The 57,671-nt window shown below is 59.4% G+C and carries 52 protein-coding genes, 3 tRNA genes and 2 pseudogenes (1 of these 57 only partly in view); 30 read left to right on the top strand and 27 right to left on the bottom strand.

Annotation, left to right across the window (positions count from 1 at the left end):
• Positions 1–31: 31 nt before the first annotated feature.
• A tRNA-Val gene (locus ROSERS_RS07600) sits at positions 32–108 on the top strand.
• A 985-nt stretch (positions 109–1,093) separates the two neighbouring features.
• Positions 1,094–2,362, top strand: a complete 1,269-nt coding sequence (locus ROSERS_RS07595; RefSeq protein WP_232282790.1) for a radical SAM protein — start codon at positions 1,094–1,096, stop codon at positions 2,360–2,362.
• A 30-nt stretch (positions 2,363–2,392) separates the two neighbouring features.
• On the opposite strand, the gene ROSERS_RS07590 is transcribed toward ROSERS_RS07595, so the two are convergent.
• Positions 2,393–3,016, bottom strand: a complete 624-nt coding sequence (locus ROSERS_RS07590; protein WP_011956213.1) for an SH3 domain-containing protein — start codon at positions 3,014–3,016, stop codon at positions 2,393–2,395.
• 440 nt (positions 3,017–3,456) lie between these two features.
• Here ROSERS_RS07590 and ROSERS_RS07585 point away from each other — a divergent pair, with 440 nt between their 5' ends.
• The 5 genes from ROSERS_RS07585 to ROSERS_RS07565 all read left to right on the top strand — a co-directional run bounded on the left by ROSERS_RS07585 (position 3,457) and on the right by ROSERS_RS07565 (position 8,705).
• The gene (locus ROSERS_RS07585; RefSeq protein ID WP_011956212.1) at positions 3,457–5,418 is read left to right on the top strand and encodes a beta-alanine-activating enzyme beta-propeller domain-containing protein; all 1,962 of its coding nucleotides are present in this window, start codon (positions 3,457–3,459) and stop codon (positions 5,416–5,418) included.
• A gap of 77 nt (positions 5,419–5,495) precedes the next feature.
• Entirely contained in the window at positions 5,496–6,464 is a 969-nt protein-coding gene (locus tag ROSERS_RS07580) for a PP2C family protein-serine/threonine phosphatase (protein ID WP_011956211.1), read from the top strand.
• A 107-nt stretch (positions 6,465–6,571) separates the two neighbouring features.
• Positions 6,572–7,849, top strand: a complete 1,278-nt coding sequence (locus ROSERS_RS07575) for a VWA domain-containing protein (RefSeq protein ID WP_011956210.1) — start codon at positions 6,572–6,574, stop codon at positions 7,847–7,849.
• Positions 7,850–7,925: 76 nt separating this feature from the next.
• On the top strand, positions 7,926–8,447 hold the full coding sequence (locus ROSERS_RS07570; protein ID WP_011956209.1) for an FHA domain-containing protein: 522 nt from the start codon (positions 7,926–7,928) through the stop codon (positions 8,445–8,447).
• 12 nt (positions 8,448–8,459) lie between these two features.
• Positions 8,460–8,705 carry a hypothetical protein gene (locus tag ROSERS_RS07565; RefSeq protein ID WP_011956208.1) on the top strand — a complete coding sequence of 82 codons (246 nt, stop codon included), beginning with the start codon at positions 8,460–8,462 and terminating at the stop codon, positions 8,703–8,705.
• A 113-nt stretch (positions 8,706–8,818) separates the two neighbouring features.
• Here ROSERS_RS07565 and ROSERS_RS07560 read toward each other — a convergent pair whose 3' ends face one another.
• Positions 8,819–9,577: a hypothetical protein gene (locus tag ROSERS_RS07560; RefSeq protein WP_011956207.1), complete on the bottom strand. Its 759-nt coding sequence runs from the start codon at positions 9,575–9,577 to the stop codon at positions 8,819–8,821.
• Between the two features lie 111 nt (positions 9,578–9,688).
• Entirely contained in the window at positions 9,689–9,811 is a 123-nt protein-coding gene (locus ROSERS_RS27145) for a hypothetical protein (RefSeq protein WP_269627761.1), read from the bottom strand.
• A gap of 409 nt (positions 9,812–10,220) precedes the next feature.
• Here ROSERS_RS27145 and ROSERS_RS07555 point away from each other — a divergent pair, with 409 nt between their 5' ends.
• Complete coding sequence (locus tag ROSERS_RS07555) at positions 10,221–11,579, top strand: TrpB-like pyridoxal phosphate-dependent enzyme (RefSeq protein ID WP_011956206.1); 1,359 nt, start codon at positions 10,221–10,223, stop codon at positions 11,577–11,579.
• A gap of 16 nt (positions 11,580–11,595) precedes the next feature.
• Positions 11,596–12,363, top strand: a complete 768-nt coding sequence (locus ROSERS_RS07550; protein ID WP_011956205.1) for a sugar phosphate isomerase/epimerase family protein — start codon at positions 11,596–11,598, stop codon at positions 12,361–12,363.
• Positions 12,364–12,374: 11 nt separating this feature from the next.
• On the opposite strand, the gene ROSERS_RS07545 is transcribed toward ROSERS_RS07550, so the two are convergent.
• Positions 12,375–14,300, bottom strand: coding sequence for a hypothetical protein (locus tag ROSERS_RS07545; protein ID WP_011956204.1), 1,926 nt, complete (start codon positions 14,298–14,300; stop codon positions 12,375–12,377).
• Between the two features lie 111 nt (positions 14,301–14,411).
• Between ROSERS_RS07545 and trpS the strand changes: the two genes are divergently transcribed.
• The 5 genes from trpS (at position 14,412) to trpD (ending at position 20,758) form a co-directional block, all read left to right on the top strand.
• A complete protein-coding gene (gene trpS, locus ROSERS_RS07540) occupies positions 14,412–15,419 on the top strand; it encodes a tryptophan--tRNA ligase (RefSeq protein WP_011956203.1) in 1,008 nt (335 codons plus the stop codon).
• A gap of 793 nt (positions 15,420–16,212) precedes the next feature.
• Complete coding sequence (gene trpE, locus ROSERS_RS07530; protein ID WP_011956202.1) at positions 16,213–17,757, top strand: anthranilate synthase component I; 1,545 nt, start codon at positions 16,213–16,215, stop codon at positions 17,755–17,757.
• The gene (locus ROSERS_RS07525) at positions 17,754–18,320 is read left to right on the top strand and encodes an anthranilate synthase component II (RefSeq protein WP_011956201.1); all 567 of its coding nucleotides are present in this window, start codon (positions 17,754–17,756) and stop codon (positions 18,318–18,320) included. The genes trpE and ROSERS_RS07525 overlap by 4 nt, the downstream gene beginning before the upstream one ends.
• Position 18,321: 1 nt before the next feature.
• On the top strand, positions 18,322–19,746 hold the full coding sequence (locus ROSERS_RS07520; RefSeq protein ID WP_011956200.1) for a hypothetical protein: 1,425 nt from the start codon (positions 18,322–18,324) through the stop codon (positions 19,744–19,746).
• The gene (gene trpD / locus ROSERS_RS07515) at positions 19,733–20,758 is read left to right on the top strand and encodes an anthranilate phosphoribosyltransferase (protein WP_011956199.1); all 1,026 of its coding nucleotides are present in this window, start codon (positions 19,733–19,735) and stop codon (positions 20,756–20,758) included. Before ROSERS_RS07520 ends, trpD begins: the two co-directional genes overlap by 14 nt.
• Before the next feature lie 821 nt (positions 20,759–21,579).
• Here trpD and ROSERS_RS07510 read toward each other — a convergent pair.
• The 17 genes from ROSERS_RS07510 to cmr1 form a co-directional block, all read right to left on the bottom strand.
• Positions 21,580–21,981 carry a HEPN domain-containing protein gene (locus tag ROSERS_RS07510; RefSeq protein ID WP_011956198.1) on the bottom strand — a complete coding sequence of 134 codons (402 nt, stop codon included), beginning with the start codon at positions 21,979–21,981 and terminating at the stop codon, positions 21,580–21,582.
• Entirely contained in the window at positions 21,968–22,315 is a 348-nt protein-coding gene (locus ROSERS_RS07505; RefSeq protein WP_011956197.1) for a nucleotidyltransferase domain-containing protein, read from the bottom strand. Before ROSERS_RS07505 ends, ROSERS_RS07510 begins: the two co-directional genes overlap by 14 nt.
• Positions 22,312–22,731, bottom strand: a complete 420-nt coding sequence (locus ROSERS_RS07500; RefSeq protein ID WP_049767481.1) for a hypothetical protein — start codon at positions 22,729–22,731, stop codon at positions 22,312–22,314. The genes ROSERS_RS07505 and ROSERS_RS07500 overlap by 4 nt, the downstream gene beginning before the upstream one ends.
• 75 nt (positions 22,732–22,806) lie before the next feature.
• Positions 22,807–23,712: a Card1-like endonuclease domain-containing protein gene (locus ROSERS_RS07495; protein WP_011956195.1), complete on the bottom strand. Its 906-nt coding sequence runs from the start codon at positions 23,710–23,712 to the stop codon at positions 22,807–22,809.
• Positions 23,713–23,744: 32 nt separating this feature from the next.
• Positions 23,745–24,701: a hypothetical protein gene (locus tag ROSERS_RS26420; protein WP_011956194.1), complete on the bottom strand. Its 957-nt coding sequence runs from the start codon at positions 24,699–24,701 to the stop codon at positions 23,745–23,747.
• A 21-nt stretch (positions 24,702–24,722) separates the two neighbouring features.
• Positions 24,723–25,730 carry a CRISPR-associated protein Csx14 gene (locus tag ROSERS_RS07485; RefSeq protein WP_011956193.1) on the bottom strand — a complete coding sequence of 336 codons (1,008 nt, stop codon included), beginning with the start codon at positions 25,728–25,730 and terminating at the stop codon, positions 24,723–24,725.
• Positions 25,730–26,179 (bottom strand): PIN domain-containing protein, encoded by a 450-nt coding sequence (locus tag ROSERS_RS07480; RefSeq protein WP_198136365.1) that lies wholly within the window; start codon positions 26,177–26,179, stop codon positions 25,730–25,732. Before ROSERS_RS07480 ends, ROSERS_RS07485 begins: the two co-directional genes overlap by 1 nt.
• 17 nt (positions 26,180–26,196) lie before the next feature.
• Positions 26,197–26,511 carry a hypothetical protein gene (locus ROSERS_RS07475; RefSeq protein WP_232282789.1) on the bottom strand — a complete coding sequence of 105 codons (315 nt, stop codon included), beginning with the start codon at positions 26,509–26,511 and terminating at the stop codon, positions 26,197–26,199.
• Positions 26,512–26,513: 2 nt separating this feature from the next.
• The gene (locus ROSERS_RS07470; RefSeq protein WP_011956192.1) at positions 26,514–27,506 is read right to left on the bottom strand and encodes an RAMP superfamily CRISPR-associated protein; all 993 of its coding nucleotides are present in this window, start codon (positions 27,504–27,506) and stop codon (positions 26,514–26,516) included.
• 462 nt (positions 27,507–27,968) lie between these two features.
• On the bottom strand, positions 27,969–28,853 hold the full coding sequence (locus tag ROSERS_RS07460; protein ID WP_011956190.1) for an RAMP superfamily CRISPR-associated protein: 885 nt from the start codon (positions 28,851–28,853) through the stop codon (positions 27,969–27,971).
• A gap of 10 nt (positions 28,854–28,863) precedes the next feature.
• Complete coding sequence (csx7, locus tag ROSERS_RS07455) at positions 28,864–29,667, bottom strand: type III CRISPR-associated RAMP protein Csx7 (protein WP_011956189.1); 804 nt, start codon at positions 29,665–29,667, stop codon at positions 28,864–28,866.
• Positions 29,664–30,044, bottom strand: coding sequence for a hypothetical protein (locus tag ROSERS_RS07450; RefSeq protein WP_011956188.1), 381 nt, complete (start codon positions 30,042–30,044; stop codon positions 29,664–29,666). The genes csx7 and ROSERS_RS07450 overlap by 4 nt, the downstream gene beginning before the upstream one ends.
• A gap of 2 nt (positions 30,045–30,046) precedes the next feature.
• Complete coding sequence (gene csx10 / locus ROSERS_RS07445) at positions 30,047–31,255, bottom strand: type III-D CRISPR-associated RAMP protein Csx10 (RefSeq protein ID WP_011956187.1); 1,209 nt, start codon at positions 31,253–31,255, stop codon at positions 30,047–30,049.
• Positions 31,233–31,904 (bottom strand): RAMP superfamily CRISPR-associated protein, encoded by a 672-nt coding sequence (locus ROSERS_RS07440; RefSeq protein WP_011956186.1) that lies wholly within the window; start codon positions 31,902–31,904, stop codon positions 31,233–31,235. Before ROSERS_RS07440 ends, csx10 begins: the two co-directional genes overlap by 23 nt.
• Positions 31,904–33,547, bottom strand: coding sequence for a Cas10/Cmr2 second palm domain-containing protein (locus ROSERS_RS07435; protein WP_011956185.1), 1,644 nt, complete (start codon positions 33,545–33,547; stop codon positions 31,904–31,906). Before ROSERS_RS07435 ends, ROSERS_RS07440 begins: the two co-directional genes overlap by 1 nt.
• A 484-nt stretch (positions 33,548–34,031) precedes the next feature.
• The gene (locus ROSERS_RS26720; RefSeq protein WP_049767480.1) at positions 34,032–34,466 is read right to left on the bottom strand and encodes a transposase; all 435 of its coding nucleotides are present in this window, start codon (positions 34,464–34,466) and stop codon (positions 34,032–34,034) included.
• Positions 34,415–34,735 carry a type III-B CRISPR module RAMP protein Cmr1 gene (gene cmr1, locus ROSERS_RS07425; protein ID WP_198136364.1) on the bottom strand — a complete coding sequence of 107 codons (321 nt, stop codon included), beginning with the start codon at positions 34,733–34,735 and terminating at the stop codon, positions 34,415–34,417. Before cmr1 ends, ROSERS_RS26720 begins: the two co-directional genes overlap by 52 nt.
• 412 nt (positions 34,736–35,147) lie before the next feature.
• Here cmr1 and ROSERS_RS07420 point away from each other — a divergent pair, with 412 nt between their 5' ends.
• From ROSERS_RS07420 to ROSERS_RS07410, 4 genes and pseudogenes are all read left to right on the top strand, one after another.
• On the top strand, positions 35,148–35,408 hold the full coding sequence (locus ROSERS_RS07420; RefSeq protein ID WP_011956184.1) for a type II toxin-antitoxin system HicB family antitoxin: 261 nt from the start codon (positions 35,148–35,150) through the stop codon (positions 35,406–35,408).
• Positions 35,405–35,594: pseudogene (locus ROSERS_RS27330) on the top strand (type II toxin-antitoxin system HicA family toxin). The gene ROSERS_RS07420 and the pseudogene ROSERS_RS27330 overlap by 4 nt, the downstream one beginning before the upstream one ends.
• 208 nt (positions 35,595–35,802) lie before the next feature.
• Positions 35,803–38,976 (top strand): alpha-mannosidase, encoded by a 3,174-nt coding sequence (locus ROSERS_RS07415; protein WP_011956183.1) that lies wholly within the window; start codon positions 35,803–35,805, stop codon positions 38,974–38,976.
• Between the two features lie 47 nt (positions 38,977–39,023).
• Positions 39,024–39,899: an arginase family protein gene (locus ROSERS_RS07410; protein WP_011956182.1), complete on the top strand. Its 876-nt coding sequence runs from the start codon at positions 39,024–39,026 to the stop codon at positions 39,897–39,899.
• Positions 39,900–39,902: 3 nt separating this feature from the next.
• Here the strand turns inward: ROSERS_RS07410 and ROSERS_RS25920 are convergent, their stop codons facing one another.
• Positions 39,903–40,052, bottom strand: coding sequence for a hypothetical protein (locus tag ROSERS_RS25920; protein ID WP_157041001.1), 150 nt, complete (start codon positions 40,050–40,052; stop codon positions 39,903–39,905).
• On the opposite strand from ROSERS_RS25920, the gene ROSERS_RS07405 reads away from it, so the two are divergent.
• From ROSERS_RS07405 to ROSERS_RS07375, 8 genes are all read left to right on the top strand, one after another.
• On the top strand, positions 40,040–40,825 hold the full coding sequence (locus tag ROSERS_RS07405; protein WP_011956181.1) for a DUF4058 family protein: 786 nt from the start codon (positions 40,040–40,042) through the stop codon (positions 40,823–40,825). The genes ROSERS_RS25920 and ROSERS_RS07405 overlap by 13 nt on opposite strands.
• A 186-nt stretch (positions 40,826–41,011) precedes the next feature.
• Complete coding sequence (locus tag ROSERS_RS24015) at positions 41,012–41,917, top strand: GNAT family N-acetyltransferase (protein WP_011956180.1); 906 nt, start codon at positions 41,012–41,014, stop codon at positions 41,915–41,917.
• A gap of 386 nt (positions 41,918–42,303) precedes the next feature.
• Entirely contained in the window at positions 42,304–44,673 is a 2,370-nt protein-coding gene (topA, locus tag ROSERS_RS07395; RefSeq protein ID WP_011956179.1) for a type I DNA topoisomerase, read from the top strand.
• Positions 44,674–44,886: 213 nt separating this feature from the next.
• Positions 44,887–45,549, top strand: coding sequence for a ComEA family DNA-binding protein (locus ROSERS_RS07390; protein WP_011956178.1), 663 nt, complete (start codon positions 44,887–44,889; stop codon positions 45,547–45,549).
• A gap of 14 nt (positions 45,550–45,563) precedes the next feature.
• A complete protein-coding gene (gene pyk / locus ROSERS_RS07385; protein WP_041333266.1) occupies positions 45,564–46,985 on the top strand; it encodes a pyruvate kinase in 1,422 nt (473 codons plus the stop codon).
• Positions 46,986–47,142: 157 nt separating this feature from the next.
• Positions 47,143–47,301 (top strand): hypothetical protein, encoded by a 159-nt coding sequence (locus ROSERS_RS25915; protein WP_157041000.1) that lies wholly within the window; start codon positions 47,143–47,145, stop codon positions 47,299–47,301.
• Positions 47,302–47,307: 6 nt separating this feature from the next.
• Entirely contained in the window at positions 47,308–47,574 is a 267-nt protein-coding gene (locus tag ROSERS_RS07380; RefSeq protein WP_041333262.1) for a hypothetical protein, read from the top strand.
• Between the two features lies 1 nt (position 47,575).
• Positions 47,576–48,979 (top strand): hypothetical protein, encoded by a 1,404-nt coding sequence (locus tag ROSERS_RS07375; RefSeq protein ID WP_198136363.1) that lies wholly within the window; start codon positions 47,576–47,578, stop codon positions 48,977–48,979.
• Positions 48,980–50,379: 1,400 nt separating this feature from the next.
• On the opposite strand, the pseudogene ROSERS_RS07370 reads toward ROSERS_RS07375, so the two are convergent.
• From ROSERS_RS07370 to ROSERS_RS25905, 3 genes and pseudogenes are all read right to left on the bottom strand, one after another.
• Positions 50,380–50,643 (bottom strand): annotated as a pseudogene (locus ROSERS_RS07370) (type II toxin-antitoxin system PemK/MazF family toxin); the annotation flags it as partial.
• Positions 50,640–50,885 (bottom strand): hypothetical protein, encoded by a 246-nt coding sequence (locus ROSERS_RS07365; protein WP_011956173.1) that lies wholly within the window; start codon positions 50,883–50,885, stop codon positions 50,640–50,642. The pseudogene ROSERS_RS07370 and the gene ROSERS_RS07365, both read right to left, overlap by 4 nt.
• Before the next feature lie 119 nt (positions 50,886–51,004).
• Complete coding sequence (locus ROSERS_RS25905; protein WP_157040999.1) at positions 51,005–51,322, bottom strand: hypothetical protein; 318 nt, start codon at positions 51,320–51,322, stop codon at positions 51,005–51,007.
• Between the two features lie 298 nt (positions 51,323–51,620).
• Here ROSERS_RS25905 and ROSERS_RS07360 point away from each other — a divergent pair, with 298 nt between their 5' ends.
• From ROSERS_RS07360 to ROSERS_RS07350, 3 genes are all read left to right on the top strand, one after another.
• On the top strand, positions 51,621–53,306 hold the full coding sequence (locus tag ROSERS_RS07360) for a PD40 domain-containing protein (protein ID WP_011956172.1): 1,686 nt from the start codon (positions 51,621–51,623) through the stop codon (positions 53,304–53,306).
• 256 nt (positions 53,307–53,562) lie between these two features.
• Positions 53,563–53,639 (top strand) — tRNA-Ile (locus tag ROSERS_RS07355).
• 44 nt (positions 53,640–53,683) lie between these two features.
• Positions 53,684–53,759 (top strand) — tRNA-Ala (locus tag ROSERS_RS07350).
• A 704-nt stretch (positions 53,760–54,463) separates the two neighbouring features.
• Here ROSERS_RS07350 and ROSERS_RS07345 read toward each other — a convergent pair.
• The gene (locus tag ROSERS_RS07345; protein WP_011956171.1) at positions 54,464–55,711 is read right to left on the bottom strand and encodes an amino acid ABC transporter substrate-binding protein; all 1,248 of its coding nucleotides are present in this window, start codon (positions 55,709–55,711) and stop codon (positions 54,464–54,466) included.
• 447 nt (positions 55,712–56,158) lie between these two features.
• Between ROSERS_RS07345 and ROSERS_RS07340 the strand changes: the two genes are divergently transcribed.
• Complete coding sequence (locus ROSERS_RS07340; RefSeq protein WP_011956170.1) at positions 56,159–57,586, top strand: dipeptidase; 1,428 nt, start codon at positions 56,159–56,161, stop codon at positions 57,584–57,586.
• 25 nt (positions 57,587–57,611) lie between these two features.
• Here the strand turns inward: ROSERS_RS07340 and ROSERS_RS07335 are convergent, their stop codons facing one another.
• On the bottom strand, positions 57,612–57,671 hold the end of the coding sequence (locus tag ROSERS_RS07335) for a collagenase (RefSeq protein WP_011956169.1). Its footprint extends 1,599 nt past the window's final position; only the last 60 of its 1,659 coding nucleotides appear in the window; its start codon lies beyond the right edge, outside the window — the gene reads right to left on this strand; its stop codon occupies positions 57,612–57,614.

Raw genomic sequence — 57,671 nt, 5'->3', positions numbered from 1 at the left:
TCTGACGCTCCGTGGTATACTAGTATGCGCTGGGCGATTAGCTCAGTTGGCTAGAGCGCATCGTTCACACCGATGAGGTCACTGGTTCGAGTCCAGTATCGCCCACCAGCAATCCCCTCTTGAGTCACCTCCAAAAAGTTCGCCCCACTGCTGAGACGCAGAGATGCCATTGATGAAAACTCTGCGCTCTCAGCACTGCGATGGTGCGTTAGGGAAGGCGGGCACATTTCTGCGAGACGCTCGTGTGCAGCGTCTCGCGTGTTTTTGGGATCACGCGCGACATATGCCCGCAACAGACTCAGAATGCGCCCGAAGAACCTCCCCCTGGTCATACACCGTACACCGGTGTTCGCTCCCCATCTGCGCGAGGGCATCCCGCCCTGGTAGGGACGCTCTCACAGGGGTAGATTTTTTTGGCAGGCCCCTGCGTGCCATCGCCCGTTTCAGCTATCAGGACGCCCAAACTCCCCCTTCTCCCCGTGTGGGAGAAGGGGGCAGGGGGGATGAGGGGCAACGGCGCACGGGAATGCAGAACATCGCGCATCTCTCCAAAAACTCTACACTTGAGAGGTAGGGACGCCGCGGTCAAGGGGACACGCAGCGTTCCATTCCAGAGCGCCAGGAACATCCCAGAATAACCACAGGTTGACCTGGCAGAAATGCATCCTGATCGATCAAGATCTGGCAGAAGGTCGTTTCTCTCTGCACTCCAGGGCAAAAATCTGGTACAATAGAGCGTGTTTGCATCATGCCCGGTACAAACAAGGCGAACCAAAATCAATGCCAGGTATCGGGAATCCGCTGTTGAAACCAGGCGCCGGTTTGCTGCGGAGGCGGTATGGACTACGATGATCTGCCGGAAGATGCGCCCGGCGGCGATGATGAAAACACCGGACCCTACGCCGATGAGTATGGCGGTGAGATGATCTGAGCACCGCAGCCGGGAGAGGATCCGAGAGACCCGTGCGCCCAATGCTCCGTGATGCTCACGTGGACAGGCGGGGACTCCCATTGCCAGGGTGATGGTTCGACCAGACAGCAGCGCCACTCTGCCACACCCCTTTTCCGACACGCACTTCCCCCTCCTCGCGGCATGCTCTCCGCATCAGGCTGTTTCCCCTTTGTGGAAGTGGAGGCGACACACTCGACACAGCACGAAACGCCGGAAGAACGACCGACGCCGGTAACAACGCAGGAAGCGATGAGTCCACTCATCTTCATCGAACCGGACGCACGCCAGAAGCTGGCGATCCTCAGCGCCGAAGCAACCGTCGAGGCAACGTCGATCCCGGCTGTTGCAAGTGTGCAAGAGGGGATTCGTCAGCCAGAGGGCTTCATCTATACCGCCACAAAAGAAGGAGGCGGAACGACACGCCTGTTCAAGGTGCTGCAAACCAACGCATGCCGCTATTCCTGTCGCTACTGCTTCACCTCGTGCGCCGTGCGGCGTTCACGCACCACTTTCAAACCCGATGAACTGGCGACAACCTTCATGACGCTGCATCGCACCCGTCAGGTCGATGGTCTGTTCCTCTCTTCCGGGATTGTCCCCGACGCGAATGCGACCATGGAGAAGATGCTGGCAACGGTCGAGCGTTTGCGGTTGAAAGAAGGGTACACCGGCTATATTCACCTGAAATTGATCCCCGGCGCCGCGTTCGACTACATCGAACGCGCGATCGAACTGGCAGACCGCGTTTCGCTGAACCTGGAAGCGCCGAACGCTGAACGCCTGGCGCTGCTTGCGCCGGAAAAAGAGTTTGCCAGCAGCATGTGGGGACGCATGGCGTGGGCAGCCGCCTTGATCCGCCGGGCGCGCGCCGCCGGACGGCCAGCCGCCCGCAGCCTGACCACGCAGTTCGTCGTCGGTCCGGCTGGCGAAAGCGACCGTGAGTTGCTGGGGACGGCGGCGCGCGCCCATCGGGAACTCGACCTGCGCCGCGCATTCTTCAGCGCCTTTCACCCTATCGAGCGCACGCCGTTCGCCGACCTGCCCGCCGGGGATCCGCTGCGTGAACTGCGGCTCTACCAGGCGGACTTCATGATCCGCGATTACGGATTTACCATCGATGAACTGCCGTTCGACGACAACGACATGTTGCCGCGTGACAAGACCCCAAAACAGGCGTGGGCGGAACGTTTCCTCTGTGAACCGGTCGATGTCAATACCGCACCACGACGATTGTTGCTGCGCGTTCCCGGCATCGGTCCGCGCTCCGCTGACCGGATTATCGCCGTGCGCCGCGAGACGCGCCTGCGCGAGCCGGGGCAACTCGCAAAACTGGGGGTCGTCGTCGGTTGGGCAGCGCCTTACCTCCTGCTCGATGGACGCCGCCTGCTCGAACAGCGACGCCTGTGGTAAGCGCCCGCCTTCTGCGACGATCCACCATTCCTACGGCGTCACCGGCGCCAGGTAATCCGCCGCCGCCCATCCCTCGGCGCCCTCCGGATCGCGCACCCGCTTCCACACCCGATCCGGCTGCACCGAGTCCTCCCCGACAACGGTAACAATCGTGCCTTCGGGCAGGGTTTTGATAGGTGTCGTGTTGACATTTGGCTCAGGGCGCAAAAAGAGACCAAGTGCGCCCGTTCCCTGCACGCGCAACCGAACATTCAGCGGCGTGGTCGGTGTCAGCGAGAGAGTCGAGGTCAGCGGCTCAGGCGTGACCGTCGGTTGTTCCGGCAGCGGCGTCAGCATAATCGGCGGCTGCGGTTCGGGCGCCGCAGCGGGCAACGGCCTCGGTGCATTCGATTGACTGAGAACGAAGAGCACAACCCCGGCCAGCACAATTGCGATGGCAGCCAGCACGAACTTCCAACCATCGTACTGAAGCCAGAGCAACAGTTCCTGGGGAAACGATGCACCGCCACGCGGTTGACGCCCGGCGCTCCTGGTCCGACGCCATGCCGGATTCACCGGCTCGGCGTGATTGCCAGCGTCCAGCCGTTCGGTATCCCGCTGCTCACGGCGCGGTGATCGGGGCGCACGCGGATCGAAGGGGTCGCCGCTTTCCATGCCTGACTCCTCACTCCTGAATGCTTTTCGATAATCATAGCACGGGTGTGCAGGCCGTTCAACTTACCGCAGCAGTGTAAGCATTCCCATGTCGCCTGGGAGCGAGGGCATCTTGCCCTCATAGACGCGACGAGGGCGTCCCGCTCTCACTTCCAGGCGCGTGTGTTCCTCCAGGTGTGAACAGTTACCCCAGCAGTGTGGCACAGTCGGGTGTACGATTCTGACGACGATCCGACGCAATGCCGCCTGTTGATTCATCCAGCCGGAAGCCCTATAATGACAGCAGTGAGCAAGCGTGCATCTGCATATCTGCACACGCTGCCACACTCACGTCTATCCTGTATAATAACAAGAGATTAACCGGTCGAGCGCGTATCCATCCTGCCAGGCGCGCCCGTCTGCATGGTGCATCCCGGTATGGCCCGCTGCGGAGGAGTTGTATGGCGTTGATCAAGAAGCCCGGCACCACGAAAGGTATCGGCGCCAATGCGTCACAGAGTGATGCCGGAGCTGACCCGCAAGGAACGGCAGCCCCCGGCGCTGGCGCGCGCGTCGTTGCGCCGGTGATGCAGCCCGGTGTGATCCTGCAAGGGCGCTATGTCATCGAAGGCACGCTGGGTATCGGCGGGATGAGCGTTGTGTATCGCGGGCGCGACCTGCGCTTCAAGGATGTCGTGCGTCCGTGCGCGATCAAGGAGATGTATCAAAGCGCGCCGGATTCGAATACGCGCCTGTTGAATCTCAAGAACTTCGAGCGCGAAGCCGGGTTGCTGGCAACGTTGCAACATCCCGCCATTCCAAAAGTCTTCGATTTCTTCGAGGAGAATGGGCGGGTCTATCTGATCCTGGAGTTGATCCACGGAAAAGACCTGGAAACCGTCCTCAGCGATGCGGGAGGTCCGCTGCCCGAAGAGCGCGTGGCGCGCTGGGCGGTTCAGTTGTGCGAGGTGCTCGCCTACCTGCACGGTCAGAAGCCGGAACCGATCGTCTTCCGTGACATGAAACCTTCCAACGTCATGATCACCCCTGAGGATCGGATCGTGCTGATCGATTTCGGCATCGCGCGCAGCCTGGTGCGCACCCGCGGCACCGTGATCGGCACCGAAGGATATTCGCCGCCGGAACAGTACAAGGGCATCGCTGAACCGCAGAGCGACCTCTACGCTCTTGGCGCGACGCTCCATCACCTGTTGACCGCAAGCGATCCGCGCACAGAGACGCCGTTTACCTTCCACGAGCGTCCGCTGCGCCAGTTGAACCCGCAGGTTTCGCCCGAACTTGCTGCAGTGATCGAGAAGGCGTTGTCCTACGATATGAAAACCCGCTGGGCATCGGCGGAGGAGATGCGCCTGGCGCTCTTGCAGACGCCGACGCTGCGCACACATTCCGGCGGGGCGGCGACGGCGGGAAAAGTTGCGTTGCCGCGCGTCAGCAGCGCCCCGACCACCGAACTGGTCTGGCGCTTTGTGTGCGAAGACGAAGTGCGTTCATCACCATGCGTCAGCAACGGCATGGTCTTCGTCGGATGCTACGACACGAACCTGTATGCGGTCGATGCGGGGCGCGGCGAGTTCCGCTGGAAGTACGCCACCGAAGGCGGCATTTCATCGTCGCCTGCGGTATGGAACGATATTGTTGTTGTCGGATCGGAAGATGGCGCCGTGTACGCCTGCGATATTCGCCGCGGCGCGCTGCGCTGGACGTTCCGCACCGGCAAACCGGTGCGCTCGTCGCCACGCGTGCTTGATCGGGTGATCTTCATCGGTTCGGATGATCAGCACTTCTATGCCATCGACGGCTTGCGCGGCGCACAGATCTGGAAGTATCGCACCTGGATGCCGATCCGTTCCTCAGGGTGCATTGTGGGCGAGTCGGTCTACTTCGGCGGCGGTGATGGGTTCGTCTATGCGCTGAGTATCAAAAATGGCGGGGTGCGCTGGAAGCAGCGTACTCAGCAACCGGTCATTTCATCGCCCGCCTTCGCCGAGAATATGGTCATCGTCGGTTCGATGGACAACACCCTCTACGCGCTCGATAGCGAGGGCGGCTGGCCCGTGTGGAAGTTCCGCACAAATCATTATGTCAATTCATCACCGTATGTCTTTGGCACACGGGTGTTCGTCGGCGGGGTCGATGGCAACCTGTACGCAGTCGAACTGAAGAACGGCAAGCTTGCCTGGAAGTATGACACCGGCAGTCAGATCACATCATCGCCGCGCGTCGAGCAGGGGCGGGTCTACTTTGGCGCTGCCGATGGGTGCGTCTACTGCCTCGACGCCGCGCATGGCACGTTGATCTGGCGCTATGAGACGCAGGGACCGGTTGTGTCGTCACCAGCGATCAGCGAAGGCGTGGTCTATATCGGATCGCTCGATCACGCACTGTATGCGCTGCGTGCGTAATGTTGCCACACGTGTTGCTTCCTCCGCCGGCCGCAGCGCAGTTCGTCGTTGTTCTTGCACCGGAAAGTCGATAATCCATGAGTGAACATACACCGCCTGAGCAACCTGACAACTCGCCGCCTGACCAGAGCGCGGCATGGTGGTCTGGCGACGATGGCGATGGCACACGCCCGCTGGATACGCGCGCAGTGATGGCGCAGGCCGATCAGGATCAGCGACCCGGCGCCACCGAACCGCTCGACGATGAGACACTCCCCCGTGAAACTCCACCCGCGCCGCCTGCAATTGCGGCGGCAGCCATGCGCCATATCGGCCAGATTCGTGAAACAAATCAGGACTCGATCTATACCCTGATCAGCAGCATCCCGCGCGAAACCGGCGATGCCATCCTTGGACTGTTCATTGTTGCCGACGGGATGGGCGGGCACGCAGGCGGCGAGATCGCCAGCCGCATGGCGGTCAGCGCCGTTGCACGGCGTATAATCGCCGACCTCCTCGTTCCGGCAATCGAAGGCGCGATCAACGTCTCCCTGCAGGCGCTGATGGTTGAAGCGGTTCAGGAAGCCAACCGCACGATCTGGGATCAGGCGCGGTTGATCGGCTCGGACATGGGAACAACCTGCACTGCGGCGCTTCTGCTCGGTCGCTCGCTCTATATCGGTCACGTCGGCGATACCCGCGCCTATCTGATCGATGCGCGCGGCATCCATCAGTTGACATCCGACCATTCCGCAGTGGGGCGCCTGATCGACATGGGACAGCTCGACCCGTCTGAGGCGCGCGATCACCCGCTCCGCTCCCAACTGTACCGCACCGTCGGTCAGCACCCGGAGATCGCCGTCGATCTGGTGTTCCAGCCGATCGGCGATGCGACTCATCTGCTGCTGGCGAGCGACGGTCTGTGGGGATGTGTGGACGATGCGGCAATGTTGCGGATTATTCAGACTATCGATAGCCCGCAGCGTGCGGTGCGTGCGCTGGTGGACGCGGCGAACCGCGCGGGCGGACCTGATAACATCTCGGCAGTGCTGGTCCGGCTCGTCTAGCGCACGTCATATCCGCCATTTTTTCCTATTGCCAGCGATGCCATACTCGTGGTAACGTGTTTCTATTGTTGGTGTGACGCACCCGTGCACCTATCGGCAGGGCAGATATGACGCCAGGCATCAACCTTCAACAGACTCTGAGCCGCACAATGCTGGCAGTTGGCGATGAGCCGCAGTTAGTCTACGTCTTGCTGGAAGCGCACGCTGAAGGGGTGGCGCAGCAACTGCCAAAACTGCCGCTCAACCTGTGCCTGGTTCTCGACCGGAGTTCATCGATGCGCGGCGAACGTCTGATGCAGGTCAAAGAAGCCGCCGCGCGGATCGTTGATCAACTGGGACCCGACGATTATTTTTCGCTGGTCGTGTTCAATGATCGCGCCGATGTCGTCATTCCTGCCCAGCGCGCCATCAAAAAATCCGATCTGAAGGCGGCGATTGCGCAGATCGAAGCGGCTGGCGGCACGGAAATGGCGCAGGGTCTGGCGCTGGCGCTGCAAGAAGTGCAACGCCCCTTCCTGACACGCGGGATCAGCCGGCTTATTCTGCTGACCGACGGACGCACCTATGGCGATGAGAGTCGCTGTGTCGAAATTGCGCGCCGTGGACAATCGCGCGGCATCGGATTGACGGCGCTGGGGATCGGGACGGAGTGGAATGAAGACCTGCTCGAAACAATGACCGCCAGCGAAAACAGTCGCGCGCAGTACATCGCCACCGCTCAGGATGTCGTCAAAGTGTTCGCCGATGAGGTGAAACGTCTGCATGCCATCTTTGCGCAACAGGTGCACCTCTCGCTCGAAACACGCCCCGGCGCGCTGATCCGCTCGCTCGATCAGGTGCGCCCCTTCATCGCGCCGATCACGATTGTCGAGGAGGAAGAGCGCCGCTGGGCCGCCAATCTGGGAGACTGGCCCGATACCGGTGTGCAGGGGTTTCTGATCGAGGTCGTTGTGCCAGCGCTGCCAGTCGGGGACTATCCGGTGCTGAAACTGACGCTGCGGTACCACCTGCCCGCCGCGAACCTGCGCGATCAGGTGCGTGAAGAATTGATTCGCATCAGCATGCGCCCGGCTGCGGAAGTAACCCATCGTGTCGATGCAACCGTCAAGCACTGGCTGGAACGTCTGGTAGCGTACCGGTTGCAGGCGAGCGCATGGAAGCACGCTGCCGAAGGACGGCTTGCAGAAGCGAGTGAGCGCCTGCACATGGCTGGCACGCGCATGCTCAACGTTGGCGATACTGCGCTGGCGCATACGTTACAGCAGGAGGCGACGCGCATCCTGCGCAGCGGCGCGGCGAGCGAAGAAGGGCGCAAACGCATCCGGTTCGGCACGCGCGGGCTGATCGGACCGGTTGCCAGCGATGAACGTGAGACCGGGACATGAGAAGACTCGCGCTCTTCGTAAGATACAGGAAACGACTCGTTATTCGATACGCACGACGTGAACCGGTCAACGGCTTATGATTGTCTGTCCAAACTGTACGGCAAAACAACTCGATGGCACGATCTTCTGCACTGAATGCGGCGCCAGCCTGATCGACGCCGGTCCGCCGGAGTCGACGCGCGAACTGGATGTGGCGGCGGTCGAAAATCATCAAACGCCCTCCACGTCTGGTCTGCCCTCAGACGAGAACACACTGTCGGATCACGTCGTCGCGCTGATCGTGGTGAGCAATCGACGCCGGATCGAGGTCGATCTGAGCGATGAGGTGCTGATCGGGCGGGCAGACCCGACACGCGGCATCATGCCGGATGTCGATCTGGGTCCGTTTGGCGGGTATGATGCTGGCGTCTCACGCCGCCACGCGATTCTCTCGTATCGTGACGGGACGTATCGGGTGGAGGACCTTGGCAGCGCCAACGGCACGTTCGTCAACGGTCGGCAGATCGAACCGATGCGCGCAACGCCGGTGCAGCCCGGCGATGAGATTATGTGTGGCACATTGTTGTTGCGTCTGGAAGGTCATCATCGCAAGCGATGAAAGGAGCGCACAGTGGCACGAACCGTCATTTTGCACATTGCCGGTGAAGACCCGGTTCTGGCAGATATCGAACAGGAGCCGCAACCCGGAGATATGTTCATCAAAGTGACGAATATGCGCAAACGTGATGGCAAGGATGTCCCATATCTGGCGCCCGGCGTCCAGAGCGTCATCTTCCCCTGGTGGCGCATCACGTTTGTCGAGATTATGCCGAGCGAAGAAGACCGCGGCTCGGTGATCGATTTCTTCCGCACATGACTGTGGTTGGTGCAGCAGCGCACCTGTTTTTGTCACCCCTGCGTATGGCAGGGGTGATGTGTTAGAGAACGAATAGCACGCGTTGTCCTGCTGCGCAGGAGTGGATTGACCGATCACCACGAGCCGCCGCTGCTGCTCGAATCACTACCCGAACCACCACCTGACGAGTCGCTGCTCGACGAACCCCACGATCGTGAGTCATCACTCGACGAGTCCCACGATGATGACCTGCTGCTCGACGAGTACGACCAGTCGTCAGAAGAGTCAGAACTCCACCGTATGTTGCCGCTCAGCAAGCTGCGCACTATTCCGACGATGATCAAGATAACTACTATCACGATGATCACGATGATAGCAATGGTGATCAGATTATTGATATCACGCCACATCAGCACCGACTCAAAGCGCCTGAGCGTTTCGGCCACGCCATTGGTCACATTGTCCTTGCGCAGCGCAGAATTGAGCGTCCTGGTGCGAATGTCTGTCAGCACGTCGTTTGTGAGGGCGTCACTCCAGTTCTTCCCCGCGCGCAGTTCGGCGTATCGCGGTTCGTAACTGACGTAGATGGCGATTGCGTCAGGAGGAATGCGATCATGCGACGAATGTCCCTGATTGATGGCGGTCAGCCGCCTGGTCAGGTCGTCGCCGCTGTTATCACCGCGCTCGACAATGAGAACAACGACTCTGGCGCCGCGTTGCACCAGCGGCGCAGCAGCCTTCGCCACCTCCAAATGGCGCAACAGCTCCGTCTCGTCGCTTACGAACAGTCGCCCCGGAGAAGCAGCCCGCGTGGTACAACCGGTCAGCAGCAGAAGTGCGATCAGCGCCAGAAGAAGGAAGAGGTGGAGATGCCGGCTTCGACGTGTACCCATGCTTCGCTCCTTTTGACAGGTTGTATGATATCGTTCTCGATAAGAGATACGTGTACGCGCTGTCCAGGTTGCACAGCCAATAATCAGGCAAGCATCGCACCTGTGGTTTCCCTACGCGATCATGCTGGCGCCGGGCGGCTTGCTGCGATTGAAGGCGCGCCGCAGACCGGATGCCAGATCGGCTTCTATGTTAGAAATCCGTTTGACGCCGACGCCGATTCCTGCTATACTCACACACACAAACCTGATGTTAACGACTGTGAACGGGAAGAGTACGCACCAGGGCGCGGCTCAGCGAACCGGCGGACGGTGAGAGGTCGGTGCAGGCGACGGTGCGGAATGGGCCCGGGAGTTGCGGAGCGAACCGGCAACGTTGAGCGTTGTCCGCAGTAGTAGCCGCCGGAGACGCCACCGTTACAAGGGCGCGGGGTATCGCGTGCAATGCACGCCGTACTCGCTGAGGGCGTCACGTCTGAACGGCGTGGCGAACCGGGGTGGCACCGCGGAGGTTGTTTCAGCCTCTCGTCCCTGGATGGGACGAGGGGCTTTTTGATTCACGGCGCGCGCTGTTCGATGCAGGCGCGGCGCGCGTCGCCGGTGACGTTACCTGCGCGCTACCCGTGCTGCTGAGGAGGGACGTTCCATGAAGACCGTCAAGTATCTGCTCGCCGAAGATCGGATGCCGACCGCCTGGTACAACATCCAGGCGGACCTGCCCGTACCGCCGCCGCCGGTGCTCCATCCGGGCACGGGTCAACCGATCGGTCCGCAGGATCTGGCGCCGCTCTTTCCGATGGCGCTGATCATGCAGGAGGTGAGCACCGGGCGTTTTATCGAGATACCCGAAGAGGTGCAGGCGATCTACCGTCAGTGGCGCCCGACGCCGCTGTTTCGCGCGCGCCGCCTGGAGCGGGCGCTCGACACGCCTGCCCGTATCTACTACAAGTACGAAGGAGTCAGCCCGGCGGGGAGCCATAAGCCGAATACCGCCGTGGCGCAGGCGTACTACAACAAGCAGGAAGGGGTCAAACGCCTGGTGACGGAAACCGGCGCAGGGCAGTGGGGATCGTCGCTGGCGATGGCGGGCGCGTTCTTCGGGCTTGAGGTGCTGGTCTTTATGGTGAAGGTCAGTTATCAGCAGAAGCCGTATCGACGGGCGCTGATGGAAGCATACGGCGCGCGGGTGGTCGCCAGCCCGAGTGAGGAGACGAACGCCGGGCGCATGATCCTTGCCGCCCATCCCGACAGCACCGGCAGCCTGGGGATCGCCATCTCCGAAGCCGTCGAAGTTGCGGCGCAGGACCCGGACGCGAAATACTCGCTCGGCAGCGTGCTCAACCACGTGCTGCTCCATCAGACGGTCATCGGCGAAGAGGCGCTGGCGCAGATGGAACTGGCGGACGATTACCCCGACATCATCGTCGGGTGCACCGGCGGCGGCAGCAACTTCAGCGGCATTTCGTTCCCATTCATCGGGAAGAAACTGCGCGGCGAGCGCGATGTGCGCGTGGTGGCGGTCGAACCGGCTGCCTGTCCGAGTATGACGCGCGGCAGGTATGCGTATGACTTCGGCGATACGGCAAAGATGACGCCGCTCGTCAAGATGCACACCCTGGGGCACGACTTCGTGCCGCCCGGCATCCATGCTGGCGGGTTGCGCTACCACGGTATGGCGCCGCTCGTCAGCCACCTGCTCGAACTGGGCGTCATCGAGGCGATCAATATCCAGCAACTCGAAACGTTCAGCGCTGGCATCCAGTTCGCCCGCGCCGAAGGGATCATTCCCGCGCCGGAAGCCAACCACGCCGTCGCCGGGGCGATCCGTGAGGCGCTGCGCTGCAAGGAGGAAGGGGTCAGTCGCGCGATCCTGTTCAACCTCTGCGGTCACGGGCACTTCGATATGCAGGCGTATACCGACTACATGGCAGGGAAACTGCGCGACTACGAGTACTCCGAGGAAGAGGTCGCTATGGCGCTTGCCGGGTTGCCAGCGGTTGGATAAGACAGGAGCATGTGGAATGTACCTGGCGTACATGAACCATCCCGCGCGCAGCATCCTCGATGAAGCGCGCTGGGCTGCCGCAAACGGGTTCGAGGCGCTCGACCTGACAATCGAGGGACCGGCGGCGCTGCTCGATAGTTTCGATCCGGCGGAACTGCGTGCGATCCTCGATGCTGCCGGCATGCGCGTGGTTGGTCATACCGCCTGGTATCTGCCCTTCGCCTCGCCGGTGGAGCGGGTGCGTCGCGCGGCAGTCGAGGAAGTGGCGGCGTCGCTGCCGGTCTTCGCGGCGATCGGCGCGCACCTGGTGAACGTCCATATCTCGCGCGGCGTCTCGCTCTACGGGAACGATGACGAACTGAAACGCAACGGCGCCAGTTTTGCCGAACTGGCGCACCTGGCGGAACCCTACGGCATCCAGATCGTCGTCGAGCATCCGCCGTCGCGCCGCTTCGGGCTGACGGAGATCTGCACCATTCTCGATGCCGACCCGCGTCTGGGACTGCACCTCGATGTCGGGCATGCGTTTGTGGCGGGGATCGATCTGGAGCAGTTGATCGACCGGCTCGGTTCACGGCTGTGGCACGTGCACTTCTCCGACAATCGCGGTCAGGAGGATGACCATATGCCGATTGGCGCCGGCAAGATCGACTGGCAGGAGACGATCCGCCTGCTGAAACGGGGCGGCTACGATGATGTCATCACGCTGGAAGTCTTCGACCAGGATCACGACTTTCTGCTGCTCAGCGCGCAGAAGGTGCGCGGGTGGTGGGCGACGTTGTGATCATTGCGCGCTCACCAGCGCACCTGCACCTGAACAACTGCCATATCTGCCACGTCGATGATGACATACCGGCTTGCGCGCAGGGTTTCACTGCTGGACGCCACCGGCGCGCCGTTGACCAGCGCTTCGACATCGCCCGGCGCATCGAGCGGCAGCAACACCCGCACCTGCGCGCGGTCGAAGGCGCCGCTCAGGTCGATGTCGATACTGCGCGGGTTCTGCCGCCAGACATACGCCAGATACCCGTCGCCAGCCGGGTAGCGCGCCGACACGTATGCCTGCGTCAGACCGGTTGCGCCCCAGCGCGGGCTGACGATGACATCGCGCATGGCGACGCCCCGATCCTCGATGCCGGCGGCGCCCTCGATCAGTGCGGTGAACATCGCTGCCGTTCCCCACGCATCGGTCGGGATGGTATCCTCAGAGCCGACGCCCTCGGCGCCATCGGGATGGTACCAGAGGAAGGTGCGCCCGCGACTGAGCATGCGCAGCCAGTAGTGCTCCAGAATGGCAAAGCCGTAGGTTTCGTTGCCGTAGCGGAAGGCGCCCCGCGCCAGTTCGCCGCCGGTGATCGGCATAATGCCACCATTGACATACGCGCCCGGCAACTCGCCGCTGCGCCCGGCAAGCCCGAAACTCCCCGGCGGAAACGGCGGGTCGATGCTGAACCATTCGGCAAAAGCGCGCATGGTTTTGGAACGCTCGATGTATTCGTCGATGATCGCCTGACCCTGTTGCACGGTCAAAACGCCGCGATTAAGCGCATATGCGTTCGACAGACTCAACTGCCGTTCCCGATCAACACCGGGAATGTCGAAGGGTTGTGCAGGAACATGGTGACGGAAGAAACGCCCATTCCAGCTCAGCGCGTTCAGGTTGCGCATCAGACCAGCGGCGACATCACGCCAGACGCGCGCCAGGTTCGTATCGCCAACGCGCTCTTCCATCCGCGCGAGCATGGTCAGCGCCTGCGCCATGCCGGTGTTGTCACCATGGAAAACGCCCCAGATCGTCCTGTCGTCGATCCAGTGGCGCGGCGCTGGCTTGCCGGTATCCGGGTCGATCGTCGTGGGACCGTACTCGAAGTCCCAGGTGTCGATGGTGAACGGGCGCCTGATCAGCCCGCGTTCGGCGTCCCAGCGCAGCGGATGCTGCAACGAATAGGTGACGGCGCGCCGCATCGGTTCCAGGTGGCCACGCATCCAGCCATCATCACCGGTCGCCTGCCAGGCTTCGTAGACGCCCTGAACATACAGGTATTCGACATCGGCTTCGACCGGGACGCGCAGGGCGCGGTCAGTCCATGGGGGGCGCGGCAGAAAATCGGGGAAACTGCCGTCGGGTTGCTGGTAGCGCCGGAAGTCGTCGAAGGCGGTTTTGAGGTCAACATCGAAGTAGCGTGCGCCGCGTTGCGCATACACGTGGTCGCGCAACCAGATCAACGGGCTGTCGGGCGAACGATAGCCGCGAAAGGCAACATTGCCGATGGTGTACGACAGGGTGGCGGCGGTGAAGATGGCGGCAGCATTCGGAACGAACCGATCGAAACGTTCCTGCCCGGTCCAGATTTCGGTGCGTGCATCGAGCGTGAAGAGCGCCGGATTTGCCGCGACGAACTGACCGGAGGCGAACAGTGCGGCCCACTGTGCACCCAACGCGCCTCGTGGAATGGCGATCAATGTCCCGACGCCATTCTCGACGCGCCCCTCGGCGACGCCAGCGAATCGCTTGCGGTTGTCGAACAGAACAATCGCGGCAGGACCGGTGTAGCCGGGGATGCGAACGTCGACCTCAACCGGTTGCAGCGGGGCAACAACCGGTTTGCGGGCAGCAAGCGACGCACCTTCCTGCGCAAAAGCCGGACGGAGCGTCGCAAGCGCGGCGAACGTCGCAGCGGCGGACAGAGCCGCGCGGCGGGAGAGTGGTTTCAATGGCATAGATGATGATCTGACGCTTGTCTGACGGAATCCCCCCGCAGGTGCAGCACTCGCGGGCGGATGAACGCAATTTCGATGAACACTATACCATAACTCGTGTGGAGGAGTGCTATGAATCAACCCAAAAAACGTATTCTGACCGGCGACCGCCCAACCGGGCGCATGCACCTGGGGCACTATGTCGGCACGCTGGCGAACCGGGTGCGGTTGCAGGATGAGTATGAGTGCTTCTTCCTGGTCGCCGACCTGCATATGCTCACCACCCGCACCGAACTTGAGCGGTTGCGGCAGACCGGCGAGAACATTCGCCATGTGGTGCTCGATAATCTGAGCGTCGGGATCGACCCGGAGAAATCGACCTACTTTTTGCAATCGATGGTGCCGGCAATCAGCGAAATTGCGCTGATCTTCGGCATGCTGACGACCGTGCCGCGCCTGCAACGTGTGCCGACGCTGAAGGAGGTGATGCAGGATTTGCACATCGAACAGCCGTCGTATGGGTTGCTGGGGTATCCGGTGCTCATGGCCGCCGACATCCTCTGTGTGCGCGCCGATCTGGTGCCGGTCGGCAAGGATCAGGCGTCGCACCTGGAGGTGACGCGCGAAATTGCACGCCGCTTCAATACGCTGTATGGCGAGGTGCTGCCCGAACCCGAAACGCTGATCGGCGATGTGCCGACGCTGGTGGGGATCGATGGTCAGGCAAAAATGTCGAAGAGCCTGGATAACGCCATCTACCTGAGCGACGACGCCCGAACGGTTGAAGAGAAGGTGCGTCGGATGTACACCGATCCGAACCGTGTGCGCGCCGATGTTCCCGGCAGGGTCGAAGGGAACCCGGTCTTCATCTACCACGACGCCTTCAATCCGAATGTGGACGAGGTGAATGACCTGAAAGAACGCTATCGTCAGGGGAAAGTCGGCGATGTTGAGGTCAAACGTAAACTCGCCGCTGCAATCAATGCGTTCCTTGAGCCGATCCGCGAGCGACGCGCGCAGTACGAACGCAATCCGCGCATCGTCGAGGAAATCCTGGCTGCCGGTTCTGCCCGCGCGCGCGTTGAAGCCGATGAGACGCTCAACCGCATGAAAGAAGCGATGGGGTTGAAGTTTATCTGAGGGGTTGAAGGTTGAAGGTTGAAGGTTGAGGGTTGAAGGTTGAAGGTTGAAGGTTGAAGGTTGCACGTTGCACGTTGCACGTTGGGGGTTGCACGTTGCACGTTGGGGGTTGCACGTTGAACGTTGGAACGTTGAACGTTGGAACGTTAGGGCGTTGAACGTTAATGGTCTTTGAGTAATTATTCCGCTACAGCCCGCGCAGGCGGGCTTCGCCTTGCCTAGCCGAGGGCTTCAGCCCGACGGCACGAGGCGCATACCGGATTAAATTCTCAATCTCCATAAACGTTGAACGTTAGAACGTTGGAACGTTGGAACGTTGCACGTTGAAGCGTTGCTCGTTGCACGTTGCACGTTGCACGTTGAAGCGTTGCTCGTTGCACGTTGCACGTTGCACGTTGAAGCGTTGCTCGTTGCACGTTGCACGTTGCACGTTGAAGCGTTGCTCGTTGCACGTTGCACGTTGCACGTTGAAGCGTTGCTCGTTGCACGTTGCACGTTGAACCTGGAACGTTGAACCTGGAACGTTGAACCTGGAACGTTGAACCTGAAACGTTGAACCTGGAACGTTGAACCTGGAACGTTGAACCTGGAACGTTGAACCTGGAACGTTGAACCTGGAACGTTGAACCTGGAACATCGAACCTGGAACGTTGAACCTGGAACGTTGAACCTGGAACATCGAACCTGGAACGTTGAACCTGGAACGTTGAACCTGAAACATTGAACCTGGAACGTTGAACGTTGAACGTCGAACCTGGAACGTTGAACGTTGAACTCCGAGAAGGGACACGATATGAAACTGACCCCATCGCTGAGCGATATGCGCGCACTGGTCGGTCAGGGCAACCTGTGCCCGATCTACGCTGAAGTGCTTGCCGACCTGGAGACGCCGGTGTCGGCATTCCTCAAGGTGGCGCGTGAACCGTGGAGTTTTCTGCTTGAGTCAGTTGAGGGCGGGCAGCATATTGCGCGCTACTCGTTTATCGGCGCAGAACCATACCTGACGCTGCGGTTCGATCAGGGGATCGCCAGCGCGGTGCAGGGCGGGTACAAGCAGACGTTGCCCTACACTGATCCGCTCCGGGTGCTGCACTCCTACCTGAGCGCCTACCGTCCGGTGCGCCTGCCCGACCTGCCGCGCTTCGTCGGCGGCGCGGTCGGGTACTTCAGTTATGAGACGGTCTGCGCCTTCGAGCGCCTGCCGCGCCCGGAGAAACGCGGGTATGCCATGCCCGAAGGGTTGTGGCAATTCGTCGATACGTTGCTGGTGTTCGACCATCTGCGCCATAAGATCAAGGTGCTGACCCACGTGCATCTGGACGATCCGGATCTCGAAGGGGCGTACCGACGCGCCGCGACGCGGATCGAGGCGTTGATCGAGCGCCTGCGACAACCGCTGCCGATCCATAATCAGGCGCTTCCGGCATCAGGGCGCGAGATGCCGGATCATACGTTTTCTTTCGTGGCAAACTACGATCCCTGGCCCCCCGATGCACCTGAGCCGGTCGCCGTCGCATCGAACGTCACCCGCGATGAGTACATGCGACGAGTCGAGATCGCCAAGGAGTACATCGCAGCTGGCGACATCTTTCAGGTCGTGCCATCGCAACGCTTCAGTCGCCCGGTGCGTGTGCATCCCTTCGCCATCTACCGCGCCCTGCGGACGATCAACCCATCGCCGTATATGTTCTACCTCCACACCCCCGAAGGCGACCTGGTCGGCGCATCGCCGGAATTGCTGGTGCGCGTCGAGGAAGGAGTCGTCACCACCCATCCGATTGCGGGCACGCGCCGCCGCGGCAAAGACCCCGAAGAGGACGCGCGCCTGGCGCAGGAATTGCTGGCAGACGAAAAGGAGCGCGCCGAGCATCTGATGCTCGTCGATCTGGGACGCAACGACCTGGGGCGCGTGTCGGAACCGGGGACGGTGCGTGTATCCTCATTTATGGAGGTTGAAAAGTTCAGCCATGTCATGCACCTGGTGAGCCACGTGACGGGCAAACTGCGCAGCGATATGACGGCGCTCGACGCGCTGCGGGCGGTGTTTCCCGCCGGAACCGTCAGCGGTGCACCGAAGATCCGCGCTATGGAGATCATTGCCGAACTCGAAGGTGAGCAGCGCGGCGTCTATGCTGGCGCCGTCGGTTACGTCGGCTTCAACGGCGACCTCGACACCTGCATCGCGCTGCGCACCATGGTCGTCAAGGATGGGATCGCCTATGTGCAGGCGGGCGGCGGCGTGGTGGCGGACAGCGACCCGGCAGCCGAGTACGAGGAAAGTTGCAATAAGGCGGCGGCGCTCCTGCGCGCCATTGATGCAGCGGAGGGCGAAGTATGATACTCCTCCTCGACAACTATGACTCCTTCACCTACAATCTCTACCAGTACCTGAGCGAACTGGGAGCGCAGGTGATCGTCAGGCGCAACGATGAACTGACCGTCGGTGATGTGGCGGCGCTCGCACCGGAGAAGATCGTCATTTCACCCGGACCATGCACCCCGAACGAGGCTGGCATCAGTGTCGCCCTCATTCGTGAACTCGGCGCAACCATTCCCATCCTTGGCGTCTGTCTGGGGCACCAGGCAATCGGCGCGGCGTATGGCGGCGCCGTCGTGCGCGCGCCGAAGGTGATGCACGGGAAACTTTCCGCCATTCACCACAACGGTCAGGGGGTGTTCACCGGTCTCCCCGATCCGTTCCTGGCGACGCGCTACCATTCGCTCATTGTGCGCCGCGACGACCTGCCTGCCTGCCTGAGCATCACTGCCTGGACGGACGACGGGTTGATCATGGGGCTGCGCCACCGCGATTATCCGGTGCAGGGCGTGCAATTCCACCCCGAGTCGATCATGACCGAGGCAGGGAAGGAGTTGCTGCGCAACTTTCTGACAGGACGTTGAGATGACGACCGACCTCGACGGTATCATCGCGCACTACCACAGTTTGCTCGACGAAGCGCTGGCGCGCGACACATTCGCTGTTCTCGACGCAGGGATGCGCGAACGCGGCATGCTGGTCGGTCCGCAGCGCGACCAGCCGATCTGTCCGGTCATGCGCCCGCGGTTCATCACCCGCGTCCAGTACGACACACTGCTGCACGCGGCTGCACTCGTCGGGCGCGCCATTCGCGCAGTGAGCGCCGCAGCGCTGACCGAACCGGCGCTGCTGGCGCCGTACCGTCTCACGCCGGTCGAACGCGAATTGCTGGCAATCGACCCCGGCTACCCCGGCGCCATGGCTTTCGGGCGTCTCGACGGCTTGCTGGCGCCCAACGGCGCGTGGTGCTGGTTCACCGAAGCACATGTCGAGTCGCCAATCGGGATCGGCTACGACGAAGCGCTTGCCGGTCTCTTCGACCAGACCCGGATCATGGCGGCATTCCGCGAGACCTTCCACGCAACAGCGCTACCGGTGCGTCAGGGGTTGCAACAGACGCTGCTCGACGCATACCGCGCCTGGGGCGGGCGGGGCACGCCGACCGTCGCAATTGTCGATTTTCCCGATGTAGCGACATGGTCTGAGATCGATCATCTGCAACAACGCTTCGAGGCGGACGGTCTCCCGACCGTGGTATGCACTCCCGATGATCTGCAATACCAGGGCGGGCGATTGTACGTCGAAACGCGCCTGGCAGACGGCGGGGCATCATGGCGACCGGTCGATCTGGTCTACCGCCGTCTGTTGCAGCACGAATTCCTTGCCATGTACGACCTGCACCACCCGCTGATCCGCGCCTACGCCGATCGGGTGGTCTGCATCGTCAACCCGTTCCGCACCAGACCAGCACATACCAGACTGATCATGTGGCTGCTCTCCGACGATGAAGGACCGGCAGGCGGCATCCTCGACGCCGGGTCAGCGATGGCGGTAGCGCGCCACGTGCCGTGGACGCGGCTGGTGCGTCGAGAGACCACCCGCTACCAGGGGGAACGGGTCGATCTGCTCGACTTTGCCCGTCGCCACCGCGAACGCCTGGCACTCAAACCGAACGATGCGTATGGCAACGCAGAGGTCATCTTTGGTTGGGAAACAGCGCCGCTCGACTGGGAAGGAGCGCTCGAACGCGCACTCGAAGAGCCGTCTATCCTCCAGGAGCGCATACCGGCACCGGAAGAACACTACCCGATCTGGTCGGACGACGAGGGGTTGACCTCTGGTATTTATTATGTCAATTCAAGTCCATGCCTCTACGGTGACCGCGCGTCGGGATGCCTGACGCGCATCGTCACTGCAACACCAGACAGTTCGACCGGCAGCAGCCCGGTGCTGCCGACATTTCTTGTCGAACCCGGACAGAAACAGGAGTCTCTCGATGCCAATCCGTGATCAGATCATTCAGATCGTTCGGGGCCACGATCTCAGCGAAGACCAGGCTGCCGAAGCGATGGAAGAAATCATGACCGGCATGGCGACGCCAGCGCAGGTTGCGGCGCTGCTCACGGCGCTCCACCTGAAGGGCGAAACCGACGCCGAAATTGCCGGTATGGCGCGCGTGATGCGGGCTAAAGCTATTCCAGTTCACTTCGACGCGCCGCTGCTCGACACATGCGGCACCGGCGGCGACGGCGCCGGAACATTCAACATCTCGACGACCGCCGCCTTCATCGCCGCCGGCGCAGGCGCGATTGTCGCCAAACACGGCAACCGCGCTATGTCGAGTGTCTGCGGTTCCGCCGACGTTCTCGAAGGGCTGGGGGTCAACATCGAACTGGACGCCGCCAGTGTGGCGCGCTGTCTGGATCAGGCGGGCATCGGCTTTATGTTCGCACAAAAGTTTCACCCTGCGATGCGCTTCGTTGGTCCGGTGCGCCGCGAGATCGGCATCCGCACTGTATTCAACATTCTCGGACCGCTGAGCAATCCGGCGCATGCGCGCCACCAGGTGCTCGGCGTCGCCGACCCGGCGCTGGCGGAAAAGATGGCACGGGCACTGCACCTGCTCGGCACACAGCACGCGCTGGTCATCCACGGGCATGGTGGTCTCGACGAACTGACGCTCAGCGGACCGAACCTGGTGATCGACGTGCGCGCCGGTCACACGCCGCGACGCTACGAAGTCACTGCCGCCGATCTGGGGCTTGCTCCCGCCCCGCGCGAAGCGCTGCGCGGCGGTGATGTGTCCGTCAATGTCGCCATCGTGCGCGGCATTCTTTCCGGCGAGGATCAGAGCGCGCGACGTGATGTCGCGCTGTTGAACGCCGCCGCCGCCCTGGTTGCCGCCGACCGCGCCGCCGACCTGCGCGACGGACTGCACCAGGCGCGCCACAGCCTGGAGAGCGGCGCAGCTCTGGCACGCCTGGAGCGGCTGATCACGGTCAGCCGGGGGGGTGAAGGTTGAAGGTTGAGGGTTGAAGGTTGAAGGTTGAGGGTTGAAGGTTGAAGGTTGGGCGGTGGGCGGTGGGCGTTGTGTGCTGGCGTGCTGGGGAGCGGTGAGCGGTGAGTTGAAGGGTGAAGGTTGGGCGTTGGGCGGTGAAGGGTGAAGGTTGGGCGGTGAACGTTGGGCGGTGAACGTTGGGCGTTATTTCTCAGATACGTTGACCCCTGTCTGAGCCTGCCGTTTCGCGCGAGATGCCCGCTTCCAGCGGAGTGTAGACCGAAATGTATTTCGGTTATCGCGTGGGGCGCGCCATTCCCAGGGCGGAGTGTAGACCGAAATTATGGTCTTTGAAGAAATAATCCGGTATACCCCGCGCAGGCGGGCTTCGCCTTGCATAGCCGAGGGCTTATGGTCTTTGGGTAATTATTCGGCTCTAGCCCGCGCAGGCGGGCTTTGCCCCGTATAGCCGAGGGCTTCAGCCCCACGGCAAGGGCGAATACCGGTTTATATTCTTAATCTCCATTAGCCCGACGGTACGAGGCGCATAGCGGATTTAATGCTCCAATCCTCATTATTTTAGTTTATGAAAATAGTATTACTATTAAACCTTGATGAAGTCTAGAGAATCAGGCTTCTTCAACTTTGCCGCCGCATTGCTCAGATGAATAACAGTAATCGGACTATCTATTATCGCATTATAGGCATGATCATTTGACCACTTTCGTGATCTGCCTATCGTATGTGCTTCAATATGCAAATTGCAGAATTTCCCCACATCATGCAGCAACGCTGCCACCTTCGCCAGCAGCAAAGCATTGCGATTATTTGCCAGCACTCGTAAGTTAATCGTTATGGGTTACATCTTGAACAAGTTGTTCCACTCGAGCAAGGATGTTCCTGGCTGTGGTCAAAGCCTCTTGAGCATCCTGAGCATCCGATAGTCCTTCCGGCAGCGCGCCGGGCAATGCATCGGGATAACGGGTAAGGATGTAAAAACGATCCAGCAACTGCACCTCGAACCTCTCTTCCACAAATGGATCGGGATCGAGCAATCCCAACAGATCTGCAAACCGATGCGTGCGCGGTGGCACTTTCCCCTGATGCGCCAGCAACCCCTTGATCGCTTTCTCAGCACACTGCTGGGAATGAAAACAGACCTGGTTGTACAAACCTTCTGTCATTGCCAGTTCAGCCATGCGCAGGTCTTGATGGGCAAAAAGGAGCCAGCGCTCACTTTCTTTCATAGAGCACCTTCCCTTTGGCTATGATCTCCTCGCGCACGAATGGACGTTCCCGGCTCAACTGAGCGAACTCTTCAGGGGTATAGACAAGAATATCCACGCCCACGCGGGGCTGCAAAAGATGCATGACCTCGCGAATGCGATCCAGGAATTTTTGCCTGCTCTCCTTGATAATCACCAGGTCAATATCAGACCACTCCCCTACCCGGCCCGAGGCCAGCGAACCAAACAGCAGGATGCGCTCAGGGTGATACACTTCCTGTAGTTGTTTGACATAGCGTGTCAGTTCCGCCTCTAAAAGCGCGTGGCGTTGTACCGCCTTCTCATCGGTGGTCATGCGTCATCTCCTGCATAATTGTGCCGCCACTCCAACCTCCAGCGGCGCTGCGGCTTATCCCGCCAGAGCCAGACCCATTCATGTTCACCAATAGCCTGGCGTTCCAACCCCGAATCGGATAACTGCTGGCGCAAAGCGGACAGACGAGCAGGCAATAAGTCCTGGGTCTTATCATAAAGCACAATGCCATCCAGGGCGATGTCCAATGCAAGCGGTGTAACCCGAGCAAACCATTCTGAGAAGGTATGCGCCAGGACATTGACCTGATGCCGCCAGGACTGAGGAAGCAGGGCAAGAATCTGTTGTTGGCGATGCCAGGGCGAATCAGGAAGGTTTTCGGCGATAAGCAGCAGATCCCAATCGCTATCCGGGTCGTCAAATGCCACAATGTGTTGCCCACATTCAAAGATAGCCATTCGCCAATCGGTGTGTTGTTGCATCTCTTCAGGCAGTACAATGAATAGGCGAAGGCAAAGCCTTTGTCTAACCGTTCACTCCCCCAAAGTACATCCAATAGCCTGCGCGATAGTTTTAGCCAAGTTCTGCTGATCGTTGTCAGACAGGTTTGTATCGCTAAAGCTGCTCAATACGATCACCGTTGTGCGTGTTGCCTCATAAACTGCTTGATGTTCGGGGTTCGGGTCATTACTCAGAGCGATGAACTTTCGCGTATACGTGCCGAGCAGCTCGCTCACCAGGTTCAATTGCTTCGCCGCATCCAGCGTGGTTGTCTTTCCTTGTGATTTGCACTCAATACGGGCAAATTGATTACCACAGCGCACAACAATGTCCAGATCTACCTGTGGTCGCCTATCACTTCCCAGGAACTTGATCCCTTGTTTTACCTCAGCCTGCGACAGTCTGGCCCGTATCGCATCGGCAACCGCCTGTTCAAAGGCACCGCCAATATCTTTCGAGGGACCTGCCTCCTGCCATTGCCCCTTGCCGATGTGGGCATCAAGAAATTGTTCGATGGTAATAAGCTCTGGTAAAAGGGTTTTCCCTTGCAAACGCAACTTTTGCTGGTTATCGTAACGGTACTCATAAAGAACGTTCTGAGTGCGCTCACTCTCAAGATAAACAACCAGTGCACCACGCTTCATTGCTACCTGATTTGCCGCCAGCACCATCGCTTTGGTACCGCCAGTAAGGTTAAAAATAAGGTCAGAGTTCTGCTGACTTGCCAGCTCTGCATCAAGCGCCTTGACCAGACTCTCAATATCGTAGGCATCACACCGGATTGAGTGACACTGGCCAATAACTGACTCAATGCGCTGTCTGACCTGATCGGTTTGTGGTGTGTAGATCAGCATTGTCTGATCGGGTTTAAGATGCAGCCATGGTAACAGGTTCGGCAGCGGCTGCGCACCGATAAGCTGGATGAGGGTTGTCATCATCGAATCTCCTGGGGATTGGTGAGAAGAGCCATTCAGTTCCACGACACCTCTTCTTTTTCCAACCAATCCTTGTTCTCCTCGGCTAGCTTCTCGATGGTCAATGTGACATCTCGCGCTTTCTGCAAAAGCTCCTGGTAAGGTCGGATCAGCTCCCATTGCGGACCGACGACATAGCCGCCTTCTGCCTCGGCAATGAGGCCTTGCTTCCACAATGGGGCCAGATACTCATTGCGGAGTGTCTCTTTTGAGGTCAGCCCCCGGCTCAAGTCCCAGTACTTATTTTGCAGGTAACTGTACAGGTCTTCCAGCGAAATTGGACCATTGTCATTCAGAACCTGAATGATGGTCTGACGAAGTCGGCCTAACGCCAGGGGCATCACCGGCAGGTCCACCCAGTAGCTGTTCTCGGCGGTGTAGCGCACGCACTTTTCGGCAGCCTCGTTCTCGGCCTGGACGTAGTAGAGACGGGCTATATCACCGGAAAGAGTGGCAGCTAATTCCAGCGCCAGATTGATCACATTATTGCCGCCGGTCAGGTTGGCCCACATCTCCTTGCCCTGCCCGCCCACGCTGGCCAGGGCGGCGACGACGCGGACCACCCGCTCGTAGGTGGTACTGATGTCACGGCGGTCTACTCTGCAACAGAAGATGGCGCCCTTCTTTCGCCCGCCACTGATGGCCGGCCATTCGCGGCGCAACAATTCGCGCAGGACCTCTTTCATCGGCCTTCCGGACTGTTGGGGACCCGTTGCGATTTCGCCCGGCGGGTTATTCACATAGTCAAAGGCCTTGGCCTCGCCGCTCAGCACCTCCAGCGTGGTGAACAGGACCAGCGCCTGCACATCGCCGACCCTCTCGCCGGCCCGGCGCTGGCGGACTTCGCCGGAGCGGGCGAAGAAGCGCCGGTCATCGGCGTTCCAGCGGTTATAACGGTGGGCCAGGTAGGTCAGTAGCCCGATGACGGTGCCTGGGGAGCGGCCCAGGCCCATGAGGTGGTAGGCACCTATGCTCTACCTCCTTCGCTCCAGGTAGCGCTCTACGGCTCGTCTGGCAGCTTCCAGTTGGCCAGAGGTGGTGGCCGTCGTTTCCAGGATCAGTTGCATCTGAAAATCCTTGCCCAAAGACTCAAAAACCCTTAGGCGATTGGGTGACTCCGCCTTGACCTTCGCCTCACCGGAGCGCCACTCGCCGCTTTGAGTCTGAGTGATAAAGGGAAAGCGGCTACAGAGTTCCCGCGCAAAGCGCTCCAGGCGATCGCGGTCGTGATGTTTGGCGATAGCAATTTTGCACTCTTCCTGACGTGCTGGGGGTAACCCCTCCACGCCTTCCAGAATAGTCAAAACGGCAGTTCCCAGCTTGGTAGGCCTTGCCTGAGAGTCCAACAAATTATTGGCTTGCAACAGAGTCTTTAAGGAGCGTTCAGGGGAAACTACACCTTTCAGTGCATCCCGGATATCTTCCAGCCACGGGAAGAGGCCGATGAAAGGCAGGTCTACCAGGCGTGGGCGGTCCTCCGGAGTCATCGTATTCAGAGGCGGATGTAGCTTCTGGATGAGATCTTCTTCCGGGAGATTGCGGAATTGGGCAATCTCGCCCTCCGCCTCCAACCACGGCGGCACCCAGATGTGAAACAGCCGTTCGGCGCCGTAGAACTGCACGGCCAGGGCCAGAAGCGCCGACATCGCTTTGCGGCCGCCAGCAATGCTCACGAAAAGTCGGTAGCCTGCATCGCGGTAGGTCTTCAGAATGCGGCATGTCTCCTGCATAAACTCTACGGCCGCCTCAGGGGTATCCACGTCTCCGTACTGGCCGATGGATACAGGCTCCACCCAGGTCAAGTTGTCGTGTTGAGGGAGATGAGTTGCCAGCAACTCATAGGCTTCGCGAACATCATGGTCTTCGGTTCTGAGCAAGATGACACCGTCCGGTCGGCAGTTCTGTTGGGTCAGCAAGTCCACGGCCTCGGTCACCACTGCTGGAGCAGTGCCCAGCGTTGCAATGAGTAGTTTCTTAGACATTATCCAAACCTCCGTACAAGCTCTGATGGCGATAGCACTTTGAGCCTGATAGTGAGCAACTGGCGTTGCTCGTTGTCCTGTGCGATCTGTGCCCAGTGTCCGTCAGAAGTGACCAACCACCCCCGATAAGCAATACCCGTCCCGATGATAAGGGCATCAGGTAAAGCATTTCTTCCTAAAGGAGAACGGAATGCCTTCATAATCTTGAAAGCCCATTTCTGAGCGGTTTCAGAGCAAGGAACGAGACGAAGACCGTATGCTTGCTCTAACGCATGAATGCTCCTCACTTCTCTATCGATATCAGCATTGCGTCGGTTTTGAGAGCTATAAAGTTCCATGAGACTGATCTGGGAGACAAGAATACCACCACAATTGGAAGCTACGACTACAGCGTCAGCAGCTTCCGCTTCACCTCGGAGATAAGCAATGAGAACGCTGGTATCAAACACAAACCTCATTCTTGGTCCTACTCCCGAAGCGAACCACGGACGGTACGTATACGCAAAAGCCAACCAACGTAGCCAGATGTCTTCTTCTGGCTGTTTTCAGGGAGACGTTTGAGGGCCGACAAATTCGACCGAATCGCCTGAGCTATCAGTTTGTTATCCCTTTGCACGGCCGGGCGAAGGGTAGGATCTTCGCCTAATCGCTCGGCATAAGCCACTGCACGATCCAGACCCTGTCGTTCAGCCATTTGCATCCAGCGCATCCACTCGTTACGCGAAACCTCAGGCAGTTTACTGGCAATCTGTTCAGCAAGTTGGATGTGGTTGTCTAACATTATCAGTACACCTCCTTGGGGCAAGGCTCATTTTTGGGTTTGGCTTCCTGAAGGAAGCTTTCCCAGGCTTTCTGATCCAGCAGACTGCCCACATTCTTAAGCCACTGGCGTAGCTGTGCAGTCAAGCCATCCAGAAGTCGGCCTCTCTGGACAAGAGAGCCCAGGGGGTCTGTTGCATCCACCAGGTAGATATCCTGTGGAACAAACCGCACGCTCCCGAGGCAACGCGGTTTTGCTCCTCCTAGTTTGATGGGAAAGGCCTGATCCACCTCGTCCGGTCTCTGAGGATGAGGACCGAGGCCCAAGGCGTGCAACAAGGCCCCCATTTCCGCCTCCTCCAGGTTCTCAAAGACCAGGGTGGTCTCAAAGCGGCTTCCTTTAGACACCACCTCCAGGTAGCGGTGGCTCTTTTTGGGTCGCATATCCAGGCTCTGGAAGCGCCTGCTCTGATAGAACTTGCGCCCTTTGCTCTGTCGCGGCGGCCATAGATCGGAGATTTTGATGCGGGTGGTCTGTATCTGGTCTATTGGGGTTGCATCAGTGAAGTGCACCCGACCACGGTAGCCTGTGACACCGAAGAGCCGGCAGGCCGGACAAAGCACTGCCTGCTGTTCCTCTCCTTTTTTGATTCCCTGGCAGGCCTGGTGAGACCCTGGCATTCGTTCATCACGCCCTCGCTGTGAGACGCACGAGTTCGTAAGGGCCTCGTACACCCCGCGCACGGCCCCCTTGATCCCTGTGCCGGGAATGACTAGCTGACCATTCCGTCGGGCAAAAGCATAATAGGCGTATTCCAGCTTCTCTCCAGGTGGCGTGAAAAGGTCCAGGATGCCGCTCCCCACGTAGAGGTACTGGGAAAGCACTTCTATCTGGAACACAATCCGCCCGCTCAGGCCGGAAAAGCGTTCGTGCAGGTGGGGTCTTCCTTTTGGCGGCTTTGCCTTATCTAGCGCCACCCAGAAGAAGGGTTTGGGTCCAGGTTGCTGTGGGCTCATTGATCGCCTCCATTCCCAGGTATCAGTGCCCGAGGACTAAGAAAAACAGGAATTCCATCACGGTAATACACCATTCCCCGCCAACACCCTTCCTGCCCCACCCCAGGGTAAGCCGAGAAGGACGGGCGTAACCGGCGGTCATCCAGGGATTGAAGGAAGAAGATCTGTTCCTCGCCCTCCCACTCTTCCGAGAGAGGGGTTAATCCGGCGACGGGCGTCTTTGTGAGTAGAAGGCCTCGATACTCAGCTCCCTCTCGCCACCAGCGCAGTTCGCCTTGAGGTCCGAAAAGCGATCCGGTCTCCAACCAGTCTTGAGGAATACCATTACCCATACGAAAGGTGAGAGGGTCAGCAACCCAGTGGTATAGAGGATTGCCAAGTACAGCAGACTGGCCTTGCAGAATGTCTGGTGAACCATTCAAAGAATGGACATAAACTTGCTGGCGTTCCATATCTTCTCTTCTAGCCTGCTTGCAAGGCATTCATAGCTACACTGGCAATAGATTGCCACCCCTGGCCATCGTATACTCGCCGCTGATAGAGCCCTAAGTTCAGGCTTTGAGCGGGTGCGGGCAACCCGTTCAATCGAATTGGTGCATAAAGACCATACCGATCTTGCTCCTCCTTGGCAACGAAGGCAGCAAGACCTCGCAGAGTATTCGGGTCGTCCTGGAATCCAGCCTCCTCCACTTGAGCTTCCATAACGGTCACCACCACCTCGCCAAACCCACGGTTCTTACCAAAGCCTACCTTAACCAGCCCATTGTTCATACTCTCCAGAGCCAACACCAGAAGACCTAGCTGCCAGAGTTCGTAATTTTCCAGGAAGAGGTGTCCAATGAAGGCACCATCTACTACAACTTCCATCTCAAAAGGCCCCTGGGCCACGGCATGGCTCAGCCGGGAGATGGCCACTCCATACCGGATTTCGGTTTTGATTTCAGTAGCCGGCAAGAGGTCGGTGAACGCGGCCCGGCCCTTGAGGCGAGTATGGCCGAAGATCCGGCACGCGCCACAGGATTGACGGTAGACGACCGCACTGTCTTCTACTTTCTCCAGACGCTTTGCACAACTCTCTCGCTCATCCGGAAACGTAGGACAGGCCCAGTGCCAGGAGTCCGTTCGACCGAGCGTGCGCAGCACCTTTTCAGTGAAACCTCGTACCACACCCTTCAGAGAAGAGCCGGGGATGTAGACTGTCTCCCCCTTTTCAGGATGGTAGGTACGGACGAACTGCATGTCCGGCAGCGTGGGATCCGCCGACAGCCCGCCCGCCTTGATGAGCAGAGAACCACGTGGACGGATCTCCAAAGTCAGGCGTAAGGCGTTGTAGCGTGTCTTATGCATGCCAGCCTCCCTATCTCAACCGTTCCTGCAAAGCCTGTAAGAACGGAGCTGGTTCAACAGGCTGGGTTTTCCCCTGAATCAGGTAGTCTACTAAATTCTGCTGGTTTACCTGGGTCAGCCGAATCTCGCGGAGCGCTCCCCAGCCCGGCCCGCGGGTGACTTTGCCACCCAGGGAAAGTGCTCCTTCCTCCCACGGGCGGAGCACAGCTAGGAGAAAGCCCACCTCCCAGTCCTCCAGATTCTCACCCAAGATCTCAACACCGAAACGGGCGCCGGGTACTACCGTTTCAAAGTCGTACTTGATGTTTGAGCGAGCGGCCCCCAGGTCCCTATCAATACCCACACCGTCCCGAATCTGGGTGACCACGGGCAAGTCATCGGCGTTGACCAAATAGGCATCCTTGAAGGCCAGCCGACCGGCAAACCAGGGAGAACCGAAGAGGCGGCAGGCGGTACAACTTTCTTTCCAGACCGATTCAGCAAAGATAATGTCGGCTTGCTGGCGGTTTTGCTGCTCGGCCTGCTGCCAGAGTTCTGCTTTGCGACCGCCCGACACACAAGGATCGGCGAAAGGGTCACAGGCCCACAGGTCCGGCCTGCGGTTAACCGTGCGCAGAATCCGCTCCGCCTGGGTTCGCACAGCGCCCTTGATGGACGAACCGGGAATGAAGGGCAGGCCATCAGGGCTTTTCACCACCGGCAAATCGGTACCCGTCGGTTCCAGGGAGAGGCGAGCCCCTACAGAGAGCGCTGTCTGCATTTCGAGTGTAGCCTGCACTTGCAGGCGGCTGCGAAACGTGTCAAAAATGCTCATCGGGTTACCTCCCTGCCTTTCGTGTCCCAGGTATGCCAGCGCACAGCATAACCCAGAACCCGAGAAACCAGAGCCAGATGGACGGCCCCGGCATCTACTCCAGCCACCTGAGTGACCAAACCTTTTGCTTTCCTCTGGAGATCCCCCAGATGTTGAATCGCGCTTTCGGCCCACGCCTTGTCTATTTCGCCACGAGCAGCCTGATAGCGGATGAAGAGTTCCAGTGCCTTCCAGGAGTCGCTGCTCTCGGCAACGTCCTGGATGTTGCGCAGTTGGCGTCTCTTGTCACCACTTAGACTCTTGGTTAGCTCGTGAGCCATCTGTACCAGCTCATCATCTTGCTTTTCAATTGCGTGGCGAATACGAGGGGGTAGCATTCTCATCTTTCCTGTATCTCCTGATGAAATGGATGACAGATCAGACATTCGCCGAAACTCTCGTCGCAACGTTCACCGATGCCCTGAGTCTCCATCGAATCCAGAGCGGCAATCAATTCCTCCAACCCGCCGTTCCAGCGGAAGACATAGACGCTACCCATGCGGACGGCCAGATTTGTAGACTTGGGCAATCCCCAGGTTTCAGCCCACCCCCCGGCGAAATCGGGCCGGGCCTGATACCAGATCGGTGTAAGTGCTTGGCCGTTGAGACTCAGCGAGAGAACCAGGGTGGGCACTCCAACAGGATCGCGCAAGATGGCCGGAGAGAGAAGATCTACGGAAAAGTACAGCCCCTCCGGTTCTGATGGGAGGTCACCATCGTTGACGGACAAAGTGCGCAAATCGGCCCACAGCCTTTTCAGAGTCTCATTGAAGGCCTTCACCCGCTCCCGCAAAGAAGGCAACCGGACCTCAGCTTCCTCTACCCGGATGCGTCCGTAGCCTCGAGTGTGCAGGGCACCGATAGCCGCGCCGTTCACGGCCCGGCACAGGTCATTTACCGCTTTCTCATCGCCGTATACCCGCCCCAGAAAGACCAAAGGAGCCTCATTGGCTGAACCGTCAGGACTTGACGACCGAGGGCTGAGCGCAGAGGCGGTATAGAGCATCCCTTCGGTCGAAGCGCGGCGGTGGCGGCTCAAGGACACCTTCGTCTGAGCATGATATTGTAAGCGCGTACGAACATAGTGAGATCGGCCGCCGTTCTGGTACACGGTATAAAAACTCGATACCGGTTCCATGCGGCTTCCACATGTGAGACACGTGATGCCAAAGGGCGCTGCAAAGAGGGCACCACGTTCCTGCAACAGAACATATGCCAGGTGAGGCAAGAGAGTGTCAACAATCCCATGACCGCGCCGCTGGGGGTAAGTTTCGCTGTGAAATCCTCCTTCCCGTTTGCATGTCAGAGCAGTAAGCGGCAGAGGAAGCGCATAGCCCATACTCCGCCATTCTGTGGTAGGAAAGAAATTACCTATCCGAATTGATTGCACTTTGGGCAGGATCTCCGTTTCGCCCTGAATTAGAAGTCGCTCAACCCAGGAGCCTCGCAGCAGGCGACCAGGGATAAAGGGAAGGCTCGTAAGAAACTGCGAACCAGCCCGTACCTCACCGATGATCAAGGGCTCTTCAGGTTTGATTTTCAACCACATGCTTGCCTTCGCTCCACAGATGGGCATATTGCTCTATAAGGCTGTTTTCCACCTGCTCATCATCGATCCTGGACTCTACCCGCATCTTGTCTCTCTCCAGCCATCCCAGACCACGAGTACGACCCGCGCCGATAGCAAACCCTGACCGGGCTGCAAGGACAATCAGGGCTGTCGCCTGCCGTGCCAACTCGGTATCGGCAAAGTCACCCTCAATAGTTGCAACCACCTCTCCCGGCTGCGGGTCTGTAGTCTCCAGAAAAAAGAGACGCTGGGGCAGAGCCGCTCGCCGGCTGCGGCTGATGCTTACTCCACTTCGCTCCATGATGTCTGGTTTCTGGACAAATTGGCCGTCCCGAAAACGCAGTGGCGAGGTATGGCGCGGGTTACCGAAGATCTGACAGACCATGCAAAGATTCTTCTCTGAACACATCGTCATCGGGGTAGGAGGCAAGCAGACCCTCTGTGCCCAAGTTCGCAACAGAGTCTCGGCACAATCTCGTAGAAAGCCCTTGATCGTTGTGGCTGGAAGCACTGGTACTCCTTCAGTGCTTAGAGCTAGAGTCTTGTCTACTCCCAATCGTCGGCGGTTACCGGTCGTATGAAATGAAGTTGCCAATGGGAAACGAATAGTTATTTTGACATGGCTCATTAGACTGACTCCTCAGAAATTTCCTCAACATCGGGGCGCGTAGCGCGTAGTTCGGTCAATTCTAGAACATCAAGGAGAGCAGTACGCCACTTTCCAGTAGATTTATCAAACGCCCACAGCGGCGCCGGTAGCTTTGTCATGCCTCGGACGAATGCGAGATCTCCCAGAGCTTGCAAAAAGTTCTGGAATATGTGACGTTCCCCTTCTTTACGGCGAGCAATATCGTAGTAAATGGTGTTGAGGGAAACAAAAAGTCCTTTTTCCAGAGCTCCAGCCCAGCGATGACGGAGGCTACGTGGCATTTTAGTGGCCTGCTCCATCAGGACTACCAAGGACCCGGCTTCCTCCAATGTATAGGGCCGGCCCGTAAGGACCACGTTCTGGCGAGGCTCGTAGTACGATAGCAACGGATCTGCCGATTCGGCTGCTACTGGACTGGGAAGCCAGAGGAAGTTGATTGTACTACAAGGGTTTTGTGGATCCTCCTTGGCCCTTCTTTTGGCCTTTTTCAGCATATCTTCGGCCAGTTTTTCCAGATAACGAATGGGATACTTGGAATCTGCCACAGCAATGCCGACAGAAGCGGTGATTTTCCAATCTGCCAGCCTTTCTAACCCATCTCTCAATTCCTGGTTGGCTTTCTGCTCAAACCGATCCAGGAACTCGACCGCTACTTCCCAGGCATAGCCGGACTGGATGAGCAGGGTCACATCATCACCGCCGATGTGGACAATCTCAAAGGGCCAGTAATCGGCATCACGGAGGGCCTGTCCGCAGACTTTTCTAAGGGCCTCAAAGAGCGCCTCTTCTGCCGCACGGCGCAGGATCTTTGACAGACCTCGCAATTCCTTCTCATCACTTACGCGCTGTAACAGCCCGCCGATGTCATTGCCGTCTGCATAGAGGAAAGCCAGGTACTGGTGACCGCGAGCACTCTGGACTAAATGGTCTAGATCAACCGGGTGATGTGCGGAAATGGTTAGTTCCTTGGATCCCGCCCATTGCTTAAAGCGGTTATTGAACTGCCCTCCCCCCTTGCCTGCTTCATAGCGGATCCAACAGACTAGACACAACCGCTTCTCTTCTCCCTCTGGCGAGCGCCATAACCGGGCTGCTACCCGCTTGCCGCATAGGTCACAACGCAGGCCAAAAGGCGGGGCTTCCCAGAAAGGAGCTCGGGTTTTTTGAGCTTTGGCCTCTCGCAGTTGGCCGGCCAGGAAGGCTATCCGTCGGGCAAATGGCTTGGGGGAGGTCTTGTTGTTGCCGTCCTGGACCAGGTATGCTTGCCAGAGGCGCTGAGCCCATGAATTTGTGGGGGATGTATCGGGAGAATCGGGAGGCAGGTTTTGCTCGTAGACTACTGTCAATGTAGCAGCACCTGTTTTTTCCAAGCATACCCTTTCTATTTCTTGTTTCGCTTCTTTGACCTGATTTTTAGGGATAGCGAAAAGGAAACTACCACCAGAACAGTATATTTCACTCTCTTCCAGATATTTTAGCTTCTCTTTAATCTCTTCCTCGCACTCTACCAACAATTGACTGCCACCACGGATTTGAGGTAGTGACGAGGTTTCAAAGACATAGTTTTTGATAGCATCGATATCACCGTGGAGCAAAACGGTGGACATTTCTGGCTGGTTCATTTCTTTCTCCGAATTGTTGATGAGTGAGATCTGTTCTATATTACAGACTTATGTTTCGACACGACAAATCTTCAGCGTTTTTCTCCGGGTCTGTGAGAGCGTGATCAAAAACTAAAACCTCGGATAGAGCCTATTCAGGAGCATTGCAATAGAACCAAGATAAAGAAAGGCTTTGCTTAATTCTGGGTTGCGGTTGTATTCCTTGCTCGCCAACCGATTGCGTCCCGCCCACGCAATCGAGCGTTCCACCACCCAGCGCTTCGGAATAACCGCACATCCCGTTTGTCCGGGCGGTTTTTCAATACTATTCAGGCGTATCGTCCTGTTGCATCCTTTCATCTAACCCTTTTTTTACCCCTCATCCACGCGAATCTCGCGCATCCGGGGAAATGATTGATGATGCGCGGCGAGAAGCCACTCGGCGCCTTCGGTATCCGAAATATCGGCGGGATGTACCAACACGCGCACCAAGAACCCATTGGCGTCAACCCAGCATTGCCGTTTGCGCCCGTTGACCTTTTTTTACCCCATCGTCGCCGCGCTCTCCGCCTGCTTCGGTCGTTTTGACGGATTGGGAGTCCAGGACGCTGATGGACGGCTCCGGATCGCGATCAAGCGCTTGTCGCGCCAGTTTCCGCAGCGTATCATTGATGTTGATACAGGTTCCATCACGATTCCATTTGTCGAAAGAGGAGCGAACCGAACGCATCGGCGGAACATCGTTCGGAAGCATGCGCCATTGGCAACCGGTGCGATTTTTGGAGAGCAGCGCGTTGACGATCGCGCGGCGATCGATGTCGGTCGGGCGGCCGCCGTTGGGCGACGGGGTGATGACGAGTGGCGCGATGGCGGCCCATTGCGCATCGGTCAGATCGGTCGCATCCTTGGTTGGATAGGATCGACGTGCACGTCGTGGCATATGAGATTGCTCCTTATCAGAACGGCATGGTCGCCATCATGATACCACAAATCCGGTTTTCTGATCTCCCTCTTAGACTTGCGATACTTTTCTTCATCAAAGGTGCAGCGGTGCTCCGTCGGATCGCACGCATACCCGCCCAGTCCGCGCACCAGCACTTCATACCACCAGCGCAGCGAACCGATCAGCCCCGTCTCGTGCAGGCGGTCGCAGGTCTGATCCACACCGCCGGTCCATAAGGGGGTCAAGGTTTTGAGTGTGATGTGCATAGCCTGTTCCCTCATATGCAATTCCTGTATCAACAAGACTTCTCCCGCTATCACGCAGGCTGTTGTCATGCCGGTTCAGCACATGATTTTCCGTATCGGCGCGGGCAATTAAACGCTCAAACATGGTTTTTGACTATCCTACACAATTCTGGACGGCAACGCAAGTATGTTCTTTCTTGCGCGTTGTTGTACGTTCTCACTACTCACTCCCGTCCCTCCTGCGCATCTGCGAACGTGACGGGCATGTCGGGTCCGAAAGCTTTCTTTATCACCTTCCAGAAATGCGGCTGCACAGGCGTATCCGCTTGCGTTTCCTCTAACCATCGGCTACAATAAAAATGCCTCATTTCAGGAACTGGCCAGACGCGCCAGCAACGCGACCGCATCTACAAACCAGATCAGGAGAAATACCGTGGCTGCCAGAACAATCTACAAACTGCCTCTGCTCTTTGAACCACAGACAGAAGGCGGATATACTGTAACCTGTCCTATCCTGCCTGAGCTGATTACCGAGGGTGATACTGTTGCCGAAGCGCTGGACAATGTCGCCGACGCCCTGCGCGCGATTGTTGAAGCCTATGAAGATCTGGGGCGTCCGCTACCTTCCGTCTTACGCCAGGCCGCCTTTGACCAACAAACTCCTTTCTGGATCGAAACAGCAGTCGGGGCATGAGATACCACGAGGTTGCTCGCAAACTGCGCGCTCTGGGCTGCCAAGAGTTGCCCCGACACAGCGGCGGTTCGCATCGCAAATGGCACAACCCTGCCGGACTGGGGTGGCAAAGACCTCAAGATGGGCACTATACGACATATCGTACGTCAATTGGGTCTTGATTGGGAAGATTTCAAACGCACATAGACCTCCGCCGTCCGACAATGCTCCACGAACTGCTTCTGCCAGTCTGGTTCCACCTCTCGCACCCGCACGCTGCAACACAGTAGCCAGTCGCCATCTCCAGCGTGATGCCCGCTTTGAACTGCAAAATCCCTTTCTGTTTGCGATCGAATGCGACCATATACTCATGGTATGATACATACCGTTCGTTCTAGCCCGAGGACCTGTTGCCATGCTCTTCTTCACCGTCGAAAAACTGAAGGCGCGTCTGGAGGAGATGCGCGCCGCTATCATCCGCGATACCCGCCCGATCACCAATGTGTGGACCTGCCCGGCGCCCGGCACGCCACCCGATAACGCAATGTCCCCGCCGCCGCCTCCCGATGATCCATCCTGGCGTCCGTTGAAGGTCGGTGAACGCTGGGGCGGCGACCCGCAGAGCCCCGATAAGCCGGATGAACCGCTTCCATGGGGCATGCCGGTCGATGGCGGGCATACCCACTGGCTGCGCACGACCCTGCGCGTCCCGGAAGAATGGCGCGGACGCCAGGTGCAGGTTCGGCTGCGCTGGTCTGAGGAAGGGCACGCTGGCATCGAGGGCATTCTCTACCTCGACGGGCGCGCGCTCGCCGGGATTGATGAGCCGCACCCGGCTGCGCTGATCCCCGAAAGCGCGCACGAGGGGGAACACGAGGCGCTGATCCGCTGCTATACGCCCTACCCCCGTCCGTTTGGCGGGCTGGAATTGCAACTGCGCGACGAAATCATCGGTCGCCTGACTGCTGTGATGTACGCGGTGCTCGATGCCATCTCCACCTACCGCGAGAGCGACCCGGAAAAGCACGCCCTGCTCGACCGGATCAATCGCGCGTATAACCTGCTCGACCTGCGCGAGGGGTGGCAGAGTGAACGCTTCGCCATTTCGGCTGGCGCGGCGCTGACCTTTCTGCGCGAGACGCTGACGGCCAACCTGGAGCCGGGACAACGCCCAACCATCCTGGCAACCGGCCACGCGCATATGGATGTCGCCTGGCTCTGGCCCCTGTGGCGCACCCGCCAGAAGATTGCGCATACGGTTGCAACCGCGCTGCACCTGATGGAACGCTACCCGGAGTATCACTTTAGCATGAGCCAGCCGCAAACCTATTCGTTCCTCAAGCAGGACGATCCGGAATTGTATGAGCGGTTGTGCCAGCGCGTCGCTGAAGGACGGTTCGAACCGGTCGGCGCAATGTGGCTTGAACCGGATTGCAATGTGACCGGCGGCGAATCGCTGGTGCGCCAGGTGATCCACGGCATGCGCTTCTTCGAGGGTGAGTTCGGTCTTATTGAGCACGTTATCTGGTTGCCGGATGTGTTCGGCTACTCGGCGGCGCTGCCGCAGATCATGCGTCTGGCGGGTATTTCGTGCTTTATGACGACCAAAATCAGCTGGAACCAGTTCAACCGCATGCCCTGCGATACCTTCCGCTGGCGCGGGATCGATGGCTCCGAGGTGCTGGCGCATTTCGTGACGGCAACGTCCGCGCCGCTGAAGCCAAACCCGACCGAGGCGCAGTTCTATACCTACAACGGGAGCATGCTTCCGTCTGAGGTCTTCGGAACGTGGAACCACTACCGCCAGAAGGACATCAATGACGAAGTGCTCTACATTTATGGACACGGTGATGGCGGCGGCGGTCCGACCGAGGAGATGCTCGAACTGGCGCGGGTCATGTCCGACCTGCCGGGTTTCCCGGTTGTGCGCCCCGGTCGCGTCGAGCAGTACTTCCAGCGCCTGCGGCAGCGCGTCTGGAACAATCCCCGGCTGCCGGTGTGGGTCGGCGAGCTGTACCTGGAGTATCACCGTGGCACCTACACCAGTCAGGCGCGCACCAAGCAGAACAACCGTCAGGCGGAACTCCTGCTGCGCGAAGCCGAATGGCTCAATGCCTGGGCCGTCACGCAGGGAGCGATCAACCGCCAGGCGGACCTCGACGCTGCCTGGCGCACAGTGCTGCTCAATCAGTTCCACGATATTTTGCCCGGAAGTTCAGTGCCGCTGGTGTATGTCGAGAGTGAACGTCAGTTTGCCGAGGTGCGCGAAACGGTCGAGACGGTGCGCCACGCTGCGATTACCGACCTGACCGAGAGTGACGGGAACGGCGCTACGCCACGCCTGGCAGTGTTCAACAGCCTGGCGTGGGATCGCACCGAATGCGTCGCCATTCCGCTCGATGACCGCCCCCGACCGGCGGTTGCCGGCGTGACGCAGACGGTCGAGCACCTTGATGGGACACGCGCGCTGCTGGTGGAAGCGTCCGTGCCGGCATTCGGGTACACTGCCATCGACAAAGTCTCCCGCCCGACTCCGCCCGCCCGTTTCACTGTTCGTCGCGAGTATCTGGCGTCCGATGAGTTTCGCATCGAGTTCGATACGCACGGCGAAATCGGATCGCTCTATGATGCCCGGTATGAGCGCGAAATCATCGCCGAAGGCGCCACCGGCAACCAGCTTGTCCTGTACGAAGACCGCCCGATGTTCTGGGATGCCTGGGATATCGATCCGTTCTATCTCGAAAAACCGTACCCGATTCACGACATCAGCGAATGGCGTGTCGTTGAAGAAGGACCGCTGCGCGCCACGGTCGAAATCGTGCGGCGCTTCGGCAAGAGTACGATCCGGCAGCGGATCAGTCTGTGGCGCAACAGTCGCCGGATCGACTTCGATACAGAGGTGGACTGGCAGGAACGGCAGAACCTGTTGCGTGTGCTGTTCCCGCTGCGGCTCAACGCAACCCGCGCCACCTGCGAAATCCAGTTCGGCGCAGTCGAACGCCCAACCCACCGCAACACCAGCTGGGATTGGGCGCGCTTCGAGGTGTGTGCGCATCGCTGGGTCGATCTCAGCGAGGGCGGGTATGGCGTGGCGCTGATGAACAACGGCAAATATGGTCACAGTCTGCTCCACAACACCCTGGGCATATCACTGCTCAAATCGGCAGTCATTCCCGATCCGCAGGCCGACCGCGGGGTGCATCGCTTTATGTACAGCCTGCTGCCGCACGCTGGCGACTGGCGCGAAGCGCAGGTCACCCGCCGCGCGTATGAACTGAATGCCCCGCTGCGCCCCGTGACGGTCATGGGTGAGGTTCCTGCCGAAGGGCGATCATTCCTGCGCGTCGAAAGTGATCATGTCGTGGTTGAAACGATCAAAACCGCCGACGATGGTGATGGATTGATCGTGCGTATGTATGAAGCGCATAACCAGCGTGGTCAGGTGCGCCTCGACTTCGGGCGACCGGTGGAGTCGGCGGTAGAGGTCGATCTGCTGGAACGCGAGACCGGACCGGTGACTGTGGACGGTCAGACGGTGCAGTGCAACGTGCGTCCGTTCGAGATCAAGACGATTCGTGTACGACTATAGGGGCAGGTCTGAGACCTGCCTGCGAGGACACCAGTTCAGAAAGGCCTATGAAAACCCACGCTCTCACCGCGCTCCAGGTCATCGGCGTGCGGTATCGCGGCAGCAAGCCAGCCGAAGGCGATGAGCGCGCGCTCGACGCTTACGCCGCTTCCGGCGTCTACTCAACCGCCGGCGTACCGGTCACCATCAGTGAACCGCAGATGCCGGAGGCGCAGCGCAGCGATGATGAACCATCGAACCTGGGATGGATCTGCCGCGCTATCGCCGATGACGTTGCCGCAGCGCGTACCATCGGTCGCGCGCCGCTGATCGTCGGCGGCGATTGCACCCATGCCGTCGGCGTCATCGCCGGGCTGCAACGCTCCTGCGGACCGCACACGCGCATCGGGCTGGTCTGGTTCGATGCGCACGGCGACTACAACACGCCATGCACGACCCTCTCAGGAATGCTGGGAGGAATGCCGGTGGCGGTGTGCGCCGGGCTGGCGCTGCCACAGTGGCGCGATCTGGCAGGGATGACCGCACCGTTGCCAACCGACCGTATCCTGCTTGTCGATGGGCGCAACCTCGACCCGCCTGAAGAGCAGTTGATCCGCGCCACTGAAACCGCCATTGTCGATCTGAACGATTTCGCCGGTCCCCTGGCGGCGCTTGCGACAACCTGCGATCTGCTCTACCTCCACGTCGACTCCGACATCCTCGACGCTGCGCTTGTGCCCAACCACGCCACCCGTGAGCCGCACGGACCGGGACTGACTGACGTGAGCGTGGCAATCGAGGCGGTCATGGCGACTGGCAAAGTTGGCGCGTTTGCGGTCGTTTCTGTGTACGGCGCCGGTCCTGGCAGCGCCATCAGTGTTGCATCAGGCACAGCGCTCATTCGCGCCGGTCTTGAGGCGTGGGCGCGGTATGGGATGATATAGACATCACCACTCGCCAGCACACGCAACACGGTACGATACCGCCTGAGCCGCCGGGTACGCATAGCCCCATCCGATGATCTGGCGCAGATGCGAGAGATCGTGCGCCTGCATCCGTGCTACAATACCCGCAGGAGGGGCGTATGCAATCACCATTCCCAGGCATGGATCCGTATCTCGAATCGGCAGCGATCTGGCCCGATGTGCATGCCGGGCTGATTGCTGCCATGCGACGGCAACTCCAGCCTCGTCTCAGCCCACGGTACGTGGCCGTCATCGTACCTTACACAGCATTCGAGACTATCGATGTCAACCTTTCCCGGTTTCTCGTTCCCGACATCGCCATCATCGAGCATGAGCAACAGAGCAGCGTGACCGCCACAACCGTCGCGCCAGCGCCGGTGGTTGGCGCGCTGGACGTTGAGATCGAAACGCGCTATAGCCGCCTCGAAGTGCGCACGGTGAGAGACGAAACGGTTGTCACGGCGATAGAACTTCTCTCTCCGGCGAACAAACGCACAGGCATCGATGCAGCCGATGCATATGAACGCAAACGTCGGGAGATCATCCGCAGCCCGGTACATCTGATCGAAATCGATCTGCTGCGTGGCGGGCAACGGCCCTCGCTGGCAACACCCTGGCCCTCAACACCATATGTTATTATGCTCAGTCGCGCCGATCAGCGCCCGCGTGTGGAAATCTGGCCCGTTCAATTACAGGACCCGCTGCCCGTCGTGCCGGTTCCGCTCCGTGATCCCGATCCCGACGTTCCGCTTGATCTGGGTGCAGCGCTGAACGAAGCGTATGCCGAAGGACGGTACGACCTGCGCATTGACTACCGCGAGCCGCCTCCACCGCCACCGCTCTCTCCGGTTGACGAGGCATGGCTGACCAGACGCCTTGTCGCTGTCGGTCTACGGCAAGCCTGAACCTGGCGCGCCTATTCCAACTCAGGCGCGCTACCGTCCAGAGTGCAGTGATCGTACCGCTGTCTGCAAGAAACGTGAAACCATCGAACACTCGTCCTGGCACATCTGCGTAATCTCGAAGATTGCGCCGAAACATGTATCGCCAGCCAGAACATCCGGTTCCACAGAGAAACATTCGCAGATGCTATGGCAGTCATGTCACGTCTCTATGCCGGTGAAGACGACTATGCCCGCATGCGCCAGCTGGTGGCGGAAATCGAGGCGCTCGAAGGTCCGCGCGTGTACTGTCACGTTGGCAATCTCGACTGGTGGCGCTGCACCGACGAAGACACCCACGCCCTGCCGACGCGCATCCGCCTCTGGTTCGACCATCAGGGCGCGCTGGTCGGGTTTACCTGGCCCAGTGAGCATCAGGTGGATCTGCTGGTGCATCCGGCGCACCGCTCGATCGAACCAGCAATGCTCGACTGGGTGGAGCATCTGAGCCGTCTCGACGTTGATGATCCGCATCCACACGTATCGGTCTGGAGTTATGCGCACGACACATACCGCAACGATCTGCTGGCGCAGCGCGGCTACCGGCGCACCGAACACTTCCTTTCGCTCAGCGTGCGCGATCTGGGTCAGCGTGTGTCCGAGCCGGACATTCCTTCCGGTTACGTCATTCGCACGATGAACGGTGAAGATGACGTGCATGCCCGTGTCGAAGCACACTGCGACGCCTTCGCGCCCTCGCGGATGACCATTGCCCGGTATCGTGCGGTTGTGCACGCTCCCGCCTACCGCCCCGACCTCGACCTGATCGCGGTTGCGGCAGACGGAACCGTCGCTGCCTTCTGCACCCTGTGGTTCGACCCGATCAACCGTGTCGGCGAGATCGAACCGCTGGGATGCCGCGCCGCGCACCGTCGTCGCGGACTGGCGCGCGCACTCGTGCTGGAAGGTCTACGGCGGTTGCAGGGGTACGATGCGCGTTATGTCACAGTGTTCTACGGCAGCGAACCGGAGGATCAACCGGCGCGACACTTCTACGCCAGCCTCGGCTTCGTTGAGCAGGGACGCATCTACGCGTGGATAAAGGAAGGGCGTTGAGCACCGCCCCGCACCATCGCGCCCGTCATTGCCCCCTCCCAGGGGTAGATTTTTTGGGAAGCCCCTGCGTGCGCTCGTCCGTTTCAGGCATCAGGACATCCACACTCCCCTTTCAACCCGTTGTGGGAGAAGGGGGCAGAGGAGATGAGGGGCAAAAGCGCACGGAAATCCGGCAGGCATACATGATCCGGCGGCGTTGGCTGAGCTGAACGAGCGACAACCGTGCCCCCCACAACCATCATACTCTTGACATGCGGATCGCCAGCCTTTATAGTGCACGGATGGGTTGGGGTCGAAAACCCATGGAGAACAAGGTCATTCTTGTGGTATAGTCACTGCCTGTATGCCACAGGCGCATACCGATAACAACTGAAACTGGACAGAGTATGGGCGAGAAACTGGTTATTGTCGAGTCGCCAGCCAAGGCGCGCACCATCCAGAAGTACCTCGGTCAGGGGTATCGGGTCGAGGCGTCGATGGGGCATGTTCGCGATCTGCCGAAGAGCGACCTTGGCGTTGATCTCGATGCGAACTTTACGCCGGTGTATGAGGTTTCGCCGGGCAAGGAGAAAATCATTGCCGCGCTGCGCAAATCGATTCGCCAGGCGGATGCCGTGTATCTGGCGACCGACCCGGACCGCGAGGGGGAAGCAATTGCCTGGCATATCACCGAGGCGGCGAAAATTCCGCGCGGAAAGCCAGTGTACCGGGTTGTCTTCACCGAAATTACGCCTGGTGCAGTGCGCAGCGCCATGGCGTCGCCGCGCGACATTGATCGGCGGTTGGTCGATGCGCAGCAGGCGCGTCGTGTGCTGGATCGTCTGGTGGGCTACAAACTGTCGCCGCTCCTGTGGGAGAAAGTGCGACGCGGGTTGTCCGCCGGGAGGGTGCAATCGGTTGCAGTACGCCTGATCGTTGAGCGTGAACGCGAGATCGAGGCATTCGTTCCGCAGGAATACTGGACAATCGAAGCCGATCTGCTCAAACAGGAAGCGCGCGATCCGTTTCGCGCCGTGCTGATCGAGCGTGCTGGCAGGAAACTCGAAAAGTTCGACATCGGCTCAGGTGAGCAGGCGCAGGCGATCATTGTCGATCTGGAAGGCGCCGCGTATATCGTGCGCAAGGTGACGCGCCGTGACAAACGACGCAGCCCGCCGCCGCCGTTCACTACCAGCACCCTTCAGCAAGAAGCCGGGCGCAAACTCGGCTTTTCCGCAAAACGCACTATGGCAGTGGCACAACAGTTGTACGAAGGGGTGGACATTGGCGGCGATGAGGGTTTGGTTGGTCTTATCACGTATATGCGCACCGATAGCGTGAATGTATCGCGCGAAGCGCAGGAAGAAGCACGCATCGTTATTCGCGATCGGTACGGCGAAGCATACCTGCCGCCCAAACCGCCGGTTTACAAAACGAAGACCAAAGGAGCGCAAGAGGCGCACGAAGCCATCCGTCCAACCCTCAGCCGGCGCACGCCGGAACAGGTGCAACCCTACCTGACGAGCGATCAGTACCGTCTCTATGAGTTGATCTGGAAACGGTTTGTCGCCAGCCAGATGGAGGCGGCGGTGTTCGACAGTACGACGGTGGACATTGGCGCAGGGCGCGGGATCGAGCGCAGTGCGGGCAACGATCCGTACACCTTCCGAACCACCGGTTCCGTCCTGAAGTTCCCCGGATTCCTGGCGGTCTACAACGTCAGCCTGGACGAAGGCGAGGAGGATGAGGATAGCGAACGGCGATTGCCGCTGCTGGCGGAGGGTGATGTGCTCGCGCTGGTGCAACTGTTGCCGGTGCAGCACTTCACCGAACCGCCGCCACGCTTCACCGAAGCCAGCCTGGTGAAGGAGTTGGAACGTCTCGGCATCGGACGTCCTTCCACGTATGCACCCACCATCTCGACGATCATCGAGCGTGAGTACGTTGAACTTGCGGATAAGAAACTCGTGCCGACTACCCTTGGCAGAGTTGTGACCGACCTGTTGGTGCAGCATTTCCCGAGCATCGTCGATTATGGCTTCACCTCGGAAATGGAGCAGCAACTCGATGACATCGCTGAAGGGGAGAAAGAGTGGACGCCAGTATTGCGCTCCTTCTACGAACCGTTTGAGCAGAAACTGGCGGACGCGCAGCGCAGTATGCGCAATGTCAAGCGCGAGGAGATCCTGACCGACCTGACCTGCCCAAAGTGCAGTCAGGGACAGCTGGCGATCCGGTTCGGCAAGAATGGCGAATTCCTGGCATGCAACCGCTACCCGGAGTGCGATTTCACCAGTGACTTTCATCGCGACGGCGAGGGACGCATTGTGATCGATGCGCCAGCCGCGCCAGAAGTGAGTGACGTCATCTGTGAGTTGTGCGGACGACCAATGGTGCTGAAGAAGAGCCGGTTCGGTCCATTCCTGGGATGCAGCGGCTACCCGGAGTGCAAAAATACCCGACGCCTCGACAAACAGGGGAAGCCGGTGCCGCCGCCAAAGGCGACCGGCGTGACCTGCCCGAAGTGTCGTCAGGGGGAATTGCTGGAGCGGCGCGGCAAGTTTGGTCGTCCGTTCTTCGGATGCAGTCGTTATCCGAAGTGCGACTACCTGGTGAACTCGCTCGAGGAAGTTGCAAACTACACGCCCGAGAATAACGCGCCAATGGAGGCGAAGGCAGAGGAACAACCTGCAACGAAGCGAACAAAGACATCCACCGGCAAAAAGCGGGCAAAAACAACTGCACCTGGGAGCGGAACACCGAACGTGGAAGATTGATATTGATTATAATGTTGATACCCGACAACAGCGACACAGAATCGGACAGTTGCATAGGCAAGCAGCAACGGTCAGGCAGGGGACGAATGGGTTCCTGGCAGGGATGACGAATCGGTCGTTGAGAAGAACGCGCGCTTCCAGGATAATGAGCAGTGGAGGGATGGCAGTCTCCTGCTTCCCACGTGCAACTGTTGTGTTCCTGGAGGCGCTGGTATGGAACTGCTCAGCGAATTAGCGCAGCGCAAGGCGCTGATCGCAGCCGCGCTCCTGTTTGCGCTCGGTGCTGGCGTGCTTGGACAGACAATCCTGGAGTATATGGCGCCACCGACAGCGCCACCCGCGGCAACCACGGAATTCGTCGTCGATGAGGAGTTCACCGAAGAGACAGGCGGTCGGGCAGCAGCGGAGCGTCCGGCGACGCCGACAGCCATCCCGTTTATTGTCGCCTACGTAAGCGGGGCGGTACGCGCGCCGGATGTCTACCGGCTCCCCGGCGGTGCGCGGATCAAAGACCTGGTGCTGGCAGCTGGCGGTTTTGCCGATGATGCCGACATTGAGCGTATCAACCTGGCAGCCCCGATCACCGATGGTCAGCACGTGCGTGTTCCGTGGATCGGAGATGGAACCTCAGCAGTGGAGATCACACCAGCAGAGAGCCCGAAGGGCGGCAACTCTGGCGGCTTGCTGGATTTGAACCGGGCAACGGTTGCAGAACTCGACGCCCTGCCGGGCATCGGCAGCGTGCTGGCGAATCGGATTGTCGAATGGCGCGAACGTGAAGGACCGTTTCGATCGGTCGATGATCTCGGCAAAGTGGAGGGCATCGGTCCTGCGCTGCTGGCAAAACTTGCACCGCTCGTGACCGTTGCTCCATAATGAAGCAGGAGCATATGCGCCGTACAAAAATAGTAGCGACGATTGGACCGGTCAGCAGCACCCCAGAGGTGATCGAACGCCTGCTCAACGCTGGCATGGATGTGGCGCGGCTTAATTTTTCGCATGGGACCCAGGATGAGCATGCTCGACGGATCGAGATGTTGCGCGAGGTTGCTGTGCGCAAAGGACGACCGCTGGCACTGCTGCAAGACCTGCAAGGACCGAAGATTCGCACCGGTTCGCTGGTTGATCGCACGCCGGTCATGCTTCAGCCCGGCGCCCGTTTCACCATCACAACGCGCAATGTTGCGGGAACTGCGAGTCTCGTGAGCACAACCTATGCTGCCCTTCCCCGCGATGTTCGTCCCGGCGACCGCATCCTGATCTCCGATGGCTTGATCGAAGCACGGGTCGTGCGCGTTTCTGGCGATGACGTGGAAACCGAGATCGTCGTCGGCGGCGAACTGCGTGAACATCAGGGCATAAACCTCCCCGGCGTCGCGGTCAGTGCGCCAGCGCTGACCGACAAAGATCGCAGTGATCTGCTCTTCGGTCTGGCGCAGGGAGTGGACTATGTAGCGCTCTCATTTGTGAGGCGCGCGTCGGATCTGGTGGAAATCAAGGCGCAGATCGCTGCGGCTGGCGCATCGACGCCGGTCATTGCAAAGATCGAGAAGCCGGAAGCGCTGCACGAATTCGAAGCCATTCTGGAAGCGGCGGACGGCATCATGGTTGCGCGCGGCGATCTGGGGGTCGAAATGCCACCCGAACAGGTGCCTATCGTCCAGAAACAGGTGATCGAGGCGACGAACATGGCGGGCAAGCCGGTCATTACAGCCACGCAAATGCTCGACTCGATGATTCGCAACCCGCGCCCAACACGCGCCGAGGCGAGCGATGTCGCCAATGCGATCATCGATGGCACAGATGCGGTGATGCTCAGCGGCGAAACCGCCACCGGCGCGTATCCGGTCGAAGCGGTGCAGATGATGGGGCGCATCGCTGAAGTGACCGAAGCCAGCGGACGGCGCGGCGACCACAGTCATGAGATCATCTGGCGTTTCCATGAGCAGCCGACGGTCGCAGCGGCGATCAGTTCCGCTGTGCATGCGATCGTGCAGGTGCTGCCGGTGACTGCGATTGTCGCATTCACGATGAGCGGCAGCACCGCCCGTCTGGTGGCGCGGCAGCGCCCAAAGACGCCGATCTTTGCGCTGACGCCATCTGAAGCGGTCTATCGGCGACTGAACCTGGTATGGGGCGTTACGCCGCTCCTGTGTCCCTACGTTGATCGACTGGACGATCTGGAGGATGCGGTACGCAATGTGCTGATCGGTCAGGGGTACGCCCGTCCTGGCGATCAGATCGTGATGACCGGCGGGCATCCGATTGCCACGCGCGGCGCAACGAATTTCGTGAAGGTGATGCGGTTGTAGGTCGATGATGTCGACTCGCAGAGAGGCGGCGCGGTTGCCGCCAGTGTTCCAACACTCAATGTTCTCATCGGGTCTTTATCCCGCAGCAATGATGGAAATGGTATAGTGTGCACGAATGATCAGTGTTGCAGATTGTGCACATAAAAGGAACGTTGACGTGGTCGAGACGGAGCTGTCCGGGATAGTGATTATTGTACTGGCGCTGGGGATCATTCTCTGTGGTCCGGCGCTTTTTATCCAGGGTTGGAGATGGCTTCGGCGCATTGTGCACGCCGGGATGCGCAGCGCACGCTCGAAGCCATTGCAGGAAGAATGACACATCATGCACCAGGTTCGTGCACTGCGCTGGAGCGCATGCTGGATGGTAATCGCGGCGCTGCTGCTGAGCATCGCTGTCGGGTCTCCGGTTGCGCTGGCGGTTGAACCGACGCCTGCGCCGACCGAGCCGCGCCAGGAGAGTCTGGCAGGACCGATGATCGGGTTGTCGCTGGCGATTGCATCGAGCGCGCTGGCGGCGGGGATAGCGTTCGGCGTGCGGCGGCGCATCGACGAGATCGGTGCAGAAGGCGACTCAAGAGGGCGCGAGTAGCGTGCGAAAACGACGTCCACCACGCCACGCCACGTCGCCTGGCGGCTTCAGCATTGTTCTGACGGCGCTGATACTGGTTGGAGCAGGGATCCTGCCTCCCGCGACAACCATGCCTGCAGCAGCGCAGATTACGCCGTCTCAAGCGCCGGTTACCCTTCCCCCGGACTTCATGGGCATGGTGATCCGTGATCCCTGGTTTGATTTCGACACCAACCCGGCATTCCCCGGTCAACCGAACAAGACCTTCCAGGATCGCATGGGAACGGCGCTGGCGCAGATGGGCGCCCGCTGGGTGCGCCTCGATTTTCGGATTGCTGCGCCGCTTGACGCCGATCCGCCGTTGCCGCCGGATTTTATCGAACGCGAGATTGCCAAAAACGACTACTTCATCAACGAAGTCGCGCCCCGGCATGGCTTCAAGGTGCTGGGTCTGCTCAGTTTCGACCTCATCCAGGGCACAGATGCGCATGTGCTCAACACCGGTCCGTTCACCGAAACATCGATCTACGGTGGCGGCGTGAACCGCTACATGGACGAGTGGCTGCGGCGCGCGCTGATGATCGCCGACCGGTACGGCGACCGGGTGGCGGCGTACCAGGTGTTGAACGAGCAGAACCGTCTGCCGCAGTACCTGCCCGGCGGACCGGCGGGTGACGGCATTGATCCGGTCATTACGGCGCGCCTGGTCACCAAACTGTACCGTTTCTGCCGCGGCATCCCGCCGCTGCCGCGCCCTGAACCGTATGGATGCGCGAATGCCGCGATCATTCTCGGCGGGTTGCATCCGCGCGGCACGACGAATGGATATGATGATCAGACGCTCTTGACCGATGCCGAGTACCTGAAGCAGATGTATGCGAGCGAGCCGTTCCAGGGTTTCAGGAATGCTCAGAGGCGCTGGCCCCTGGATGGGATTGGCTACCATCCGTACCCCGAAGAGATCCGTCTCTCGCCGAACGATGCGCTGGTTGATCGCGGATTGAACCGGATGCGCGCCGCGTTGCAGGAAGCCGGCGATCCAACGATACCGTTCTGGATCACGGAAGTCGGATACAATGTCGGGTTCGATGTGGATGGACCGCGTGGACCGATCCCGCCACAGACCGAAGCAGGACAGGCGGCGTTTCTGTACGATGTGTACGTCTCTCTGGCTGCGCGCGGCGACGTGGCGCGGATCTTCTGGTTCAAGTACGAAGATTTTCCGCCAGCGGACGGACCGAATGCCCAGCGATGGGGGTTAGTGCGCATTCCATTCCGCCCGCCGCAGCCGGGTGAGAACTGCCCCGGCGGAGCATGCTACGCTCTTAATGGCGAGCCTGAACGGTGGCGTCCGGCGTACCTGGTCTACCGCGAACTTGCCGGGTTGCCGGTATATCGGCAGCATTTCCCGATCATAGGGCGGTGAGGCGCGCATTCATCAGCGTTGCGCCCCCTCTTTACCATCGGGCGATGGTGATGCGCCCTCGCGTCTGCATGGCGTGAGCGCCTGAAATGTCTGGCGCTAAGAGCCTATCCGAATAACTGTGACCTCTTCGCCTGTGGCTTGATCGCCTTGCGTGCTGCCAGGTTATTCGGATAGGATCTAAAGGACGGGCGCCCGACCGACATCAATCTCTGTGCGATCGTCAACGCATGCTCTCCAAACATCGCCCCCCACCAATGGCGTCTGCTTCCGGCTGATGTTCCGCCGATGAGTTCCGTTCGCTCCTCTTTTGACACATGGAATCGTGATGGAACATTCGTCAAGATCGCTGTTAGACAATCCCCAGCGTAAACAGCACGCAGCGTTCGACAGCTGCCATCGTCGATTGACTCACGCTACCCAAGCGCCGAATTATAGCAGTTCCCATAGAGGTTGAACCAATTGGACAGGGTTGAACACTCCCAGTATCGTGCTCCCCACACGGTGACCGAAATAAATTTCGGTCTACGCTCTGCCGCAAGCGGGCGCCTCGCGCGACACGGCAGACCCGGACAAGGGTCAACATATCTGAGAACTGCTATAATCCGCTATCCCGCGCGAGCCGTCGGGCTGAAGCCCTCGGCCAGCCAGGGCGAAGCCCGCCTGCGCGGGCGAGAGCGGAATAATTCCTCAAAGATCATACGCCCTCGGCTGGACAAGGCGAAGCCCCCCTGCGCGGAACGCGAACTCCAACGGCGACCCTCTCGCCTCTCGCCTATCGGCTATCCAGGACAAAGCCCCCCTGCACGGAACGCGAACTCCAATGATGACCCTGTCGCCTATCGGCCATCGGCTATCGATTAGCGGTTGAAACCGCGCCTGAGCGGACGCTTCGCGCCGGGCGACCGCCTATGCGGTCGCCGTGGCAGCGTCCACGCAGGTGGACGCCCGGTGAAAAGCCGTCCAGAGGCGATTTCAATCGCTGAACGCTTTCTGATCAACTCCAGTCCCCCCGGAATATGGCAAAGGGAAGCGAAACGCCAGCCCCGCAGGGGCTTCCATGCGCTCAGGGAAGGCTTGAGCCCACACCTGCCGCAGTCGTCCAAGGAGGTTCAACCTCTATGAGAACCGCTCTCATCCGCTATCCCGCGCGAGCCGTCGGTCCAATGGAGATTGAGCATTTATAGCAGCTCTCACAAAGATTGGTCTGGTTGGGCAGGGTTGCACTCGCCATCGAAAGCAGACGCCGTGTGCGCCCTCCCTCCGCGTGCTCCGCGTCTCTGTGTGCATCAGACCGGCTCACGCGGAGGCGCGGAGGCGCGGAGATCGGGAGCGCAGCGGAAACGGGCGCCTTGCGCGACACGGCAGATCCGGACGAGGGTCAACATATCTGAGAACTGCTATAAGCGTGTGGCATCCAAGACGCGAAGTTGATGGCATAACGCGACAGAGTCATCACTCAAGCCGCCGTCGCCTGCGGCAACCCGTACGCACGAGGGCAAGGCTGCACGGCGGAGATTCGTCGTGAATGGAATCGTCACCACGGTCGTCGTGAAGGTATTGATGGCATCGTTCTGGAAGATCAGGACAGGCCGAATGCTGGCTTGTTCTGATCCGCGAATCGGATTCAGATCGGCAAGCCACACCTCACCGCGCTTGATCATCATTGGGCGTCCTCATCGTGCAGTTGGACGCGATAGTCCTCCAACCCTTCTTCCGCCAGAGCGCGATCCTCATCTGCAAACCCGGCATAGAGCGTTGCGATCTGGGTCGCATCAATCACCGGCAGTGGCGCGACGCGCGCACGGAACCGCAGAAAAGCGACATATTCGGCAACCTGCTGTAGCTCGGCTTCGCTCAAGGTATTCAAAGCCTGGACCACTTGTTCTTTGACCGACGTGATGGACATCACTCCCCTCCCATGAACGACGCGAAACGCTGCTGGCGCTCAAGCGATATTGTACCACTTCGTTCGCGGCGACCCGCACCCCTGCGAGTGTCCCGGCAGCAGTTGGCTTCGGCGCCCAGTCAACGGTTTCGACGATCCGTTCCAGGATTACTCCACATCTGGCGGCGTACCGGCGCAGAAACGGCGATCAGGCGCTGTATGCCGGGTTGCTGGCGATGATCCGCGTGGCATGGCGCAATGTGAACTCTGGCAGGGGACGATAGATGCGCAGCAGCGTTTTCTGGCGCACCATGGCACGCTGGTATGATAATGACCGGCAGCGCACGCCAGGGACCCGCCAGTGCAGCCAGGTCGCCTGGCGGGTAGGAGAATTGTAAATGCACGATGTCGGCACTCATGTCGGCAACCCCGAACTGATATTCATCCAACTGCTCCATTTTTCCATTCCTCAAAACAAAATTAAGACGTTTCCAAATCGATCCGGGACTCAGTTCGCACTGATCCCGGCACTTCCAATGATGCGACTGTAGATCAAATTAAAAAGAACTCATAAAAACCTTATCTATACAAAAAATCGGCAGCTTTTTGTTATACTGATTATGCTGAAAGCGAACAAGTATCAATATATCGCTCTCTATCCGGCAACAAGCAGGACAGGAACGTTCGGAACAATTGCTGGAATATGGGAAGAGTATATCAGTCGGTGACTGCGATGAAAGGAGAGAAGCCGCATTTATGGTGAGCATTATCCGGCGGATCGTGTTTCTCGTGTGCGTCTTCGGGTTTGCTGGCGGTGTGGTGATCGCATCACCACCGCCTCAGAGTCCAATGAACACGTCGAACCTGATCCAGGACGGCGGTTTTGAGCAGGAGGGTGAAGGATGGGAAGCGTGCGGCAATGTGGCGCTCGTGGACGCTCAAGCGGATGGCGCTGAGTTCGTCTACTCCGGGCGCTACGCGGCCGTGATGGGTGTGGAAGCCGATGGCAGCAATTGCCCGCAACTGCCCGATTTCACGACACCGAAGCAGATATTGAGCCAGCAGGTCAGTATTCCAGGCAATGCCGCCGCCGTCACCGTCTCCTTCTGGTTTCGCGCCGCCGCAGGGACAACGGTCGATGTTTTCCTTGCCAATAGTTTTTATCAGTTCGATCCGGGTCTGATCGGCGTCAAATTGGGGACGTTCCCAACCGACCAACCGCCGGGGTGGCAGTTGTATCGCACCGTGCTCCAGGGTGAGCGTCTCGAACGGGTGCGCGGGCGGACGTTGCGATTCGCAATTGTTATCCAGGGCGGAACCAGCGTCGGACCGGATACAGTCCTGTTGATTGATGATGTTCAGGTGATTGCCGCCGACGGGCGCACAGCCGCTTCACCGCTGCCGCCAGCGCTCCGGGGCGATGGCAGTCGCCCGCTGGCCGTCATCCGCGCCGAGGGGCAAAACCGCTGGCTGTACCGGATGGATACAGATGGCACGAATGCGCAACTGATCTATCGCGGACTGCTCGGTGATGTTCGATACCCTGCCTGGTCGCACGACGGTCAACGCATTGCGGTTGTTGACAACAATACCTGGCCCTGGCCCACGCCTGATCCTGACCCGCAGAACAACCTGGTGGCTTCGGCAATCACCGTGATCAACGCTGATGGCAGCGGCGCCCGGCAGGTGTACCAGACGCAGAGCCGCAAGGGATCGCGTTGTCCATTCATTCCTGGTCCAGGGAATCCAACAGAGACCCCCTCGCTGATCTTAAGGATTTCCAGTGTCCAGTGGTTGCCTGACAACAATCGTATCGCCCTGACCCAGGTAGGGTTTGGCGCCTTTTGCGACGGGCGTCTTGCGCAGGGAGGAACGGCTGATATTTTGAGCTTGACCCCTCCTTCATTGGTTACATCGCCGCTGGCGCAACGTGCCACCGCACCGAGTATCAATCGAAACGGGAAAATGTTGTTCCATGGCTTTGATCTCTCACGACCGCGCAATCGCGCTGACGGGGTTTGGGAACTCGATCTGGGCGCTCAACCGCCCTCTGAGACCCACCTGATTGCCCATGGTGCGGATCAATCGCCTGCATGGGCACCTGATGGACGGCGCTTCGCCGTGGTGCGCCGGACGACCAGCCCTTCGGCGGATGTGAGTGAGAGCACGTATGCGATCATGCTCTATGATCGTCAAAATCTCAACAATCCGCGGATGCTGCTGTTCGCCGATCACGGACGCAGCGTCAGCAGTCTCAGCTGGTCGCCGGACGGCGCATACCTGGTGTATACGCTCTATCAGAGCGATGGCGGAGGCGATATCTGGTGGCTCGACGTCTCCAGTGGTGCGACGGGACCGATCACGAAGGATGGGCAGGCGCTTGAGGCGGCATGGCGCCCGGTGTCGGTGAGTCGTGTCTTCCTGCCGCTGGTTGTCCGTTGAACGGCGGGCGCGTTCAAGGGCGGCGTTGTTGCGCTACGAGGCATGTTCACGGAATCCTGACGCCTTTTCGTTGCCTGCCCCTCTCCGGTGATGCTGGAGAGGGGCAATGTTTCGGTTGAACCGAAACCGCAGTATGCAACAGGAAGCCCGTAGAGCCCCGTTTTTCTGCTTGACAGCAACGCAGCAGCGTGGTATCTTATCGTCTCGTGAGCGGGAGAGTAGCGTGTTTCGCACGGGTGTGGTACAATACAGACGAGGGCGTATAGCTCAGCAGGTTAGAGCGCGATCCTGATAAGATCGAGGTCGGTGGTTCGAGTCCACCTACGCCCACCATGGAGAGCAGAGAATTGAGCCTTTCTCAATTCTCGCTTTATTTCGGGGCGATAGCTCAGATGGGAGAGCGGCTGCTTTGCACGCAGCAGGTCCGGGGTTCGAATCCCCGTCGCTCCACCACACAAGAATGATCAGGGAAATAAATCGGAGCAACAATGCTCCGGTTTTTTTATGCGCTGCAGAGGCACGGCTTGTATAAGAGATTGTGAATGCACTCCAGCCGATAGCCGGTAGCCGATAGCCGATAGCCGATAGCCGATAGCCGATAGCCGATAGCCGATAGCCGATAGCCGATGGTCGAGAGGGTTACCGTTGGAGTTCGCGTTACGCGCAGGCGGGCTTCGCCTTGCCTGGCCGAGGGCTTATGGTCTTTGAATAAATAATCCGGTATAGCCCGCGCAGGCGGGCTTCGCCCTGGCTAGCCGAGGGCTTCAGCCCCACGGCTAGCGCGGTAGAGCGGAATAAATTCTCAATCTCCATGAGCCCGACGGCACGAGGCGAATACCGGATTTACAGCATTTCCCAAATGCATTGATCATTGTTCACGCCTACTGTATCGCACAACGCGCCCGACTCCGGCAGCGTGTTTCTATGAGAACTACGATATGCCGAAATACATTTCGGCGTACTTCTCTCGTAGACCGAAATTCATTTCGGTCGCCGCGTGGGGGCGCGATTCTGGGAGTGTTCAACCTCGTCCATTTGGTTCAACCTTTGTGAGAACTGCTATAAATGCTCAATCTTCATAATTTCGGTCAATTCTGTTCGGCGATCAGGACGTTGCGCTGAAAGGACGCAGCGGCGCTGCGCTCCGCCAGTTTGTGTCAGCGGAACGGCGGGGACGCCAGCACGCCGCCGGCGCCGAGATTCCAGACCTTGTTCGGTCCGCGGTCAAGGTTGATAACAGTGTTTGGTCCCAGGTTGCGGTTGTAAATATCGCCGTAGTTGCCGACCTGCTTGATGATCTGGTAGGCGAAGTCGTTCGGTAGCCCCAATCCCTCGCCAAAGTTTCCTTCCAACCCCAGCAACCGTTTGATGCGCGGATCGGTTGTGCTGGTGCGCAACCGATCAACGTTGCGCTGGTCGACACGCAACTCCTCTGCATAGATCGTCGCAAAGACCGTCCAGCTGATCACGTCGAGCCACTGGTTGTCGTCGCGGGCGATGACGGGACCGAGCGGCTCGCGCGAGATGCGGTCGCCGAGAATGATGTGGTCGGCAGGATTCTTGAGTTGCTGACGTTTGGCAGCCAGTTGGGAACTGTCGCTGGTCACCGCATCGCATTCGCCTTCGTCGTAGGCGGGGTAGAGTTCATCTTCGCCATCAAGCACGCGGGCAGTGAACCTGATGCCGCGCGCGGCGAAGTCGTCGTTCAGGTTCTGCTCGCTGGTGGTGCCTTTTGCAACACAGATCACCTTGCCTTCGAGATCTTCAAGTTTCGTGATCCGGTCTTTGGCGCGTACCATGAAGGTCTGACCGTCGTGAAAGGTCGTGGGACCAAACGCCAGACCGCTGATGTTCCGTCCCAATGTCCAGGTGGTATTGCGGAACAGGACGTCGACCCGTCCCTCGCGCACGGCATCGAACCGGTTGTTCGGTCCTGGTCCGGTGCCGAGGGCGACGAACTCTACTTTTGTGGCATCCCCGAAGATCGCGGCAGCGACAGCGCGGCAGAAATCGACATCGAAGCCGCTCCAGGTCTGGCGCACGCTATCGTAGAAGCCAAACCCAGGCAGGTCGGCGTTCGTTCCACAGATCAGGTAGCCGCGCTCCTTGACGCGCGCCAGGATCTTTTGCGGCGCCGGCGGGGGAGTGGGCGGTTCCGCAGTTGGCGGTGCAGGGGTGGCGGTAGCATCGTCGGAGGGCGCGCTGGTCGGCGATGGTGCAACGGTCAGCGTGGCGGTCGCCTGAGACACCGGTGCGGGAGTCGCCGTTGCGATCAGAATGATCGGTTCAGGGGTCGGTTGTCCGCCGAGCAGTCCGCCGAGGTTGCCACACCCGGCAAGGACGAACGCCAGCACTATCAGGGCTATCGGTGGAACTCGAGCAGCGGGCGAAAAGCGGGTGTGCATGAATAACGGCTCCTCCTGATGACATCTGGTTGTGTGCATGGTAGCATACCTGGCGTGGAACGTTGAAGGAAGGTTGGAACGTTGAACGTTGGAAGGTTGAAGGTTGCCTGTGCCGCTTCAATCAAATGGGTATGTGCGTTCGTTGGGGAGAGGGGCGACTATGTCTCTGCATCCTCTATTGCTAGCATGCTAGCATAATCAGGTGACAGGAGGACGCGGCAGATCACTATTGCTGGTATGCTAGCATAATCAGGTGACAGGAGGACACGGCAGATCACTCTCGGAAAGTTCTAGAGCGAAGTGCGTACAGAGAACCATTGGTATGGCTTGACATACCGCCGATCTGTGTCGATAATCCGACGTTACAGGTCGCGCAACTGCTCTCTTTCCGCCAGGCCAGGAGTTCGTTCTTTCTCGATCCCTTTGCAATTCGACAGGAGACGCCAGATGACATGGCAAACATATTTGAACGAACAGCAGGACCGTTTTCTTGCTGAGTTGCTCGATTTTCTGCACATTCCCAGTGTGTCGGCGCTGCCGGAGCACGCGGCTGATGTGCATCGCGCAGCGGAGTGGGTCGCAGAACGGATGCGCGCCGCAGGGATCGAGTCGGTGCAGATTCTGCCAACCGGCGGGCACCCGGTGGTGTACGGCGACTGGTTGCATGCCCCTGGGAAGCCAACGGTGTTGATCTATGGGCACTTCGACACGCAACCTGCCGATCCGCTCGAGTTGTGGGATCATCCGCCATTCGAGCCGGTGGTGCGTGATGGGCGGGTATATGCACGCGGCGCTTCGGACGATAAGGGAAACATGCTTCCGCCGATCCTGGCGGTCGAGGCACTGTTGCGCACAACCGGCGCGCTGCCGGTCAACGTCAAGTTTCTGTTTGAAGGACAGGAAGAAATCGGCAGTCCGCAGATTCCGGCGTTTGTAGCGGCGCACCGTGATATGCTGGCATGCGATCTGGTGATCAGCAGCGACGGCGGACAGTGGAGCGAGACCGAGCCGGCGATCCTCACCGGTTTACGGGGCGGCTGCGGCGTCCAGATCGATGTGCGTGGACCGAACCGGGATCTGCACTCCGGTCTCTACGGTGGTGCGGTGCAAAATCCGATCCACGCGCTCACGGCGATCCTGGCATCGATGCGCGGTGCAGATGGGCGCATTTTGATCGAAGGGTTCTACGATGCTGTGCAACCGCTGACCGACGACGAGCGGCGGCGGTTTGCCTCGCTCCCCTTCGACGAAGCCGCGTACATGGCGGACCTGGGGGTGACAGCATTGTGGGGCGAAGCAGGGTACACGACGTATGAGCGTACCTGGGCGCGCCCCACGCTGGAGATCAACGGGATATGGGGCGGCTTTCAAGGTGAAGGGGTGAAGACGGTGTTGCCATCTGAGGCGCACGCCAAGCTGACGTGCCGACTGGTCGCCAATCAGGACCCGGCGACGATTGTGGCATTGATCACGGCGCATGTGCAGAAGCATACGCCGCCGGGTGTCACGGCGACGGTAACGCCGCTGAAGTTTCTGGCGAAGCCGTACCTTATGCCGTTCGATCATCCGGGTAATCGCGCAGCGCGCGACATCCTGGTTTCCATGTATGGTCGTGAACCCTACGAGGTGCGCAGCGGCGGCAGCATTCCGATCTGCACCATTCTCCTGGACGAATTAGGGGTCTACACGGTCAACTTTGCATTTGCACTGGAGGACGAACGCCAGCATTCGCCGAACGAGTTCTTCCGCCTGAGCAGTTTTCGCCGGGGACAGGAGGGATATTGTATGCTGCTGGAGCGACTGGCGGATCTGGAGCCGAGGATCAAGAACCAGGAACCGAGAACCAGGAACCAGGAACCAGGAACTGAGAACTGAGAACTGAGATCCTGCGTTTCCACTGTCAACGGGCAACTCGCTGGCTGCACCAGCGCGCCAGGCTGGTATGCCATTCTTCCTGAAG

The organism is Roseiflexus sp. RS-1 (genome assembly GCF_000016665.1).
Lineage (GTDB): Bacteria > Chloroflexota > Chloroflexia > Chloroflexales > Roseiflexaceae > Roseiflexus.
Note: the sequence above shows the minus strand (reverse complement) of the source record. Positions and strands in the feature narration are given on the sequence as shown.

Coding starts and splice junctions, on each gene's coding strand:
- ROSERS_RS07595 (WP_232282790.1), top strand. CDS start 1,094: ATGCTCTCCGCATCAGGCTGTTTCCCCTTTGTGGAAGTGGAGGCGACA.
- ROSERS_RS07590 (WP_011956213.1), bottom strand. CDS start 3,016: ATGGAAAGCGGCGACCCCTTCGATCCGCGTGCGCCCCGATCACCGCGC.
- ROSERS_RS07585 (WP_011956212.1), top strand. CDS start 3,457: ATGGCGTTGATCAAGAAGCCCGGCACCACGAAAGGTATCGGCGCCAAT.
- ROSERS_RS07580 (WP_011956211.1), top strand. CDS start 5,496: ATGAGTGAACATACACCGCCTGAGCAACCTGACAACTCGCCGCCTGAC.
- ROSERS_RS07575 (WP_011956210.1), top strand. CDS start 6,572: ATGACGCCAGGCATCAACCTTCAACAGACTCTGAGCCGCACAATGCTG.
- ROSERS_RS07570 (WP_011956209.1), top strand. CDS start 7,926: ATGATTGTCTGTCCAAACTGTACGGCAAAACAACTCGATGGCACGATC.
- ROSERS_RS07560 (WP_011956207.1), bottom strand. CDS start 9,577: ATGGGTACACGTCGAAGCCGGCATCTCCACCTCTTCCTTCTTCTGGCG.
- ROSERS_RS07555 (WP_011956206.1), top strand. CDS start 10,221: ATGAAGACCGTCAAGTATCTGCTCGCCGAAGATCGGATGCCGACCGCC.
- ROSERS_RS07550 (WP_011956205.1), top strand. CDS start 11,596: ATGTACCTGGCGTACATGAACCATCCCGCGCGCAGCATCCTCGATGAA.
- ROSERS_RS07545 (WP_011956204.1), bottom strand. CDS start 14,300: ATGCCATTGAAACCACTCTCCCGCCGCGCGGCTCTGTCCGCCGCTGCG.
- trpS (WP_011956203.1), top strand. CDS start 14,412: ATGAATCAACCCAAAAAACGTATTCTGACCGGCGACCGCCCAACCGGG.
- trpE (WP_011956202.1), top strand. CDS start 16,213: ATGAAACTGACCCCATCGCTGAGCGATATGCGCGCACTGGTCGGTCAG.
- ROSERS_RS07525 (WP_011956201.1), top strand. CDS start 17,754: ATGATACTCCTCCTCGACAACTATGACTCCTTCACCTACAATCTCTAC.
- ROSERS_RS07520 (WP_011956200.1), top strand. CDS start 18,322: ATGACGACCGACCTCGACGGTATCATCGCGCACTACCACAGTTTGCTC.
- trpD (WP_011956199.1), top strand. CDS start 19,733: ATGCCAATCCGTGATCAGATCATTCAGATCGTTCGGGGCCACGATCTC.
- ROSERS_RS07510 (WP_011956198.1), bottom strand. CDS start 21,981: ATGAAAGAAAGTGAGCGCTGGCTCCTTTTTGCCCATCAAGACCTGCGC.
- ROSERS_RS07505 (WP_011956197.1), bottom strand. CDS start 22,315: ATGACCACCGATGAGAAGGCGGTACAACGCCACGCGCTTTTAGAGGCG.
- ROSERS_RS07500 (WP_049767481.1), bottom strand. CDS start 22,731: ATGGCTATCTTTGAATGTGGGCAACACATTGTGGCATTTGACGACCCG.
- ROSERS_RS07495 (WP_011956195.1), bottom strand. CDS start 23,712: ATGATGACAACCCTCATCCAGCTTATCGGTGCGCAGCCGCTGCCGAAC.
- ROSERS_RS26420 (WP_011956194.1), bottom strand. CDS start 24,701: ATGGGCCTGGGCCGCTCCCCAGGCACCGTCATCGGGCTACTGACCTAC.
- ROSERS_RS07485 (WP_011956193.1), bottom strand. CDS start 25,730: ATGTCTAAGAAACTACTCATTGCAACGCTGGGCACTGCTCCAGCAGTG.
- ROSERS_RS07475 (WP_232282789.1), bottom strand. CDS start 26,511: ATGTTAGACAACCACATCCAACTTGCTGAACAGATTGCCAGTAAACTG.
- ROSERS_RS07470 (WP_011956192.1), bottom strand. CDS start 27,506: ATGAGCCCACAGCAACCTGGACCCAAACCCTTCTTCTGGGTGGCGCTA.
- ROSERS_RS07460 (WP_011956190.1), bottom strand. CDS start 28,853: ATGCATAAGACACGCTACAACGCCTTACGCCTGACTTTGGAGATCCGT.
- csx7 (WP_011956189.1), bottom strand. CDS start 29,667: ATGAGCATTTTTGACACGTTTCGCAGCCGCCTGCAAGTGCAGGCTACA.
- ROSERS_RS07450 (WP_011956188.1), bottom strand. CDS start 30,044: ATGCTACCCCCTCGTATTCGCCACGCAATTGAAAAGCAAGATGATGAG.
- csx10 (WP_011956187.1), bottom strand. CDS start 31,255: ATGTGGTTGAAAATCAAACCTGAAGAGCCCTTGATCATCGGTGAGGTA.
- ROSERS_RS07440 (WP_011956186.1), bottom strand. CDS start 31,904: ATGAGCCATGTCAAAATAACTATTCGTTTCCCATTGGCAACTTCATTT.
- ROSERS_RS07435 (WP_011956185.1), bottom strand. CDS start 33,547: ATGAACCAGCCAGAAATGTCCACCGTTTTGCTCCACGGTGATATCGAT.
- ROSERS_RS26720 (WP_049767480.1), bottom strand. CDS start 34,466: ATGCCACGACGTGCACGTCGATCCTATCCAACCAAGGATGCGACCGAT.
- cmr1 (WP_198136364.1), bottom strand. CDS start 34,735: ATGCACATCACACTCAAAACCTTGACCCCCTTATGGACCGGCGGTGTG.
- ROSERS_RS07415 (WP_011956183.1), top strand. CDS start 35,803: ATGCTCTTCTTCACCGTCGAAAAACTGAAGGCGCGTCTGGAGGAGATG.
- ROSERS_RS07410 (WP_011956182.1), top strand. CDS start 39,024: ATGAAAACCCACGCTCTCACCGCGCTCCAGGTCATCGGCGTGCGGTAT.
- ROSERS_RS07405 (WP_011956181.1), top strand. CDS start 40,040: ATGCAATCACCATTCCCAGGCATGGATCCGTATCTCGAATCGGCAGCG.
- ROSERS_RS25920 (WP_157041001.1), bottom strand. CDS start 40,052: ATGGTGATTGCATACGCCCCTCCTGCGGGTATTGTAGCACGGATGCAG.
- ROSERS_RS24015 (WP_011956180.1), top strand. CDS start 41,012: ATGGCAGTCATGTCACGTCTCTATGCCGGTGAAGACGACTATGCCCGC.
- topA (WP_011956179.1), top strand. CDS start 42,304: ATGGGCGAGAAACTGGTTATTGTCGAGTCGCCAGCCAAGGCGCGCACC.
- ROSERS_RS07390 (WP_011956178.1), top strand. CDS start 44,887: ATGGAACTGCTCAGCGAATTAGCGCAGCGCAAGGCGCTGATCGCAGCC.
- pyk (WP_041333266.1), top strand. CDS start 45,564: ATGCGCCGTACAAAAATAGTAGCGACGATTGGACCGGTCAGCAGCACC.
- ROSERS_RS07380 (WP_041333262.1), top strand. CDS start 47,308: ATGCACCAGGTTCGTGCACTGCGCTGGAGCGCATGCTGGATGGTAATC.
- ROSERS_RS07365 (WP_011956173.1), bottom strand. CDS start 50,885: ATGTCCATCACGTCGGTCAAAGAACAAGTGGTCCAGGCTTTGAATACC.
- ROSERS_RS25905 (WP_157040999.1), bottom strand. CDS start 51,322: ATGGAGCAGTTGGATGAATATCAGTTCGGGGTTGCCGACATGAGTGCC.
- ROSERS_RS07360 (WP_011956172.1), top strand. CDS start 51,621: ATGGTGAGCATTATCCGGCGGATCGTGTTTCTCGTGTGCGTCTTCGGG.
- ROSERS_RS07345 (WP_011956171.1), bottom strand. CDS start 55,711: ATGCACACCCGCTTTTCGCCCGCTGCTCGAGTTCCACCGATAGCCCTG.
- ROSERS_RS07340 (WP_011956170.1), top strand. CDS start 56,159: ATGACATGGCAAACATATTTGAACGAACAGCAGGACCGTTTTCTTGCT.